General features: G+C 37.2%; 69 protein-coding genes and 1 other annotated feature (2 of these 70 running past the window's edge). Of the genes, 3 read left to right on the top strand and 66 right to left on the bottom strand.

The genetic code is table 11. From position 1 onward, the window contains the following. Window positions 1-1,135, bottom strand: the 5' portion of a protein-coding gene (locus NKR20_RS17330) for an ABC transporter ATP-binding protein (protein ID WP_253427863.1). The gene continues 605 nt to the left of window position 1, outside the view; the window shows 1,135 of its 1,740 coding nt (coding positions 1-1,135); its start codon is at window positions 1,133-1,135; its stop codon lies beyond the left edge, outside the window. A gap of 162 nt (window positions 1,136-1,297) precedes the next feature. On the opposite strand from NKR20_RS17330, the gene NKR20_RS17335 reads away from it, so the two are divergent. After that, on the top strand, window positions 1,298-2,155 hold the full coding sequence (locus NKR20_RS17335) for a carbon-nitrogen hydrolase family protein (RefSeq protein ID WP_121215839.1): 858 nt from the start codon (window positions 1,298-1,300) through the stop codon (window positions 2,153-2,155). 22 nt (window positions 2,156-2,177) lie between these two features. Beyond that, window positions 2,178-2,849 carry a GNAT family N-acetyltransferase gene (locus tag NKR20_RS17340; protein ID WP_253427865.1) on the top strand — a complete coding sequence of 224 codons (672 nt, stop codon included), beginning with the start codon at window positions 2,178-2,180 and terminating at the stop codon, window positions 2,847-2,849. Between the two features lie 202 nt (window positions 2,850-3,051). Here the strand turns inward: NKR20_RS17340 and NKR20_RS17345 are convergent, their stop codons facing one another. From NKR20_RS17345 to NKR20_RS17575, 47 genes are all read right to left on the bottom strand, one after another. After that, window positions 3,052-3,312, bottom strand: coding sequence for an alpha/beta-type small acid-soluble spore protein (locus NKR20_RS17345; protein ID WP_253427867.1), 261 nt, complete (start codon window positions 3,310-3,312; stop codon window positions 3,052-3,054). A gap of 49 nt (window positions 3,313-3,361) precedes the next feature. Further along, the gene (uvsE, locus tag NKR20_RS17350) at window positions 3,362-4,327 is read right to left on the bottom strand and encodes a UV DNA damage repair endonuclease UvsE (protein ID WP_301285955.1); all 966 of its coding nucleotides are present in this window, start codon (window positions 4,325-4,327) and stop codon (window positions 3,362-3,364) included. Window positions 4,328-4,389: 62 nt separating this feature from the next. Beyond that, window positions 4,390-4,953, bottom strand: coding sequence for a dihydrofolate reductase family protein (locus NKR20_RS17355; RefSeq protein ID WP_253427869.1), 564 nt, complete (start codon window positions 4,951-4,953; stop codon window positions 4,390-4,392). Window positions 4,954-5,107: 154 nt separating this feature from the next. After that, window positions 5,108-6,250 carry a M20 peptidase aminoacylase family protein gene (locus tag NKR20_RS17360; RefSeq protein WP_253427871.1) on the bottom strand — a complete coding sequence of 381 codons (1,143 nt, stop codon included), beginning with the start codon at window positions 6,248-6,250 and terminating at the stop codon, window positions 5,108-5,110. Window positions 6,251-6,266: 16 nt separating this feature from the next. Then, complete coding sequence (locus tag NKR20_RS17365) at window positions 6,267-7,688, bottom strand: YfcC family protein (RefSeq protein WP_253427873.1); 1,422 nt, start codon at window positions 7,686-7,688, stop codon at window positions 6,267-6,269. Between the two features lie 45 nt (window positions 7,689-7,733). Next, entirely contained in the window at window positions 7,734-8,843 is a 1,110-nt protein-coding gene (locus tag NKR20_RS17370; RefSeq protein ID WP_253427875.1) for a mandelate racemase/muconate lactonizing enzyme family protein, read from the bottom strand. A gap of 211 nt (window positions 8,844-9,054) precedes the next feature. Beyond that, entirely contained in the window at window positions 9,055-10,359 is a 1,305-nt protein-coding gene (locus NKR20_RS17375; RefSeq protein ID WP_253427877.1) for a MarR family transcriptional regulator, read from the bottom strand. A 290-nt stretch (window positions 10,360-10,649) separates the two neighbouring features. After that, complete coding sequence (rpsI, locus tag NKR20_RS17380) at window positions 10,650-11,042, bottom strand: 30S ribosomal protein S9 (protein ID WP_121214209.1); 393 nt, start codon at window positions 11,040-11,042, stop codon at window positions 10,650-10,652. Window positions 11,043-11,064: 22 nt separating this feature from the next. After that, a complete protein-coding gene (gene rplM / locus NKR20_RS17385; RefSeq protein WP_121214208.1) occupies window positions 11,065-11,502 on the bottom strand; it encodes a 50S ribosomal protein L13 in 438 nt (145 codons plus the stop codon). Window positions 11,503-11,693: 191 nt separating this feature from the next. Beyond that, window positions 11,694-12,434 (bottom strand): tRNA pseudouridine(38-40) synthase TruA, encoded by a 741-nt coding sequence (truA, locus tag NKR20_RS17390; RefSeq protein ID WP_253427884.1) that lies wholly within the window; start codon window positions 12,432-12,434, stop codon window positions 11,694-11,696. A 14-nt stretch (window positions 12,435-12,448) separates the two neighbouring features. Further along, window positions 12,449-13,246, bottom strand: a complete 798-nt coding sequence (locus NKR20_RS17395; RefSeq protein WP_253427886.1) for an energy-coupling factor transporter transmembrane component T family protein — start codon at window positions 13,244-13,246, stop codon at window positions 12,449-12,451. Beyond that, window positions 13,243-14,115, bottom strand: a complete 873-nt coding sequence (locus tag NKR20_RS17400) for an energy-coupling factor ABC transporter ATP-binding protein (RefSeq protein ID WP_121214205.1) — start codon at window positions 14,113-14,115, stop codon at window positions 13,243-13,245. The genes NKR20_RS17395 and NKR20_RS17400 overlap by 4 nt, the downstream gene beginning before the upstream one ends. Beyond that, window positions 14,091-14,936, bottom strand: coding sequence for an energy-coupling factor ABC transporter ATP-binding protein (locus NKR20_RS17405; protein WP_253427888.1), 846 nt, complete (start codon window positions 14,934-14,936; stop codon window positions 14,091-14,093). The genes NKR20_RS17400 and NKR20_RS17405 overlap by 25 nt, the downstream gene beginning before the upstream one ends. Window positions 14,937-15,381: 445 nt before the next feature. Beyond that, window positions 15,382-15,762, bottom strand: coding sequence for a 50S ribosomal protein L17 (rplQ, locus tag NKR20_RS17410; RefSeq protein ID WP_097073496.1), 381 nt, complete (start codon window positions 15,760-15,762; stop codon window positions 15,382-15,384). A gap of 51 nt (window positions 15,763-15,813) precedes the next feature. Beyond that, the gene (locus NKR20_RS17415; RefSeq protein WP_121214203.1) at window positions 15,814-16,758 is read right to left on the bottom strand and encodes a DNA-directed RNA polymerase subunit alpha; all 945 of its coding nucleotides are present in this window, start codon (window positions 16,756-16,758) and stop codon (window positions 15,814-15,816) included. A 142-nt stretch (window positions 16,759-16,900) separates the two neighbouring features. Beyond that, window positions 16,901-17,290 carry a 30S ribosomal protein S11 gene (rpsK, locus tag NKR20_RS17420; protein ID WP_097073494.1) on the bottom strand — a complete coding sequence of 130 codons (390 nt, stop codon included), beginning with the start codon at window positions 17,288-17,290 and terminating at the stop codon, window positions 16,901-16,903. A 25-nt stretch (window positions 17,291-17,315) separates the two neighbouring features. Then, on the bottom strand, window positions 17,316-17,681 hold the full coding sequence (gene rpsM, locus NKR20_RS17425; protein ID WP_121214202.1) for a 30S ribosomal protein S13: 366 nt from the start codon (window positions 17,679-17,681) through the stop codon (window positions 17,316-17,318). Between the two features lie 23 nt (window positions 17,682-17,704). Further along, entirely contained in the window at window positions 17,705-17,818 is a 114-nt protein-coding gene (rpmJ, locus tag NKR20_RS17430) for a 50S ribosomal protein L36 (protein WP_000868344.1), read from the bottom strand. Window positions 17,819-17,855: 37 nt separating this feature from the next. Next, window positions 17,856-18,074, bottom strand: a complete 219-nt coding sequence (gene infA, locus NKR20_RS17435) for a translation initiation factor IF-1 (RefSeq protein WP_016839390.1) — start codon at window positions 18,072-18,074, stop codon at window positions 17,856-17,858. Between the two features lie 387 nt (window positions 18,075-18,461). Continuing rightward, window positions 18,462-19,118, bottom strand: a complete 657-nt coding sequence (locus NKR20_RS17440) for an adenylate kinase (RefSeq protein WP_121214201.1) — start codon at window positions 19,116-19,118, stop codon at window positions 18,462-18,464. Between the two features lie 62 nt (window positions 19,119-19,180). After that, window positions 19,181-20,476: a preprotein translocase subunit SecY gene (gene secY, locus NKR20_RS17445; protein ID WP_121214200.1), complete on the bottom strand. Its 1,296-nt coding sequence runs from the start codon at window positions 20,474-20,476 to the stop codon at window positions 19,181-19,183. After that, window positions 20,476-20,916 carry a 50S ribosomal protein L15 gene (gene rplO / locus NKR20_RS17450; RefSeq protein ID WP_097073490.1) on the bottom strand — a complete coding sequence of 147 codons (441 nt, stop codon included), beginning with the start codon at window positions 20,914-20,916 and terminating at the stop codon, window positions 20,476-20,478. Before rplO ends, secY begins: the two co-directional genes overlap by 1 nt. A 33-nt stretch (window positions 20,917-20,949) precedes the next feature. After that, window positions 20,950-21,132, bottom strand: a complete 183-nt coding sequence (rpmD, locus tag NKR20_RS17455) for a 50S ribosomal protein L30 (protein ID WP_121214199.1) — start codon at window positions 21,130-21,132, stop codon at window positions 20,950-20,952. Between the two features lie 14 nt (window positions 21,133-21,146). Beyond that, window positions 21,147-21,647: a 30S ribosomal protein S5 gene (gene rpsE / locus NKR20_RS17460; RefSeq protein ID WP_097073488.1), complete on the bottom strand. Its 501-nt coding sequence runs from the start codon at window positions 21,645-21,647 to the stop codon at window positions 21,147-21,149. 21 nt (window positions 21,648-21,668) lie between these two features. Then, window positions 21,669-22,028: a 50S ribosomal protein L18 gene (rplR, locus tag NKR20_RS17465; RefSeq protein ID WP_121214198.1), complete on the bottom strand. Its 360-nt coding sequence runs from the start codon at window positions 22,026-22,028 to the stop codon at window positions 21,669-21,671. Between the two features lie 33 nt (window positions 22,029-22,061). Continuing rightward, window positions 22,062-22,601 carry a 50S ribosomal protein L6 gene (rplF, locus tag NKR20_RS17470; protein ID WP_121214197.1) on the bottom strand — a complete coding sequence of 180 codons (540 nt, stop codon included), beginning with the start codon at window positions 22,599-22,601 and terminating at the stop codon, window positions 22,062-22,064. Window positions 22,602-22,631: 30 nt separating this feature from the next. Beyond that, window positions 22,632-23,030, bottom strand: a complete 399-nt coding sequence (gene rpsH, locus NKR20_RS17475; protein WP_121214196.1) for a 30S ribosomal protein S8 — start codon at window positions 23,028-23,030, stop codon at window positions 22,632-22,634. 29 nt (window positions 23,031-23,059) lie between these two features. Then, a complete protein-coding gene (locus NKR20_RS17480; RefSeq protein ID WP_118876548.1) occupies window positions 23,060-23,245 on the bottom strand; it encodes a type Z 30S ribosomal protein S14 in 186 nt (61 codons plus the stop codon). Window positions 23,246-23,266: 21 nt separating this feature from the next. Continuing rightward, a complete protein-coding gene (rplE, locus tag NKR20_RS17485) occupies window positions 23,267-23,806 on the bottom strand; it encodes a 50S ribosomal protein L5 (protein WP_121214195.1) in 540 nt (179 codons plus the stop codon). A gap of 28 nt (window positions 23,807-23,834) precedes the next feature. After that, on the bottom strand, window positions 23,835-24,143 hold the full coding sequence (gene rplX / locus NKR20_RS17490; RefSeq protein WP_121214194.1) for a 50S ribosomal protein L24: 309 nt from the start codon (window positions 24,141-24,143) through the stop codon (window positions 23,835-23,837). A gap of 37 nt (window positions 24,144-24,180) precedes the next feature. Further along, on the bottom strand, window positions 24,181-24,549 hold the full coding sequence (rplN, locus tag NKR20_RS17495; protein WP_097073481.1) for a 50S ribosomal protein L14: 369 nt from the start codon (window positions 24,547-24,549) through the stop codon (window positions 24,181-24,183). Between the two features lie 43 nt (window positions 24,550-24,592). Continuing rightward, window positions 24,593-24,856, bottom strand: a complete 264-nt coding sequence (rpsQ, locus tag NKR20_RS17500; RefSeq protein WP_036200740.1) for a 30S ribosomal protein S17 — start codon at window positions 24,854-24,856, stop codon at window positions 24,593-24,595. A 17-nt stretch (window positions 24,857-24,873) separates the two neighbouring features. After that, a complete protein-coding gene (rpmC, locus tag NKR20_RS17505) occupies window positions 24,874-25,074 on the bottom strand; it encodes a 50S ribosomal protein L29 (protein WP_004233646.1) in 201 nt (66 codons plus the stop codon). Continuing rightward, the gene (rplP, locus tag NKR20_RS17510; protein ID WP_121214193.1) at window positions 25,064-25,498 is read right to left on the bottom strand and encodes a 50S ribosomal protein L16; all 435 of its coding nucleotides are present in this window, start codon (window positions 25,496-25,498) and stop codon (window positions 25,064-25,066) included. The genes rpmC and rplP overlap by 11 nt, the downstream gene beginning before the upstream one ends. Before the next feature lie 2 nt (window positions 25,499-25,500). Beyond that, entirely contained in the window at window positions 25,501-26,157 is a 657-nt protein-coding gene (gene rpsC, locus NKR20_RS17515) for a 30S ribosomal protein S3 (RefSeq protein WP_097073479.1), read from the bottom strand. Between the two features lie 3 nt (window positions 26,158-26,160). Beyond that, entirely contained in the window at window positions 26,161-26,505 is a 345-nt protein-coding gene (gene rplV, locus NKR20_RS17520; protein ID WP_121214192.1) for a 50S ribosomal protein L22, read from the bottom strand. 22 nt (window positions 26,506-26,527) lie between these two features. Next, window positions 26,528-26,806, bottom strand: coding sequence for a 30S ribosomal protein S19 (gene rpsS / locus NKR20_RS17525; RefSeq protein ID WP_036200750.1), 279 nt, complete (start codon window positions 26,804-26,806; stop codon window positions 26,528-26,530). A 60-nt stretch (window positions 26,807-26,866) separates the two neighbouring features. Continuing rightward, entirely contained in the window at window positions 26,867-27,697 is an 831-nt protein-coding gene (gene rplB, locus NKR20_RS17530; protein ID WP_121214191.1) for a 50S ribosomal protein L2, read from the bottom strand. A 47-nt stretch (window positions 27,698-27,744) separates the two neighbouring features. Next, entirely contained in the window at window positions 27,745-28,029 is a 285-nt protein-coding gene (gene rplW / locus NKR20_RS17535; protein ID WP_097073477.1) for a 50S ribosomal protein L23, read from the bottom strand. Next, entirely contained in the window at window positions 28,029-28,652 is a 624-nt protein-coding gene (rplD, locus tag NKR20_RS17540) for a 50S ribosomal protein L4 (RefSeq protein WP_121214190.1), read from the bottom strand. The genes rplW and rplD overlap by 1 nt, the downstream gene beginning before the upstream one ends. 26 nt (window positions 28,653-28,678) lie before the next feature. Beyond that, the gene (gene rplC, locus NKR20_RS17545; protein WP_121214189.1) at window positions 28,679-29,308 is read right to left on the bottom strand and encodes a 50S ribosomal protein L3; all 630 of its coding nucleotides are present in this window, start codon (window positions 29,306-29,308) and stop codon (window positions 28,679-28,681) included. A gap of 47 nt (window positions 29,309-29,355) precedes the next feature. Then, a complete protein-coding gene (gene rpsJ, locus NKR20_RS17550) occupies window positions 29,356-29,664 on the bottom strand; it encodes a 30S ribosomal protein S10 (RefSeq protein WP_036172433.1) in 309 nt (102 codons plus the stop codon). A 309-nt stretch (window positions 29,665-29,973) separates the two neighbouring features. After that, complete coding sequence (locus NKR20_RS17555; RefSeq protein ID WP_253427890.1) at window positions 29,974-31,290, bottom strand: Na+/H+ antiporter family protein; 1,317 nt, start codon at window positions 31,288-31,290, stop codon at window positions 29,974-29,976. 142 nt (window positions 31,291-31,432) lie between these two features. Next, on the bottom strand, window positions 31,433-33,412 hold the full coding sequence (locus NKR20_RS17560; RefSeq protein WP_253427892.1) for an FtsX-like permease family protein: 1,980 nt from the start codon (window positions 33,410-33,412) through the stop codon (window positions 31,433-31,435). After that, on the bottom strand, window positions 33,402-34,163 hold the full coding sequence (locus NKR20_RS17565) for an ABC transporter ATP-binding protein (protein ID WP_253427893.1): 762 nt from the start codon (window positions 34,161-34,163) through the stop codon (window positions 33,402-33,404). Before NKR20_RS17565 ends, NKR20_RS17560 begins: the two co-directional genes overlap by 11 nt. 100 nt (window positions 34,164-34,263) lie before the next feature. Beyond that, entirely contained in the window at window positions 34,264-35,067 is an 804-nt protein-coding gene (locus NKR20_RS17570) for a sensor histidine kinase (protein ID WP_253427895.1), read from the bottom strand. 219 nt (window positions 35,068-35,286) lie between these two features. Next, a complete protein-coding gene (locus NKR20_RS17575; protein WP_301285956.1) occupies window positions 35,287-35,982 on the bottom strand; it encodes a response regulator transcription factor in 696 nt (231 codons plus the stop codon). 163 nt (window positions 35,983-36,145) lie between these two features. On the opposite strand from NKR20_RS17575, the gene NKR20_RS17580 reads away from it, so the two are divergent. After that, a complete protein-coding gene (locus NKR20_RS17580; protein ID WP_253427897.1) occupies window positions 36,146-37,033 on the top strand; it encodes a LysR family transcriptional regulator in 888 nt (295 codons plus the stop codon). Window positions 37,034-37,169: 136 nt separating this feature from the next. Here the strand turns inward: NKR20_RS17580 and NKR20_RS17585 are convergent, their stop codons facing one another. From NKR20_RS17585 to NKR20_RS17670, 18 genes are all read right to left on the bottom strand, one after another. Further along, window positions 37,170-39,353, bottom strand: a complete 2,184-nt coding sequence (locus NKR20_RS17585; protein WP_253427899.1) for a malate synthase G — start codon at window positions 39,351-39,353, stop codon at window positions 37,170-37,172. A 221-nt stretch (window positions 39,354-39,574) separates the two neighbouring features. Further along, window positions 39,575-40,762, bottom strand: a complete 1,188-nt coding sequence (tuf, locus tag NKR20_RS17590; RefSeq protein WP_253427901.1) for an elongation factor Tu — start codon at window positions 40,760-40,762, stop codon at window positions 39,575-39,577. A 138-nt stretch (window positions 40,763-40,900) separates the two neighbouring features. Continuing rightward, window positions 40,901-42,976: an elongation factor G gene (gene fusA, locus NKR20_RS17595; RefSeq protein ID WP_121214181.1), complete on the bottom strand. Its 2,076-nt coding sequence runs from the start codon at window positions 42,974-42,976 to the stop codon at window positions 40,901-40,903. 92 nt (window positions 42,977-43,068) lie between these two features. Further along, a complete protein-coding gene (gene rpsG, locus NKR20_RS17600) occupies window positions 43,069-43,539 on the bottom strand; it encodes a 30S ribosomal protein S7 (RefSeq protein WP_097073465.1) in 471 nt (156 codons plus the stop codon). A 142-nt stretch (window positions 43,540-43,681) separates the two neighbouring features. Continuing rightward, window positions 43,682-44,101, bottom strand: a complete 420-nt coding sequence (rpsL, locus tag NKR20_RS17605) for a 30S ribosomal protein S12 (RefSeq protein WP_121214180.1) — start codon at window positions 44,099-44,101, stop codon at window positions 43,682-43,684. 98 nt (window positions 44,102-44,199) lie between these two features. Then, window positions 44,200-44,451: a 50S ribosomal protein L7ae-like protein gene (locus tag NKR20_RS17610; RefSeq protein ID WP_121214179.1), complete on the bottom strand. Its 252-nt coding sequence runs from the start codon at window positions 44,449-44,451 to the stop codon at window positions 44,200-44,202. A 133-nt stretch (window positions 44,452-44,584) separates the two neighbouring features. After that, the gene (gene rpoC, locus NKR20_RS17615) at window positions 44,585-48,274 is read right to left on the bottom strand and encodes a DNA-directed RNA polymerase subunit beta' (protein WP_121214178.1); all 3,690 of its coding nucleotides are present in this window, start codon (window positions 48,272-48,274) and stop codon (window positions 44,585-44,587) included. Between the two features lie 110 nt (window positions 48,275-48,384). Next, window positions 48,385-51,942, bottom strand: coding sequence for a DNA-directed RNA polymerase subunit beta (rpoB, locus tag NKR20_RS17620; RefSeq protein ID WP_211330878.1), 3,558 nt, complete (start codon window positions 51,940-51,942; stop codon window positions 48,385-48,387). Between the two features lie 240 nt (window positions 51,943-52,182). Then, the gene (locus NKR20_RS17625; RefSeq protein WP_121214176.1) at window positions 52,183-52,785 is read right to left on the bottom strand and encodes a class I SAM-dependent methyltransferase; all 603 of its coding nucleotides are present in this window, start codon (window positions 52,783-52,785) and stop codon (window positions 52,183-52,185) included. Window positions 52,786-52,870: 85 nt separating this feature from the next. Then, complete coding sequence (rplL, locus tag NKR20_RS17630; protein WP_121214175.1) at window positions 52,871-53,233, bottom strand: 50S ribosomal protein L7/L12; 363 nt, start codon at window positions 53,231-53,233, stop codon at window positions 52,871-52,873. A 77-nt stretch (window positions 53,234-53,310) separates the two neighbouring features. After that, on the bottom strand, window positions 53,311-53,814 hold the full coding sequence (rplJ, locus tag NKR20_RS17635; protein WP_121214174.1) for a 50S ribosomal protein L10: 504 nt from the start codon (window positions 53,812-53,814) through the stop codon (window positions 53,311-53,313). Window positions 53,815-53,847: 33 nt separating this feature from the next. Then, window positions 53,848-53,997, bottom strand: a sequence feature (ribosomal protein L10 leader region). A 59-nt stretch (window positions 53,998-54,056) separates the two neighbouring features. Further along, on the bottom strand, window positions 54,057-54,749 hold the full coding sequence (gene rplA / locus NKR20_RS17640; protein WP_121214173.1) for a 50S ribosomal protein L1: 693 nt from the start codon (window positions 54,747-54,749) through the stop codon (window positions 54,057-54,059). Between the two features lie 122 nt (window positions 54,750-54,871). Beyond that, window positions 54,872-55,297 (bottom strand): 50S ribosomal protein L11, encoded by a 426-nt coding sequence (rplK, locus tag NKR20_RS17645; protein ID WP_141396955.1) that lies wholly within the window; start codon window positions 55,295-55,297, stop codon window positions 54,872-54,874. Window positions 55,298-55,549: 252 nt separating this feature from the next. Then, entirely contained in the window at window positions 55,550-56,086 is a 537-nt protein-coding gene (gene nusG, locus NKR20_RS17650; RefSeq protein ID WP_121214172.1) for a transcription termination/antitermination protein NusG, read from the bottom strand. Between the two features lie 164 nt (window positions 56,087-56,250). Then, window positions 56,251-56,436: a preprotein translocase subunit SecE gene (gene secE / locus NKR20_RS17655; RefSeq protein ID WP_121214171.1), complete on the bottom strand. Its 186-nt coding sequence runs from the start codon at window positions 56,434-56,436 to the stop codon at window positions 56,251-56,253. 60 nt (window positions 56,437-56,496) lie between these two features. Beyond that, a complete protein-coding gene (rpmG, locus tag NKR20_RS17660; protein ID WP_121214170.1) occupies window positions 56,497-56,643 on the bottom strand; it encodes a 50S ribosomal protein L33 in 147 nt (48 codons plus the stop codon). Window positions 56,644-56,730: 87 nt separating this feature from the next. Continuing rightward, on the bottom strand, window positions 56,731-57,378 hold the full coding sequence (gene sigH / locus NKR20_RS17665; protein WP_121214169.1) for an RNA polymerase sporulation sigma factor SigH: 648 nt from the start codon (window positions 57,376-57,378) through the stop codon (window positions 56,731-56,733). Between the two features lie 74 nt (window positions 57,379-57,452). Then, window positions 57,453-57,671, bottom strand: partial view of an NYN domain-containing protein gene (locus tag NKR20_RS17670; protein ID WP_121214168.1) — the 3' portion only. It continues 294 nt past the right edge of the window; 219 of the gene's 513 nt are visible here — the last part of the coding sequence; the start codon falls outside the window, past its right edge; the stop codon is at window positions 57,453-57,455.

The following is a 57,671-nucleotide window of genomic DNA, read 5'->3' on the forward strand; positions in this document are numbered from 1 at the left end:
TCATGATGGTTGATTTCCCACTACCCGTCATTCCAATAATCCCAATTGTTTCACCAGCTTTTGCGTGAAATGAGATATTTTTCAATACTGGTTCCCCTTGTTTCGTATATGAGAAACTCACATCTATAAATTGTACTTCTCCTCGAATGCTTGTTTTTATCGAATTATCTGGATTTAAAATTTCATTTGGTTCTTCTAAGACCGTAACAATTCGTTCTGCACTTGGAATTGCACGTGCAATTTGTATTAAGACATTACTTGAACTCATTAAACCATTCATAATCATCATTAGATAATTGATGAAGGCTAAAATAACGCCGACATCCATCGTGTTATTGTCAACTTTAATTGCCCCAATCCAAAGTGCATAAACTAAACCCATATTCACAATTAAGGCGGTTAATGGCATAAGTACTGCTACTACTTGTTCTGCTGTAATATTGCGCTTTGTTAATAGGCCGTTCACTTCAAGAAATTGCTTTACCTGGTGGTTTTTTCGATTGAATGCCTTAATCACTCGGATACCAGCTAAATTTTCCTGTACTTTTGTATTCATTACGTCTACGGCAAGTTGTACTTTTCTGAAGAATTTCCCCGTTAATTGTGTTAACACAATCACACTAATAGCAAGTAACGGTACTACATATAAAAGTACAGAAAACAATTCTCGGGCTGTTATGTAAACAAAAATAATGGCCCCAATAAACATTAATGGACCTCGAACGAAAACTTTAAGCATCATAATAACTGCACGTTGTAAAGTTTCTACGTCCATTGTTAAATTAGTAATTAATTTTCCTAGTGTAAAATGATCTTTATTGCGCTCCGAGAAATGAGTTATTGTCTCATACAAGTCTTGTCGAATGTCAGTAGCAAAGTTAACAGCCGTTTTTGTCGCATAAATAGAGCAACCAACTCCACCTATTAACGCCATAAATGCAGCTAAAATCATTAATACAAACATGCTAATGATGTACTTTTCATCACCATTTGCAATTCCATTGTCGATGATTTTTTGTAATATTGTCGGTTGAACTAAATCCATTACTACCTCAAGAATCATCATTGATGGAGCAAGTATGGCAAAGAAAATGTATGGATTTAAGTATTTTCTAAGCTTCCACGCAGCCTTCATTCATTGCACCTCATGTTCTTTCTATCTGTTAGAAATACTACTCTTATTAAATTTATTTCTCAATAGATAATTGAGAATTACTTTCATGAAGCCTTTGTTTTCTCTCACCAAAGTCGTGTATGCTACTATAAAGAAAATACTAAAATTAGGGGGATTTTTGCTATGAAATTACGAGTTTCAGCTATTCAATATCATTTACATACCATTGAATCTTTTGAGGATTTTGCTCTGCAATGCGAACATTACTTAAAAGCTGCTTTAGAATTTGATTCAGAATTTATTTTATACCCTGAGTTTTTTACGACTCAATTGCTTTCAATTAAAGGAGATAATGGAGAAACATTAACAATTAATGACTTACCTTCCTTTACAGAACAATATCATAATTTATTTATTACTTTAGCAAAGAAATATAATGTTCATATTATTGCGGGCACTCATGTAGTTGAAGTGCAGGGCAAATTACGAAATAGAGCCCATCTATTTTATCCAAATGGCAAAATTGGAACACAAGATAAAATCCACATTACCCCAACAGAAGTGAATGAGTGGAATATGTCTCGTGGTGAAGGACTAAACATTTTTGAAACAGAAAAAGGAAAAATTGCGATTCTTACTTGTTACGATATTGAATTCCCTGAAATCGTTCGCATGGCAAAAGCGCGCGGTGCAGATGTTATCTTCTGTCCATCTTGTACTGACGACCGTCATGGTTTCCACCGTGTACGCTATACGAGTCACGCCCGCGCAATCGAAAACCAAGTCTATGTAGTACTTACCGGAACTGTTGGTGCATTACCAACTGTTGACTTTATGCGTGCAAACTTTGGGCAAGCAGCAATTATCACACCAAACGATGTTCCATTCCCACCTAAAGGATTATTAGCTGAAGGTGAAATTAATAATGATATGCTTGTTACCGCGGACCTTGATTTAGAACTTTTATATGAAGTACGAGAAAAGGGATCTGTTACTACATGGCGTGATAGAAGAGTAGATTTATATACTGATTGGGAATAATTCATCCGAAGGGAGTTTTACCTTGTACCACAGTGAACAATTGTTGTTTAATCAAGGCAAACCTGTTCATATTGTGATTCGTAACTACAGTAAAGCTGATTTCGATGACTTAATTGAAATACAATCAGAATGTTTCCCTCCCCCATTCCCGCAAGAGTTATGGTGGAATAAGAAACAATTATTAAACCATGTTACGCTCTTTCCAGAAGGAGCATTGTGTATAGAATTAGAAGGCAAAGTGGTTAGTTCCTTAACGGGGCTGTGCGTACAATTCGATCCCACAAACCCAAATCATACTTGGGCTGAAGCAACCGATAATGGATATATCACAAACCATGATCCAAACGGCAATACCCTCTATATTGTCGATATTAGTGTACGCCCAAGATATCGTTCACTTGGACTCGGCAAGATCATGATGCAAGCAATGTATCATGTGGTAATCGATAAAGGACTAGAACGGTTGCTCGGTGGTGGACGCATGCCTGGATATCATAAACACGCAGGAAAAATGACAGCAAATGAATATGTACAAAAAGTAGTAAAGGGAGAATTGCATGATTCAGTCATTTCCTTTTTATTGCGCTGTGGAAGATTACCACTCGCAGTTGTTGAAGATTACTTAGAAGACGAGGAATCTCGAAATTATGGCGTGTTAATGGAGTGGAAAAATCCTTTTAAAATACAAAAGTAATCAATAACGAGTAGCATACATTCCTTTGCTACTCGTTTACCTTTAATTTATATTCAATTTTACACTCTCACTTTCTACGTCTAGTGTATGTCCGACATAATGATCCGGTACTATTTATGATTGCAAGCAATTATCAGAAAGATAGATACAATAAACAGTAAACTCATTTTCAAACAATCATCAAATTCGGTCAGCAATCTAACTATTGCTTATTCTTTAAGTTTTCTTGCGCCATCTTAACTAGCTCTTTCACCATATTACCACCTAAACGTCCACCAACTTTGCCCGCTTCTTCTGAGGTTAGTTTTCCGTTATATCCTTCTTTTAAAGGCACACCGATTTCTTCAGCTATTTCATATTTTGCTTGATCTGGATTCGTAGTCCCTGCAACTTTTGCTTTCAATTGGTCTAATCCTTGTCTTGCTTCAGGAACTAATATTTTATTGCGGTTTCTTCGGCCCATCATAATCACTCCTTTATTTTAGAATGTCCTAAAATAGAGTGAACCATGATTATTTTAGATAAAACGATGAACCGTCCAATATTTCGATATCATTTCTTTTTTCAATTTGCTTCATTAGCGTAAAAAGTGCTTCATCCTTCATTTTAGCCTCAATCATACAGTGAATTTCAGAAACCGTTCCTTTAATTTCTTTTAAAAAGTTAAAAAACATCTCTAGATCCACATAATCTGAATGATATCGAAACTGTTCTTTACTTTTTGGACTGGAAATATGCATTTTAATTGGTAACGGTGAGTCCTTCCACGTCCCTATCACACGCTCCCAATTTTCCATCCAATTTTCATTCTGGTGGTGAGCAAGATGATGGTGGTAATCAAATACAAAAGGAATTCCTAACTTTTCACATAAATATAACGTATCATCCATTGTAAAAGATGTATCATCATTTTCAAGCATAATCATTTTCTGTAGAGCCCTCGGAACTTCCATCCAATTATCAACAAACCGCTCCAATGATTGATTAGTTTCTTGATAATTCCCTCCGACATGTAACACACAACGATGCATTGGATCAATTTTCATTCCTTTTAGTAGTAGGTAGTGCATTCTTAACGTTTTTAATGAATTGAATAAAACTTTCTCTTTATTTGAATTAAGAACAACAAAATGATCAGGATGAAAATCAATTCGCATCTTTTGATTTTCTACAAATTGCCCAAGTTCACGTAACTTCACTTTTAGTGGCTTTATGTAATTCCAATCCGGAAGATCTTCATGATTCGCTAAAGGAATTATACGTGATGTTAAACGGTAAAAATGAATATCCTTTGAGGCATTATGCTTTAGCAATCTATGGGTATTTTCTAAATTAGCTAGAGAAATTCGTTCTAATTTACGGATTGCTGCTTCGCGGTCACCGATTTTTTGAAATTGTGCATAGGTCATCGTTTTAGAGGGTGACGCATTCTTTAGTTCCATACTCATTGCAACATAGCCTAAGCGTACAATTGTCAATATCCCCACCTCATCCTTAGTATGAAGAAATTCAGGGGATCGTACTCATAAAATCCTTTCTATTATTTCAGATGATAAATTAGTTGAACAACACCTGAAGAAAATGTATTTGATTTTACCAATTTCAAGTTCAATCTGTTTTGTATATCAACAAATAACGGTTTTCCTTCACCTAAAACGACTGGATGAATCGATAAACGAAATTCATCAACGAGTCCATGTTGAATAAAACTTGTAATCAGATTCGCCCCGCCATATAACCAAATATCTTTACCAGGCAAACATTTTAATTTATTCACTTCTTCTACAAGATGCTTATTAATAAAGATTGTTCTAGAATCCGTAGCTTGTTGTGTTCTAGAAAAAACATATTTTTCTTTACTATGTACCGCTTTCCATAATTCCTTTTCTATTATTGGCGCATCATCTCCAGGAGTAAATTGCCCCCATAAATCATAGCTTTTTCTTCCATAAATAATCGTATCAATCCGATCTAAAAACTCATTAAACTTCATATCTGAATCCATAATGCACCAATCAATTTCACCATTTTTACCTTCAATAAAACCATCTAATGTAACAGCTAAATCTAAAATAACCTTTCTTCTTTTTTCATTTATGATCATTATTTTTTCCTCCGCAAATTCATAACTATATTAGTATTGTTCCCTTTAAATCCATTCACGTCAACTAAAACGATAAAAAACTCTATCCACCGAAGTGAAAAGAGTTTTTAAACGACATATAAACATTTTGAAAATAGCTGTATAATTTATATTTTTATTTACTATATTTTGAAAAGGTTTCAAGCACTGCTTTAGTTAAAATCTCAATGGCTGTAATAAGTGCTTCTTGGTTAAATTTCATTTTTGGATGATGTAATCCCTGCTCTAAATCACAGCCAACACCTAGCATGGTAGCTTTAATATTCGGTTTTTCCTTTGTATAGAAGTGGAAATCTTCGCCGCCAGTCGTAATAATTGGCTTTTTAAACCCTTTAGAACCAAGTGTATCCTGAATGGCATTTGCTAAACATTCTTCTGCTTCTGGGTTTATGCTTGCCGCATATACTCTTTCTTTATGTTCAAAACTTATCTTACAATCAAAGAAGTTAGCCATTCTGTTTAAAATTGTGTCAACCTTATCAATTAATTCATCCATAGCTTCATTCGTTTGGGCACGCAAGTCTAAAGTAAATTTCGCAGAACCTGGTATAATGTTTGAACTTTCTCCTCCAGCAGAGACTTGCGTCATTTTAACAGAATAAGAGACAAGCGGGTTAAGTCGAATCCCTTTTATTTGTTCAACAATCGCTGTAATAACTTCGATAGCATTTAAAGTAAGATGTGGTTTTGCAGCATGACCATCAAATCCATGAATCTCTCCAATCACTACATCATTTGATCCGTGTATAATTCCTGAAGAGGCTTGACCAAACTTTAATTCCTCTGAAGGTCTAAGATGCAGACCATAAAGAAAATCGACATCATCAACTACATGTTTTTCGATCATCTTTAAAGCCCCTTCACCAACTTCTTCAGCTGGTTGGAAAATAAACTTTACTGTACCAGGAATATCAGCATCTATTTTTTTTAATAATAGCATGACCCCTAATACAATCGTCATATGAGCATCATGTCCACATGAATGATTAGCCCGAAAAATTCCATCCACTTCCTGATAAAGTGCATCCATATCAGCTCTTAAGCCTACTGTAAGCTGACTTACATTATGATCTGGAGTCCACTTACCTACTACACCAGGTAGATCGTTAAAACGAGTTACTTGTAGTCCATTTTGCTCCAATATCTTTGTGATATAAGAGGTTGTTTCATATTCTTTCCAACTCACTTCTGGATTGGCATGTAGGTGATTGAATATTTCGAAAATTTTAGGTCGTAGTTCATTCAATAACGACTTCATTTTGTTTCCTCCCCGTTTAAGAAATACCCAGTGCTACCGCAGCTAAAAGCGCAATACATGCAATCACTGCCCATCCAAGTATTAATTTCCAAATGAACTTAATCCATCTTTCATATGGAATTCCAGCAACAGCTAGGTATCCCATGAGTGCAGAAGAAGTTGGAATGATTGAGTTCGTAAGAGAATCCCCGTATTGGAATGCAAGAACAGCGATTTGTCTCTCTAAACCTAACAAATCTGTAATAGGTACCATAATAGGCATTGTAGCAGCAGCCTGTCCGCTTCCTGACGAAATAAATAGATTTAATATGGCTTGAATAAATAACATACCGATAACGTTTAAAGATTGTGGAAGATGGCTAATCCCTTCAGCTGCTAAAAATACAACCGTATCAATAATCTTACCTTCCTCTAAAACGACCGTTATTGCTCGTGCAAATCCAACAATTAAAGCACCGAAAGTAACTGCTTTTGCACCATCAATAAAGGAATCAAATAGATGTCCTAGCTTTAATCCACCAACTAAACCACAGAGAATTCCTATAATTAAAAATGAAGCAGTAAGCTCTGTTAAGAACCATCCCCAGTTAAATACTCCATAAACATTAAAAGCTAATCCACTTATCAAAACTAGAAACACAAGTTTGTGACGACCCGTAAACACTGAGAAATCAATAGATGATGTTTCTACCTTTTTCTCCTTTAGTTCAATATCATAAATTACACTTTTTTCAGGGTTTTGTTTAACCTTAAATGCATAACGAGAAACATACCATATGGCAAAAGCGAGTACAAAAATATACACAACAAAGCGGAAACCAATACCAGAAAATAATGGAACTTCAGCTAGTGATTGAGCTACACCAACTGTAAACGGATTGAGCATACCACCAAAGAATCCACTTGCTGCCCCAAGAGTAATCATTGCTGTTCCTGTTACGGCATCAAATCCCATGGCTCTAGCAATAGCAATTCCAATAGGCACGAAGATAATACTTTCTTCGGCCATTCCCATTGAAAAGCCTCCAATTGAAAACAAAATCATACTCATTGGAATCAATAGCTTTTCTCGACCTTCTAGTGCACGTACACCTTTATAAACTCCAGCTTCTATTGCTCCAGTAGTGCGAATAATTCCGAACACTCCACTTACAAGGAAAATATAAAAAATGATCTGAGCGCCCTTTTCCAATCCTTGAGGAATGGCTGTGAAAAGTTCAAAAAAGCTTACTGGGTCACTTTCAATCTGATGGTAACTCCCTTCTACAACAAGCATTTTGCCAGTTTCAGGGTCTTCTACTCGATCGAATTCACCTGCAGGTAGTATATACGAAAGCAAACCTGCAAAGATAATAATGATAAATATTAGCGTATAAGTGTGGGGGATTTTTAACCACGCACTTTTTTTCTTATCAGATACATTTACTTTAGGTTCCATTATCACACCTCATTCTATAAATTATTTTGTTTAGATTATATATACCTATAAAACTTGCTCTTTCTTAATTGTTAATTGTTCAAGAACGTCTTCATTAATCTTAATTCCCAAGCCTGGTTCACCTGAAAGATGAACATAAGGAAGGGCATATTCTAAATCTCCAATATCTTGACTGAATAATAATGGCCCCGTCAATTCCGTACTTGTAATGTTTTTCCTTGAAATTGCCGTGTGATAACCTGCTGCTGAGCCAATTGAGGATTCTACCATTGAGCCAATTTGACATCCAATCCCTGCAAACTCAGCCATTTTTGCTAAATGGATTGCTGGGTAAATACCTCCACACTTCATTAACTTAATGTTAATAACATCTGCAGCGTTCTTTTTAATAATTTCTTGTAGATGTAAACCATGATGAATGCTTTCATCAGCCATGATTGGAATGGTTGTTTTTTCTTTTAACGCAGCTAAACCATCAATATCGCCCATTCGAATTGGCTGCTCGATCCATGAAAGATGATAAGGCTCTAATGCTTTCACCCCAAATAGCGCATTCGTATATGTTTGCCATCCTTGATTGACATCCACTCGGATTGGAACTTGATGTCCTACTCTTTCGCGGACAGCTGCAATTCTATTAATATCACTCTGAATATCCCCACCCACTTTTATTTTTAAAGAACTATAACCCAGTTCCATCGCTTCTTGGGCTTTTTCAGCCATGATCTCGGGTTCATCTATACTTAAAACCTTTGGAAAGGTCAGGGTGTCATGAAATTTTCCACCTAGTAAATCATAAATCGGTTTTCTTACATATTTCCCCATTAGGTCATAGCACGCAATATCAATTGCTGCCTTTGCAGCAGGATTTCCAACGATTGCTGAGTCCATAATGTGATGAATTTTTTCTAAGTCAAATGGATTTTGTTGTTTCACAGCAGGTAAAAGAACATGCTTCAGCACTTCAAAAGTTGCCATGTATGTTTCTCCTGTTACATGTTCGTCTGGTACCGCCTCTCCATATCCGACCAATCCATTATCCGCTATTAATTTCACAATAACTGATGGCATGTGATTATAAGTCGCATAAGAAACGATAAAAGGCTGTTTTAACGGTAAATGAATGGCATAAATTTCAAACTCTTTAATAATCAAAATAAAGGCCCCCTTAAAGTTGTCGCTATATGTCGTTATTGAAAATATACATGAAACGCAGATTATTGTAAAGTCTGAATTTTTTAAAATTAAACAATAATAGTCAGATGCCATTACATGCAATCTCGGTATCAAAGGAAAGGAAATAGAAAATACAAACCAAAAGGGAACTCCCAATCATAGCGGAGTTCCCTTACTTTAGTATAATCGATTATATTTTTAGTTTTTCAGTAGCTATATATAAATTTCTTGGCCTTCCTTGATCATAAGGATGCTCCTCACCAGCTAATAAAAGGCAGTCTCCCTCGATAAGCCTTTTGATAATCCTTTCAACAGAACGCCTCGTAAGGTTCATATATGCCTCTAATTCTGCAGCTGAAAAAGCTCTAAAATTATTTACTGTGATAAATTGGCGAATTAATTTTATATTCTTCGAGCTCATTTTTAGTTCACCAGCAAGTTTTTGAATCGCTTGATCTTCATTTTTCAATTCCATCTGACGATTTTCTTCAAACAGTGGCCCTGATAATTTTTGTTCTTCATCCACAACACAAACGACTGTTTTATTCTTTAAAAATTTGTTCGTGAAAAACAGTGCCTGTGCAGAGTGGTCCTCTGCCTCTTGAAGTGTATAACCAAAACCGATTCCAATTTGAAATATAGTTTGAAACTCTTTTTCCAACGCCTCTATAATGTCACTAATATATTCTCTTCCAAGGGCATTAACAGCTCCACGTGTAGTATAAATTAAGTTGGGTTCTAAATTCTCTAAAGAAACGCGGGCGCGTAAGCTTTTACTTATCTTCTCTAAGAATTTTATATATGAATCACTCTTCTGAAGAGATTTTTGATAGCTTTGAATAGAAATAACAGCGATTTGAGATTTTTCTGTTTCTTTAAGTTTCAGCAAAGAGATTGCTCTATTTATACTTTCAATTAAAATTTGTTCTGGCTGCACCATATATCTTGAAGGAATGGAGAGTTTTTGAAGTTCAACATAAACCGCATGTATTGATGTGAGGGCAAAATGAGTTTTTCCCTCTCTATGCAATTTTGTGTGAAATTGTACAAAATCATCTACTTTTAATTTTTGATTTTCTTTATCCAAATCGTAAATCCAAGAATAATCCTTAACATAAACCGACTTATTTTCAATTTCAGATTCATTTAAAACTCTTGATAATCTCTTTTCATCCGGTAAATCCACAGAAATTTTACTTAATGATAACGACTCCCCATGTGTAATTGACAACAATGAAAGCGCTATTGTTAAATCTTCAAAAGGAACACAAATTGCTTCCTTTTGACTCTTTTTAACATGCTTGTTCCCATAGTAAAGTGCAATTATTCCTGAAAATAATATTAAATCCGTTTTCTTTTCTGCTTCTACTATTAATGTTTCACTTTCCTCTGGCGTTTCATATTGAAAAGTTATGAATTGTACATCCGGAAAAAGTTTAAAGTAGGACGATATGGTATCTAAAAAAAACTTTGAGCCAATCACACCAATTTTCATAATAGATTTCACCCTCTAAAATTATTAACTCAATCACCTACTATCCAATATACCATGCCCTCAAAACAAAAGGAGAAAGAAGGTAAATTCAAAAATCATCATCCCCAATATACAACTAAAATTCATATATCCTATTCTTTCGTTAGCATCGCACTATGTTTGATTATTTTCTGTAAAAATCTAACTAAGACATCATTAACCCTGTCTTAGAAGTAAAATAAAACCCAATTAACTAAAAAACCCTTCCTCGGTAAACCGAGAAAGGGTAGAAACGTTGATATAAAGGAATATTAACGTTTTGAGAATTGAGGCGCACGACGAGCACCTTTAAGACCGTATTTTTTACGTTCTTTCATACGTGGGTCACGAGTTAGTAAACCTGCAGATTTAAGTGCTGGACGGAAATCTGGGTCAACTTGTAGTAACGCACGAGCGATACCATGACGGATTGCACCAGCTTGACCAGTGAATCCACCACCGTTTACGTTTACAAATACATCATAGCTACCTTTAGTTTGAGTTGCTTCTAATGGTTGGTTGATGATTAAGTGTAAAGTTTCGAATGGTAAGTAGTCTTCGATATTACGACCGTTAATAACGATTTTGCCTTCGCCTGGTACTAAACGTACGCGAGCTACTGAGCTTTTACGGCGACCTGTGCCGATATATTGAACTTGTGCCAAGTGAATATCCTCCTCTAATTAATTATCCGCGAAGCGTATAGCTTTCTGGTTTTTGTGCTGCATGTGGATGTTCTGCTCCAGCGTATACGTGAAGTTTTCCGAACATTTTACGTCCTAAAGAGTTTTTAGGAAGCATGCCTTTAACTGCTAATTCGATCATTCTTGTTGGGTATTTTTCTAACATTTCGCCAGCAGTACGAGTTTTTAAACCACCTGCGAACATAGTGTGGTGACGATATAATTTATCCTCTAATTTGTTTCCAGTTAAGTGAATTTTGTCAGCGTTGATTACAATTACAAAATCACCAGTGTCAACGTTTGGTGTGAATGTTGGTTTATGTTTTCCGCGTAAGATTGAAGCTACTTCAGAAGCTAAACGTCCAAGAGTTTGTCCTTCTGCGTCAACTACTAACCATTTACGCTCTACTTCTTGACCTTTAGCCAGGAATGTTGTACGCATTTATTTGTCCTCCTAATCGATTCTAATACCGTTATTTTTCATTATATAATCACTTATAAGTTTCGGGGCTTATTTGTGGTTGGTAATGAAAATACCATATGTCATATTATAATATATTCTGTAATTAGTCAAGAAAAAAGTTGCACACCAGGGAAAGTTGTTTTTTTCGACTATGCATAAATATTCCTGTTTTAATAAAACACCTTTTCTAAATATAAACCGTGTGCTGGCGCTGTTTTGCCAGCTTTTCCACGATCTTTGGAAGCAACAATTTCCTTTAAACTAACTGCTTCTCGTTTCCCAATACCAACTTCCCATAAAGTACCTGCAATAATTCGTACCATATTGTACAAAAAGCCATTGCCTTCTATAACCATGTGTAACTCGTCAGAATGCCTCTCAAAGGTTAGAGAGTAAACAGTACGTACTTTATCAACAACACTTGTATTCGCAGCACAAAAGCACGAAAAATCGTGTGTACCGACGATATACTGTGCTGCTTCCTTCATTTTCTCCACATCTGGTTGTATACCTTTTGTTTCAACTGAGAAATGTCGACGAAAAGGGCTTTGTTCTTCCTCGCAATTCCATATATAGCGATATCGTTTTCCCGACACGCTAAATCTTGCATGAAAATCATTTGGTACTACTTCTATTTCTAAAACGCGAATATCACGGGGAAGTTGGACATTCAACGCTTTTTTATAACGATCTGGCTCAATGGTTAATGGTGTATCAAAGTGAATAACTTGTCCAGTTGCATGCACTCGGGCATCTGTCCGGCCACTTGCTGTGATTCTTACTTTTTCACCTTTATGCATTTTCTCTAATACCGATTCAATTTCAAGCTGAACCGTGCGTTCACCTGGTTGTACTTGGTATCCTGCGAAGTGTGTCCCATCATAGCTTATCGTTGCTTTTAAACGTCTCATACACTTCACCTCGCTTAGTTACGCAAACCTACTAAAAGAATTGTAACAGCGGCTAATAATACTAAGCCCGTTGTATCTCGCCAATCCCATTTTAATTGGCGGTAACGCGTTCTGCCTTCTCCACCACGATAACCTCGTACTTCCATTGCTGTCGCTAAATCTTCAGCACGTTTAAAAGCACTAACAAAGAGTGGTACAAGTAAAGGAACAACCGCTTTAATTCTGTCTTTTAATGGTCCTGCACTTAAATCTGAACCACGCGCCATTTGAGCCTTCATAATTTTATCTGTTTCATCCATTAACGTTGGGATAAAGCGTAATGCGATGGACATCATAAGCGCTAATTCATGCACTGGTAATTTCACTTTCTTTAATGGATTTAACAATGTCTCTAATCCATCTGTAATTGAAATTGGTGACGTTGTTAGCGTTAAAATAGACGTCATAAAGACAAGTACTAAGAAACGTATAGAAATAAAGATCCCTTGTCTTAAACCTTCCTCATAGACTTTTAAGAAGCCTAGCTGGAATATAATATCCCCTTCACGAGTAAATAAAATATGAATCATAAAGGTAAATACTAATAATATAATTACGGGCTTTAACCCATTAATTAAAAAGTATAATCGAATTTTTGACATCAAAATTACGAATAGGGTAAATGCCAATAATAGGGCATATGTCACTACATTATTTGCTAAAAACACAACAACAATAAAGGCAAAAACAAAAAGTAATTTTGATCGCGGATCCATTTTATGAACAAATGAATCACTTGGAATGAATCGACCAAATATCATTTTTTCCATCATTGTTGACCACGCCCCTTTCTTAAGACACGTGATACTTCCTCTGCAAGTTCCTCTTCTGTTAAACAGATTTTAGATAAATGTTGATTCATCATATTCTCAATCTTTTGTTGGAACCTTACGATATGCGGTAATTCTAAACGATAGTTTTCTAAAGTTTTGGCATCAGAAAAAATTTCATGTGGCGTACCATTCAACACACATTTTCCTTCATGCATAATAGCAATTCGATCTGCATATTTGGCCGCGTCTTCCATGCTGTGGGTTACAAGTATTGTTGTAAGTCCTCTTTCTTTATGCAAAGTATAAAACATATCCATAATTTCACGCTGTCCACGAGGGTCAAGACCAGCAGTAGGCTCGTCCAATACAATTACTTCAGGATCCATTGCTAAAACGCCTGCAATGGCTACACGACGCATTTGTCCCCCTGATAAATCAAAAGGAGACTTATTTAACGTTTCTTCAGGTAAGCCTACAAGTTTAATAAGCTCTCTTGCACGTTTTTCTGCTTCTGCTTCAGAAACACCAAAATTCATCGGTCCAAACATAATATCTTTTAAAACGGTCTCTTCAAATAACTGATGCTCTGGGAACTGAAAAACAATCCCAACTTTTTGACGAATTGGTTTTAATTCTTTCGCTTTCTTCCCTGCTTCAATAACACGTTCTCCAATATGTACTTGTCCTTTTGAAGGCTTAAGTAAGCCGTTAAAGTGTTGCAATATTGTGGATTTTCCTGACCCAGTATGTCCGATAATTGCCTGATAAGTCTGTGATGGAATCGCTAAATCTACATCAAATAAAGCGTACTTTTCAAAGGGTGTCCCCATTGAATAGGCGTAGCTTACTTGTTGAAGTTTGATGTCCATAAATCATTCACCAACTCTTCTTCTGTCATATGTTCTCCTACTAACTGTACACCTTTCGATTGTAGAAGTTTTGTCATTCGCATTGCAAAAGGTAATTCTAAACCAAATTCTACAAGCTTATCGCCTAAAGCAAATATTTCAGTTGGAGTTCCTTCTGCATATTTTTTTCCGTCATTCATAAATAAAATTCGGTCTGCATAAAGCGCTTCCTCAACATCGTGAGTAATGGATAAAACGGTTAAACCAATCTCTTCACGCAATGCACGAACTGTTTTTAATACTTCATCACGACCTTGAGGATCAAGCATTGATGTAGATTCATCAAGAATTAATATTTTCGGACGCATTGCGAGTGCTCCTGCAATGGCTACCCGCTGCTTTTGCCCACCTGATAAGTGATGAGGTTCATGATTTAAAAATTTCTCCATTTTAACTTGAGCAAGGGATTTGTGTACACGCTCAACCATATCTTCATATGGAACACCACTATTTTCAAGAGCAAATGCAACATCATCTTGTACAGTTGCTCCAACAAACTGATTATCTGGATTTTGAAAAACCATTCCGATTTGCGAACGAATTTCCCAAAGGTTATCTTCTGTTAATACCTCTCTCAACACACGCACTTCTCCCTCTTGCGGGAAAAGTAATCCACTAACAAGTTTCACCATTGTGGATTTACCAGAACCATTATGTCCAACAATTGCAATCCATTCACCTTGTTGTATCGAGAAGGAAACATTTTGAACGGCTTTACGAGCATCTGGATTATCTGGTGTGTATGAATAACTTACGTTGTTAAACGATAAAATTTCCGTCACTACTCTAATCTCCTCTCGTTCTAACTCTACTAACTAAATTACACTGTATTGTAGTGTAATGCTATACTTTTGCAGGTTTTTTCTTTTACATATATAAAAATAAAGTACGTTAACAAATCTATAAGATAAGGTTAGATTGTAACGTACACTATTTTTGTATATGTATAAAACTTAAATTTGTCAGTAAATGCATTTTAAAAATAATAAAAAAGCGCGCACCTCATTCAGAGAAATGCGCATTTTACATTTAATACGAGAACACGGCTGCTCAATTCCGTGTTCCGTTGAATGAGGTGCGGAGAGCTAGACGAGACGCCGCAATCGAAATTGCTCGCTCATTATAACGCTCATGCCATTTTATTGTCGTATAAATCATTATTAAAAAGGGGTGTCCGGGTTCAACCGGTGAACCGGACACCCTCTAGTCGCAAGTAGGTTAACTAAATTATACTAATTCAATTACTACTACAGGCGCACCGTCACCACGGCGAGGACCAACTTTAAGAATACGAGTGTAACCACCTTGACGGTCAGTATAACGTGGTGCAACATCATTAAATAACTTTTGAAGTGCAAATGAAGTTGTTTCGTTACCTTCTTCGTCAGTAGTTGTTACTACTTCACGACGGATGAATGCAGCCGCTTGGCGACGAGCATGTAAGTCTCCACGCTTACCTAAAGTAATCATTTTTTCGACAACTGAACGTAATTCTTTCGCACGTGCTTCTGTTGTTTCGATGCGTTCGTTAATGATTAAGTCAGTAGCTAAATCACGTAATAACGCTTTACGTTGAGAACTTGTACGACCAAGTTTTCTGTAACCCATGGATGTTCCCTCCTTTATTTCAAAACTATCTATATAGATATAAATACTTGATTAGTCTTCTTTACGTAGTCCTAATCCAAGCTCTTCTAATTTCGCTTTAACTTCTTCTAGTGATTTACGACCAAGATTACGAACTTTCATCATGTCGTCTTCTGACTTATTCGCAAGTTCTAATACCGTATTGATACCAGCGCGTTTTAAGCAGTTGTAAGAACGTACAGAAAGATCTAGTTCTTCAATCGTCATCTCTAAAACTTTCTCTTTTTGATCCTCTTCTTTTTCGACCATGATTTCAGCAGTTTGTGCCTCATTAGTTAAGCCTACGAAGATGTTAAGATGCTCAGTTAAGATTTTAGCTCCAAGCGAAATCGCCTCTTTTGGACCGATGCTACCATCTGTCCACACATCAAGAGATAACTTGTCGAAATCAGAATTTTGTCCGACACGAGTGTTCTCCACTTGAAAATTAACGCGTGAAACTGGAGTGTAAATAGAGTCGATCGGGATCACGCCGATACTTAGATCCTCACGTTTGTTTTGATCAGCAGGAGTATAGCCACGGCCACGACGAGCATACATGCGCATACGTAGATGACCATTTTTAGCGATTTGTGCAATGTGTAGGTCTGGATTTAAAATTTCTACGTCACTGTCATGTGTTATATCTGCAGCTGTAACAGTCGCCTCACCTTTCACGTCAATCTCAATAACTTTCTCTTCGTCAGAGTAGATTTTCAGTGCCAGTTTTTTAATATTAAGAATGATTGAAGCAACGTCCTCTACAACACCTTCTACAGTAGAGAATTCGTGTAACACGCCATCAATTTGGATTGATGTAACAGCAGCTCCTGGTAAAGAAGACAGAAGGATACGACGTAAAGAATTACCCAAAGTGTTTCCATAGCCGCGTTCAAGCGGTTCTACAACAAACTTACCATATTTGGAATCTTCGCTGATCTCAACAGTTTCAATCTTTGGTTTTTCAATTTCGATCATTCAATTTACCCTCCTTCAAAACATCGAATGTATAGGTTCATAACATCATAATAGTCAAAAATTGTTGACTTTATAAAATTTGCACAAGATTTTTGTTTTGTACAAGCAATGATGAACTCAAATTAAATTTGAGATGCACCCATTACACACGACGACGTTTTGGCGGACGGCAACCATTATGTGGAACTGGAGTAACATCTTTAATTGCAGTTACTTCTAGTCCTGCAGCTTGAAGTGCACGAATTGCAGCTTCACGACCTGCACCAGGACCTTTAACAGTTACTTCCAACGTCTTCAGACCATGTTCAAGGGATGCTTTTGCAGCAGCCTCTGCAGCCATTTGAGCAGCAAATGGAGTAGATTTACGAGAACCTTTGAAACCAAGCGCACCAGCACTTGACCAAGATACTGCGTTACCTTGCATATCTGTAATCGTTACGATTGTATTGTTAAATGTAGAACGAATGTGTGCAATACCAGATTCGATATTCTTTTTCACACGACGTTTACGAGTTTGTTGTTTACGAGCCATGTTAAGAAGGAACCCCCTTTACTTATTATTTTTTCTTGTTCGCTACAGTTTTACGAGGACCTTTACGCGTACGCGCATTGTTTTTCGTATTTTGACCACGAACAGGTAAACCACGACGGTGACGGATACCACGGAATGAACCGATTTCCATCAGGCGTTTAATGTTAAGTGAAATTTCGCGACGTAAGTCACCTTCCACTTTGTATTTATCTAATTGTTCACGGATTTTGTTTAACTCATCTTCAGTAAGATCGCGAACACGTGTGTTTTCGTTAACACCAGCGTCAGCTAATACTTTTTGAGATGTTGTTTTACCAATTCCGTAGATGTAAGTTAATGAAATTACCACGCGTTTGTCACGAGGAATATCAACACCAGCAATACGTGCCATACTTTAAGTGCACCTCCTTCTAATTAACCTTGTTTTTGTTTGTGTTTAGGATTTTCACAGATTACCATTACTTTACCGCGTCGGCGAATTACTTTACATTTTTCGCAGATCGGTTTCACAGATGGTCTCACTTTCATCTAACCCAACCTCCTTAATAGTCCGGAGTGCAAAAGATTATTTAAAACGGTATGTGATACGACCGCGAGTTAAATCATATGGAGATAACTCGATAGTAACCTTATCTCCTGGTAAAATTCTAATAAAGTGCATACGAATCTTTCCAGATACGTGTGCCAGCACTGTGTGCCCATTTTCTAATTCTACCTTAAACATCGCGTTTGGCAAAGTCTCAACAACTGTTCCTTCGACTTCAATTACATCGTCTTTCGCCATCAATCCTGTCTCCCTTCTATATGCAATTCCCAATTCTCTAACTTACACGACATAGAGAACTATTGCAACTGTTTTCTTCCAGTAAGAAGCAACTACATTATAAACTTGGATTGTGAGAGATGTTCGAAAGACGCTCGTCTGGTTTCGCTTCACACAATCCAGGAACGACTAACCGCATTCGGAAAAGTCTTGGATGAGAGATTCATACCCTTTATACAGATGCTTCCACGAAACCCTAACACTTATTCAAAAGTTGATAAAAATTCCACTTTCGTTTCAGTGTATACCGGGCACAATATGCTTTTGCAACTCTCAAAATAATGTTTTAATGTTGCCCTCCGCACGTCTCCCAAGTAAAGCAGTTTGACTTTCGCCTAATGCCGGGTATCAGCTGCGGCTGCCCTGTAATAAAAGAGCGTCAAGATCAGCAAACACTTTATTAATGTCTTGCTGTCCATCTATATTTGTTAACACACCTTTAGCTTGGTAAAAATCAAGTAAAGGCTGAGCTTGATTCATATTTACTTCCAGACGGTTTGCAACAGTTTCAGGATTATCGTCCGCACGTGTATATAATTCGCCACCATCTTTATCACATTTACCTTCAACCGCTGGAGGGTTAAATAATACATGATATGATGCACCGCAAACTTTACAAATACGACGACCACTTAGACGTGCAACCAGTTCATCTTTTTCAACTTGGATATTAATTGTATGTTCAATTTTTTTCCCTAGTTCTTCTAAGATGTTATCCAGAGCTTCCGCTTGAGGAACTGTGCGTGGGAACCCGTCTAATAAGAACCCTTTTTCGCAATCTTTTTGTGAAAGTCGCTCACGAACGATGCCAATCGTAACTTCATCAGGAACTAATGCTCCTTGGTCCATATACGATTTTGCTTTTAAACCAAGTTCTGTGCCATCTTTAATTGCAGCACGGAACATGTCGCCTGTAGAAATATGAGGGATGTCGTACTTCTCAACAATTTTGTCTGCTTGAGTACCTTTACCAGCACCAGGCAAACCCATTAAAACGATATTCATACGTTTTGTCTCCCCCTAATACTGCGGGTTAAGGAAACATATCGTTTCCTAAAACCTGCATATTATTTCATAAAGCCTTTGTAATGACGTTTAACTAATTGTGATTCTAACTGCTTCATTGTTTCTAAAGCAACCCCGACTACGATAATAACACTAGTACCACCGATTTGCGCAGTAGCAGGTAGGTTCATGAAATTAATAAATAGTATCGGTAACACAGAAATTACAACTAAGAAGATAGCACCAACAAATGTTAAACGGTATAAAACTTTAGTTAAGTATTCTTGTGTATCATTTCCTGGGCGGATACCAGGAATATATGCACCTTGTTTTTTCAAGTTGTCAGTCAAGTTTTCAGGATTCACTTGAATAAATGCATAGAAGTATGTGAATAAAACAATCAATGCAATATAGATAATCATTCCAACAGGTTTAGTATAATCAAACGTGTTTTGAATGAATGTAGTGACATCATTTTGACCGAAGAATGTAGCTAAAGTTCGAGGTGTAACAATGAAGGCAACAGCAAAGATTACCGGAATAACACCAGCCGCATTTACTTTTAACGGCAAGTGAGTTTGTTGTCCACCGACTTGAGCAGTACGTCCCGCAACTCGTTTTGCATATTGAATCGGTATTTTACGCAACGCTTGTTGGAAGTAAATAACACCGACTACAACAGCTAGCATAATCAAAGCAAGTATTACTAGGATTGCAATTTTAATAAATAGCTGATCACCAGCATCCTCGATTTGTTGTGCATAAATTTGGTTCACAGAAGTTGGAAGTGCAGCAACAATACCCGCGAAGATAATGATTGAAATACCATTTCCAACACCATGAGAAGTTATTTGTTCTCCTAACCACAGTAGGAAAGCCGTACCACCAGTTAAAACAACAGCAATTGTTAAATATGATAAAACACTTGTGTCTTTAATTAACGAACCACCATACATTTGATTAAAACCAAACGACATAGCGAAAGCTTGTATGAATGCTAAAACAACAGTTAAATATCGTGTAAACTGTGCAAGCTTACGGCGACCAACATCACCTTGTTTTGCCCATTCAGCAAACTTTGGTACTACATCCATTTGTAGAAGTTGAACAATAATTGAAGCAGTAATGTAAGGCATAATTCCCAATGCAAAGATCGAGAAGTTTGACAGTGCACCACCGCCGAATGTATTAAGGAAGCCAATCAAATTAAATTCATCGGCTACCTTTAATACTTCTGAGTCAACGTTTGGTACCGGAATAAATGTTCCGATACGAAAAACGATTAACATTAAAAGAGTGAAAATGATTTTATTTCGTATATCTCGAACGCGCATGAAGTTTGAGATTGTTTGAAACATTAAATCACCTCAGTTGTTCCGCCAGCGTTCTCGATTGCTTCTTTAGCTGAAGCAGAGAACTTATGAGCTTTCACAGTAAGCTTTTTATTAAGAGTTCCGTTACCTAGAATCTTAATGCCAGCTTTTTCACTGCTAACAACTCCAGTTTCTAATAATAATGCAGGTGTTACTTCTGCACCATCTTCGAAACGATTTAATGCATCAAGGTTCAGGATAGCGTATTCTTTACGGTTAATGTTCGTAAAGCCGCGTTTTGGTAAACGACGGAATAATGGGTTTTGACCACCCTCGAATCCAGGGCGAACACCGCCGCCAGAACGAGCGTTTTGACCTTTATGTCCTTTACCTGCAGTTTTACCATTACCAGAACCGATACCACGACCAACACGGTTACGTTCTTTACGTGAACCTTCAGCTGGTTTTAACTCATGAAGTTTCATATTAGTGGCACCTCCTTGTTCAAAGTTTAAATATTATTTTTCGTTAACAGTAACTAAGTGAGCTACTTTAGTAATCATACCACGAATAGCAGCGTTATCAGCTTGTTCTACAGTAGAGTTTACTTTGCGTAAACCTAATGCTTCAATGATTTTACGTTGCCCTGGTTTTGTACCGATCAAAGATTTAGTAAGGGTAATTTCTAATTTGTTTGCCATTATAATTCCCCCCCTTAACCTAATAGTTCTTCCACTGATTTACCGCGAAGTTTTGCAACTTCCTCTGCGCGTTTTAATTCGTTTAAACCTGCGATAGTTGCACGCACCATGTTGATTGGTGTGTTAGAACCAAGAGATTTTGAAAGAATATCAGTTACACCAGCAAGTTCAAGTACTGCACGTACAGGACCACCAGCGATAACTCCAGTACCAGGAGCTGCAGGTTTGATTAAGATTTGACCTGCTCCGAAGCGACCAACCACGTCATGTGGAGTTGTTCCACCAACAAGTGGCACTTCGATTAAGTTTTTCTTCGCGTCTTCAACAGCTTTGCGGATTGCATCTGGAACCTCTTGAGCTTTACCAGTACCGAATCCTACATGGCCGTTTTTATCACCTACAACAACTAGTGCTGTAAAGCGGAAGCGACGTCCACCTTTAACAACTTTTGCAACGCGGTTAATCGTAACTACGCGTTCTTCAAGTTCAAGTTTGTTTGCGTCAATGCGACTCATGAAGTATGTCCCTCCTTCTTATTAAAATTCTAAGCCGTTTTCACGTGCAGCTTCAGCTAAAGCTTTTACACGTCCATGATATAAGTAACCACCACGGTCAAATACAACAGCAGTAATATTTTTTTCCGCAGCGCGTTTAGCGATTGTTTCACCGATTTTAGCTGCAGCTTCTACATTGCTACCTGCACCCTCAAAACCTTTTTCTTGAGTTGATGCACTAACAAGTGTTACGCCAGCAACATCGTCAATAATTTGCGCATAGATGTTCTTGTTTGAACGGAATACGTTTAAACGTGGACGCTCAGCAGTACCTGAGATTTTAGAACGAACACGCGCATGACGTTTTTTACGAACTTGATTTTTATCTTGTTTCGTAATCACAGAGGTCACTCCTTTCTAACGCTTCTAAGAGCATTATTTACCTGTTTTACCTTCTTTACGACGTACGTACTCACCTTCATAACGAATACCTTTACCTTTGTATGGCTCTGGTGGGCGAACGTCACGAATGTTAGATGCAAATGCACCAACACGTTCTTTGCTAATACCTTTAACAACTACTTTAGTGTTTGAAGGAACTTCAACTTCTAGACCTTCTTCAGGTGTGAACTCTACTGGGTGAGAGTAACCTACGTTAAGTACAAGTTTTTTACCTTGTAATTGCGCACGGTAACCGACACCGATAAGTTCTAGAGATTTAGAGAATCCTTCAGAAACACCAGTTACCATGTTAGCTAATAGCGCACGAGTTGTACCGTGGATAGTACGGTGTTCTTTTGATTCAGAAGGACGTACTACAGTAACAACGTTTCCTTCTTGCTCAATTTTCATATCTTTATTGAATTGACGAGTTAATTCGCCTTTAGGTCCTTTAACAGTAACTGTGTTGTCATCAGCAACAGTCACAGTAACGCTAGCTGGAACCTCGATTGGTTTTTTACCTACACGAGACATTTAGTTGCACCTCCATTCATATATTACTAATTACCAAATGTAAGCTAAGATTTCTCCGCCAACTTTTTTAGCACGTGCTTCTTTATCAGTTAATACACCTTGAGAAGTAGATACTAAAGCGATACCTAAACCATTAAGTACTTTTGGTACTTCGTTTGTTTTAGCGTATACACGTAAGCCAGGTTTTGAAATACGTTTTAAACCAGTGATAACACGTTCGTTATCTCTTCCATATTTTAAGAAGATACGGATGATACCTTGCTTATTATCTTCAACATACTCAACGTCACGAACGAAACCTTCACGCTTTAAGATTTCAGCGATTTCTTTCTTTAAATTAGAAGCAGGTACTTCTAATTTTTCGTGACGAACCATGTTCGCATTACGGATGCGAGTCAGCATATCTGCAATTGGATCTGACATTGTCATTGATTTTACCTCCTTCCCAATTTCGGGGATTACCAGCTTGCTTTTTTAACGCCAGGAATTTGTCCCTTATATGCAAGTTCACGGAAACAAATACGGCAAAGTTTAAATTTACGATATACTGAGTGTGGACGGCCACAGCGTTCACAACGTGTATATTCTTGCACTTTAAACTTTTGCTTACGTTGTTGTTTAACAACCATTGATTTTTTAGCCACGTTTTCGCCCTCCTTGTTTTATTACTTTTGGAACGGCATACCGAATTGTGTCAATAACTCGCGAGCTTCTTCGTCAGAATTCGCAGTTGTTACGATCACGATGTCCATACCGCGTACTTTTGAAACTTTATCGTAATCGATTTCAGGGAAAATTAATTGTTCCTTAACACCTAAAGTGTAGTTACCGCGACCATCGAATGATTTTTTAGAAACACCGTGGAAGTCACGTACACGTGGTAGTGCGATAGAAATTAATTTGTCCAAGAATTCATACATACGTTCACCACGTAATGTAACTTTTGCACCGATTGCCATACCTTCACGTAAGCGGAAACCTGCGATCGATTTTTTAGCTTTAGTTACAACTGGTTTTTGACCAGTGATGATTGTTAATTCTTCTACAGCAGCATCTAATGCTTTAGAGTTTTGTACAGCGTCACCAACACCCATGTTGATTACGATTTTTTCAACTTTTGGCACTTGCATTACTGATTTATATCCAAATTTGCTCATAAGAGCTGGAGAAACTTCTTTTGTATATTTTTCTTTTAGGCGGCTCATGTTCGTACCTCCCTTCTCAATTTACTTATTAGTCGATTACTGCACCTGATTTTTTTGCAACACGAACTTTTTTGCCGTTTTCGATTTTGTAACCTACACGAGTCGGCTCGCCAGATTTAGGATCGATTAGCATTACGTTCGAAACGTGGATTGCTGCTTCTTGGCTTACAATACCACCTTGAGGATTTAACTGGTTAGGTTTAACGTGTTTTTTAACAATGTTTACACCTTCAACAAGAACACGGTCTTGTTTTGGGAAAGCAGCTAAAACAACGCCTACTTTACCTTTGTCTTTACCAGTAATAACTTTTACTTTGTCACCCTTTTTAACATGCATTATGTGTCGCACCTCCTTGATTGGTACTCTCATGAAATTAAAGAACTTCTGGAGCTAATGAAACGATTTTCATGAAGTTGCTATCACGTAATTCACGAGCAACAGGCCCGAAAATACGAGTTCCGCGTGGTGACTTATCGTCTTTAATGATTACGCAAGCATTTTCATCAAATTTGATATAAGTACCATCTTTACGGCGTACACCAGATTTTGTGCGAACGACAACAGCCTTAACAACGTCACCTTTCTTGACAACGCCTCCTGGTGTTGCTTTCTTAACTGTAACAACTACGATATCACCGATATTAGCAGTTTTACGGCCAGAACCACCAAGCACTTTAATTGTTAAAACTTCACGTGCACCTGAGTTGTCAGCAACTTTCATACGAGTTTCTTGTTGGATCACTTAGGTTACCTCCCTTCGGAATTTAAATGTTTCCGAAATGTTATTAAATAATAACCGCTTTTTCTACAACTTCCACTAGACGGAAACGTTTAGTAGCTGATAGCGGGCGAGTTTCCATGATACGAACGATATCACCGATTTTCGCTTCGTTTAACTCATCATGAGCCTTGAACTTTTTAGAGTATTTTACACGTTTTCCGTATAATTTATGTTTCTTATAAGTTTCAACAAGAACAGTTACTGTTTTGTCCATTTTATCTGAAACGACACGGCCTGTGTAAACTTTGCGTTGGTTACGCTCAGTCATTATTTCAAACCTCCTTATCAGTTATTTGCGCTGATTTCTCTTTCACGAATCACAGTTTTCATGCGCGCAATCGCTTTACGAACTTCACGAATGCGAGCTGTGTTTTCTAATTGACCAGTCGCCAATTGGAAGCGAAGGTTGAAAAGCTCTTCTTTCAGTGATTTCACTTTTAATTCAATTTCAGAAGTGGCAAGGTCACGGATTTCATTAGCTTTCATTAGATTCACCACCAGTTTCTTGACGTTTAACAATCTTACATTTCACAGGAAGTTTGTGTGATGCTAAACGAAGTGCCTCACGAGCAATCTCTTCAGATACGCCTGCAACTTCAAACATTACTTTTCCTGGTTTTACTACTGCTACCCAACCTTCTGGAGAACCTTTACCAGAACCCATACGTACCTCTAGAGGCTTTTTAGTATATGGTTTATGTGGGAAAATTTTAATCCAAACTTTACCGCCACGTTTCATGTAACGAGTCATAGCGATACGGGCAGATTCGATTTGACGGTTAGTAACCCAGCTAGCAGTTGTAGCTTGTAGGCCCCATTCACCAAATGCTACTTCTTTACCGCCTTTAGCTTCACCACGCATGTTACCACGGTGTTCACGACGATATTTTACGCGTTTTGGTAATAACATAATTATTTGCCTCCTTCCACAGAGTTCTTCTTCGTAGGAAGGACTTCACCACGGTAGATCCATACTTTAACACCTAATTTACCATAAGTAGTGTCAGCTTCTGCGTGAGCATAGTCGATGTCAGCACGAAGAGTATGAAGTGGAACAGTTCCTTCGCTATAGTGTTCAGCACGCGCGATATCAGCGCCACCTAAACGTCCAGATACTTGTGTTTTAATTCCTTTTGCACCAGCACGGATTGTGCGTTGAATTGCTTGTTTTTGAGCACGGCGGAATGATACGCGGTTCTCAAGTTGACGAGCGATGTTTTCTGCTACTAAACGAGCATCAAGATCAGCTTTTTTGATTTCTACGATATTAATGTGTACACGTTTACCAGTTAAATCGTTAAGGTATTTACGTAAGTTTTCAACTTCTGTACCGCCTTTACCGATTACCATACCTGGTTTCGCTGTGTGAATTGTAATGTTTACGCGGTTTGCTGCGCGTTCGATTTCTACTTTAGATACAGATGCATCTTTTAAAGCAGCTTCGATATATTTACGAATTTTAATATCTTCGTGAAGTAATGTCGCATAGTCTTTTTCAGCGTACCATTTTGACTCCCAATCACGAATAATACCAACTCGTAGTCCTATTGGATGTACTTTTTGACCCACGGATTAACCCTCCTTCTTCTCAGATACCACAAGAGTGATGTGGCTTGTGCGTTTATTAATTGCGCTTGCACGTCCTTGTGCACGTGGACGGAAACGTTTTAATGTTGGACCTTCGTCAACAAAAACTTCAGAAACAACTAAGTTGTTTACATCTAATTCATAGTTGTGCTCAGCGTTAGCAACTGCAGATTTTAATACTTTCTCAACGACTGGAGACGCCGCTTTTGGAGTATGACGTAAAATTGCAACTGCTTCACCTACTTGCTTACCTCGGATTAAGTCTACTACTAGACGCACTTTACGAGGAGCGATACGCACTGTGCGAGCGATAGCTTTAGCTTGTGTCATTAGGATTTACCTCCTTCCAAAATTAGCGTCTTGTTTTCTTATCATCTGCACCATGACCTTTATAAGTACGTGTTGGTGCGAATTCGCCTAACTTGTGACCTACCATATCTTCTGTCACGTATACAGGAACATGTTTACGTCCATCATATACAGCGATTGTTAATCCGATGAAGTTCGGGAAGATAGTAGAACGGCGAGACCAAGTTTTGATAACTTGTTTTTTCTCAGAACTCTCTTGTGCTTCAACCTTTTTCATTAAGTGGTCATCGACAAAAGGTCCTTTTTTCAAGCTGCGACCCATTTAGGAACCTCCCTTTCGTGACTCACCACGGCACGACTAGCGAACCGTAGTACAATCACATTATTTTTTGCGAGAACGAATAATTAACTTATTAGTTTTGTTTTTCTTCTTGCGAGTTTTGTAACCAAGAGCTGGTTTACCCCATGGTGTCATTGGAGATTTACGTCCGATTGGAGAACGTCCTTCACCACCACCGTGTGGGTGATCGTTAGGGTTCATTACAGAACCACGAACTGTTGGGCGTTTACCTAACCAACGAGTACGACCTGCTTTACCAATGTGGATAAGTTCGTGTTGTTCGTTACCAACTTGACCGATTGTTGCACGGCAAGTAGCAAGTACTAGGCGAACTTCACCAGATTGTAGACGGATGATTACGTATTTGCCTTCACGACCAAGTACTTGTGCAGAAGTACCAGCAGAACGTACTAATTGACCGCCTTTACCAGGTTTTAACTCGATGTTATGGATTGTTGTACCCATAGGAATGTTTGCAAGTGGTAATGCATTACCTACTTTAATATCAGCATCTGGACCAGAAACGATTGTTTGACCAACTTCTAATCCTTTTGGAGCTAAGATGTAACGTTTTTCACCGTCAGCATAGTTGATTAATGCGATATTTGCAGAGCGGTTTGGATCATATTCGATTGTGGCAACGCGTCCTGGAATACCGTCTTTAGTACGTTTAAAGTCGATGATACGGTATTGTTTCTTGTGGCCACCACCGTGATGACGAACAGTAATTTTACCTTGGTTATTACGACCAGCTTTGCGTTTTTTTGGTGCTAATAATGACTTTTCAGGCTTATTAGTTGTGATTTCCGCAAAGTCAGATGACGTCATATTACGACGACCATTTGAGGTTGGTTTATACTTTTTAATCGCCATTTGTTTTCCCTCCTTCTTGAAAGTTAAAATCTACTTCATTATGTGAATTAGATATCAAAAATTTCGATTTCTTTGCTATCAGCAGTTAATTTAACGATTGCTTTACGACGTTTGTTTGTGTATCCGCCGAATTTACCAACACGTTTGAATTTACCTTTGTAGTTCATGATGTTAACTTTGTCAACTTTTACATCAAAGATTTCTTCAACTGCATCTTTAACTTGAGTTTTGTTCGCACGAACGTCAACTTCAAAAGTGTATTTTTTCTCAGCCATAAGCTCAGAAGAACGCTCAGTAATGACCGGACGTTTTAAGATATCACGTGCTTCCATTATCCAAGCACCTCCTCAACTTTTTCTACTGCAGCTTTAGTGAATACAACTTTCTCGTGACCTAATAGATCAAGAACGTTAATTCCGTTAGCTGTTAAAACAGTTACACCTGGGATGTTACGAGCAGATAATGCTACGTTTTCATTTAAATCAGCTGTAACAAATAATGCTTTTGTATCGATGTTTAGGTTACCTAAAATTGATACGAAATCTTTAGTTTTTGGTGCATCTAATTGTAATGCATCAAGAACTACGAAGTTTTGTTCTCCTACTTTAGCTGATAAAGCTGATTTAAGAGCTAAGCGACGAACTTTCTTCGGTAATTTGTAGCTGTAGCTACGTGGAGTTGGACCGAATACAATACCACCACCGCGCCATTGTGGAGAGCGGATTGAACCTTGACGTGCACGACCAGTTCCTTTTTGACGCCATGGTTTACGACCACCACCAGCAACTTCAGAACGGTTTTTTACTTTATGATTACCTTGACGTAGAGAAGCGCGTTGAGCGATTACTGCGTCGAATAATACTGCTTCGTTTGGCTCGATTCCGAAAATCGCATCGTTTAATTCGATTTCACCAACTGAAGCACCTGTTTGACTAAGTACAGATACCTTTGTCATTCCTGTTTCCTCCTTTCTTCGAGAAATTATTTAGATTTTACAGCTGTTTTAACTGTAACTAATGCTTTTTTAGAACCAGGAACATTACCTTTAACAAGTAGTAAGTTACGCTCTGCATCAACTTTTACGATTTCTAAGTTTTGGATTGTAACTACATTTCCACCCATTTGACCAGGTAATTTCTTTTGTTTGAATACGCGGTTCGGAGCAACTGGACCCATTGAACCAGGACGACGGTGGTAACGAGAACCATGGGCCATTGGACCACGAGATTGTCCGTGGCGTTTGATAACACCTTGGAAACCTTTACCTTTAGTAACGCCTGTTACGTCTACTACATCGCCTTCTGCGAAAATTTCTACTTTGACTTCTTGACCAACTTCGTATTCTTCAACGTTTACGTTGCGGAATTCACGAATGAAGCGCTTAGGAGCAGTATTCGCTTTTGCTACGTGACCTTGTTCAGGTTTGTTTGAAAGCTTAACGCGCTTATCTTCGAAACCAACTTGGATTGCTTCGTAGCCATCAGTTTCAACAGTTTTCTTTTGAAGTACTACGTTTGCAGGAGCTTCAATTACTGTTACTGGGATTAAATCGCCATTCTCAGCGAAAACTTGAGTCATACCAATTTTTCTACCTAAGATTCCTTTAGTCATTTGTCACACCTCCTGTGATATTTAAAAAGTTCTATTTGTTTTTACCATTAAAGTTTGATTTCGATATCAACGCCAGATGGTAAATCAAGTTTCATTAACGCGTCAACAGTTTGTGGTGTTGGGTTAATGATGTCGATTAAACGTTTATGCGTACGCATTTCGAATTGTTCACGAGAATCTTTGTACTTGTGAACCGCACGAAGAATTGTGTACACAGACTTTTCAGTTGGTAACGGAATCGGACCTGATACACTTGCACCTGAACGTTTAGCAGTTTCCACAATTTTCTCAGCAGATTGATCTAAAACACGGTGATCATACGCTTTTAAACGGATACGAATCTTTTGTTTTGCCATTATTTTCCCTCCTTCTCGCCTATTTTCTAGACATTCTCCACGAAAATTTCCCACACACGCGCCATGGCAAAGCGGCCGGGTGTGTCGGCAACCTCTCGCTTCATCGCAGTCAAAGACCAACATTCAACATTATATACAATAAAAAACGAATATGCAAGTCTTTTTTACATATTCATTTTTATTGTTTGTTTTTACATTTCGCTTTTTTCAAGCCGATATTTAGTATATAAGAATTTATAATGTATATCAATTAAAATCTACATTTTATTTTATGGTAATTCGAGTTTCGTTTTTCTTTTAAATGTAATGCTATAAAACGAACATTACTGCAATCCAACCAAAGATAACTAACGGTATGTTGTAGAAGATAAATGTAGGTACACAAGTATCCCAAATGTGATTATGCTGTCCGTCTACATTTAAACCTGCTGTTGGCCCTAAAGTTGAGTCTGATGCAGGAGAACCAGCATCTCCTAACGCTCCCGCTGTTCCAATCAGGCATATGATTGCGAGTGTACTTAAGCCAAGTTCTAAACTTAATGGAACAAATATTGCAGCTATAATAGGAATGGTTGCAAAAGATGATCCAATACCCATTGTAATAATCAATCCAATTATAAGCATAAGCAATACTGCTAAGCTGACATTGCCATTTAATATACTTAAAGTCTCCTCAACTAATGATTCAACATCGCCTGTTGCATTAATAACTGAAGAGAACCCGTTAGCTGATATAATAACAAAACCGACAAAGGCCATCATACGCATTCCATCTGAGAGTATTACATCAGCTTCTTTCCATTTTAATGCGCCTGTAATATAAAGAATGAGAATCCCACTTAAAGCTCCTATAATCATAGAATCAGTATATATCTGTATAACTACTGCACCTATTAACGAAAGAATCGTAAATAGAATGTTTTTCTTGCTTACAATGACTTGATTCGCTTCTTGCTTAATATCCTTTTGAATATATTTACGTGGTTTACGATATAAGAACATAGCTAAACCTAACCCAAAAATCATTCCTAATGCAGGTATCGCCATTGCTTTTGTAAAATCCGATCCTGCTATTTCTAAACCCGATAATCCAATTTGAGTAGCCACTATATCTCGATAAATTGCACCGAACCCATATGGTAGGAACATATACGGCATTACTAAACCGAATGTTAAGATACACGCTATTAAACGACGGTCCACTTCGAAATGATTTAAAATCTTTAATATAGGTGGAATTAATAATGGAATAAAGGCGATATGAATTGGAATTAAGTTTTGAGAGAAGATTGCCATTAATAGGATGAAGAAGAAAATAACCGCTTTTGCTAATGCTTTATTTTCAGAATCTCCTTTTGTTCGTACAATCTTCAAAACACCCTTGATAAGTAACTCTGGAATTCCCGTTTTTGATATTGCAACTGCAAATCCACCTAGTAAACCATAACTTAAGGCTACTTGTGCACCTCCACCTAATCCATCGTTAAAGGCAGCTATTGTTTCAGTAATCGATAACCCGCCTGTTAGCCCACCGATAACACCACCAATTACTAACGATAAGACAACGTTTACTCTGAGTAAACTTAACACTAACATTACGACAACTGCAATTATCACAGCATTCATAAAATATCCCTCACACTTTCATTTGCTAAACTGCTAAACTGACAACGTGTTAAAGTGTAACTGCTCAATAATCTAAAGTCAATGTAAAGAAAATCCACTATAAATTCCTGAAATATTCGGAATTTATAGTGGATTTCTTCTATTATAATGATTCTCTTACAACCCTTTTATAATATTGAATAGATAATATTGCAAACACCATATACATTGCAACATATAAACAGATTGTGATGACTAATGGTGCAACAAGTTCTGTTCCAAATAGCCACCAGCCAGATTTAACTGCAAAGTAACTATGGGATAATCCAATAACTAATGGTACTCCGAAATTAAATGCTTGCTTTGCATAGATCCCTTTCATTATATGTGAAGTTGAATAGCCAATCTTACGTAAGATTACATAAGAAGATTTTTCATCATCCGCTTCTGCCATTTGTTTAAAATAAAGAATACTTCCGGTAGTTAGTAAGAAGGCTAATCCTAAGAAGGCTGTGACGAATATCGTAATACCTAAGCTAGCTACGTTCTCTTTTCGTTCTTCTTCAAAAGAATTGATTATGATACTGTATTCATTATCTAACATTACCTTTCTATCTTCAGAGAACTTTTTATAAAGCACTTCAGCCTTTTCCATATCATCTTTATCTTTAAGGTTAATACCTATTTGTGAATGAATATTTACTTGAGTTTTATTTTGCTCTTCAATCTCTTTAAAGAGATTATCTGGTACAACTAAAATTGGACTAGCATCTGAAGCATATTGTGATAACACGTAATCTTTACGAATATCTGTAATGTGCAGAGGAATTTCCGTTTCTCCGGATTTCACATTGACATCAACATCTTTTTGAAGCGGTAAAACTTCCGACAACACATTAGCATAACTCGTTAATAACGCTTCTCCTTCATTTAATGTATAGCCCGTTTTTATTTGATGAAAGTCACTAAGCGATACGACAGCAGTATCTACCTCTCCGTTAAATAGTAAAGGGCTATCCTGTAAATTTTCCGAAATCAAATCTTTAAGATTTAACTTTACATTGGAAATTTGATAAGTATCTTTTTTAAAATCAATTCCTTCTTGATATAAGGCATCTAAGAACTCTATACCTTGGTCGTTAAGTAAAATATAGTCATAAGGTGATGCAAACCGTGCATTGGAACCTGATGAGTAATAAGCAATATAAGCTAAACTCATAATTCCTACTGCAAGTCCTGTTAAAGTTGTAATTAAGGTTAAAGATTTTGAATTACTTTTCATTTTATGCATAATCGGTGTTACGGCTAAAACATCTGTTATTCGTAAATGTCCACTTTTACTAGCACGAACAATATTCATAATGAGGGAAACAGAATATCTAAAAAATAAGAACGTCCCTAATATTGTAGAGCCTAGTATAACGAGCATGTGTAAAAACAGATTATTATAAACACTCGCTTTTTCTACGTTAAATAACATTGTAGATTGATAATAGCCATAAATGATAAGCGCAACACCGATTAACCCCATTACCATCTGGAATATACTAAACCCTTTTATACGTTCGTCAGCTTTTTTTGCTGCAGTAAATAATGATAACAAAGATAACCTTCTAATCATCCATAACATTTGCAATAAAATAATTATAAGCAAAACAGAAAATAATAGTGCTGATTGTTGGAAAGCATCTAAGGAAAACTTTAATTGTACGATCATATCAATTTCTAATATCTTTAATAAGACCATTGCAAAAAAGCGTGAACTAAAATAGCCAATTACCATCCCTATCATTACTGCGAGTGAAAATAAAATGATGTTTTCTAAAGCAATTAAACGAAAAACTAAACCTTTCGTCATTCCAATTAATTGAAATAATCCAATTTCTTTACTGCGCCTTTTCATAAAGAGCTGGCTTGCATATAAGACAAAGAACGTGACGATAAAATATAATATATATGACGCTGCTTCAAAACCGGCTGTAGCTGTACCACTCTTTTTAAGCGCTTCTACTACTGATGGATTATACTGCAATGTCGTAAAGGAAAAGCATAATGTCACACTAAATATTAGTGCAAAGAAATATAAATAATATTGTTTAACGTTTTTCCTCATACTTCTAAATACTAACTTGCTAAGCGTCATACCCATCACCACCAAGCACACTTTGCGTATTTAATATTTGTTGGAATAATTGCTGACGAGTTTTATCACCTTTATATAATTCTGTATAGATTGCTCCATCCTTTAAAAATAGAACACGCGAACAAAAGCTAGCTGCCTCCGGATCGTGTGTAACCATCATAATCGTTGCGTTTTTTTGTTGATTAATTGTTTCTAAATTTGTTAATAGCGCATTTGCTGATTTTGAATCTAGTGCCCCAGTTGGTTCGTCTGCAAAAACTAAAGTAGGATTCGCAATAAGTGCTCGTGCTGCAGAAGTTCTTTGTTTTTGTCCACCAGAGATTTCATTCGGATATTTATTTAAAATATCTGAGATGCCTAAAATTCCAACGAGTTCTTTTAGTCGACTTTCCACTACCGCTTTTGGCTGTTTACTTATCGATAACGGCAATAATATATTTTCCTTTACAGTTAAAGTATCAAGTAAGTTATAATCCTGAAAGATAAAACCAAGTTGTTCACGTCTAAAATTGGCTAATGCCTTTTCCTTCATCCCTCTTAAATTTTGTCCATTAATTTCAACAATACCTTCTGTTGGGTGATCAATGGAACATAGTACATTTAATAATGTTGTTTTCCCTGACCCAGAAGGACCCATGATTCCAACAAACTCTCCTTTTTGAACTTCTATATCAATACCCTTCAAAACTTCTTGAGCTGTTGATTTCTTTCCATATACTTTTCTTATTTTTCTACCGATTAAGACTGACAAACTTTTTCGCCCCTTTCTTTAACTATTTTCATTTTACAGTCGTTTCAACTTATCTTCCTTCGTTTAAGATGACAAAATAAAAAGGTAGGTGACGATTTTGTCATCTACCAAGTAATTTTCCATATTCATTTTCAGTAGGGAAAACTAAAGTAAACATTGTACCTTCATCTCTTTTAGAATGAACTGTAATTTGAATACCTAGCTTTTGCGCAGCGTTTTTGGCAAGATATAAACCCATGCCTGTTGATTGCACAGACTCACGTCCAATTGTACCAGTATAGGATTTATGAAAGATACGTGGTAAGTCTTCTTGTAGTATACCAACACCATAGTCTTGAAAATGAAGCAAAAGGTGTCCAGTATCATCTACTGATGTGAAAATATCGATATTTTCATTCTGATGACTATACTTTATCGCATTGGATAAAATCTGGCGTACTATAAAGGCTAACCATTTTTTATCGGTTGTAACCTCTTCTTCTAACTCTTCAACTTGAAAACCTATCCCTTTTTCCATACACCATGAATGAAACTCTCGAATCTCTTTATATACAATAGTGCGTAATGTCACCTTTTCTAATCGATTATCTTTTTCTATAAAAGCTAACCTCGTATTATGTAATTGTTGATCCAATAATAAGTGAATTCGCATCCATTCGTTTTCAAGTTTCTTTCGTAAACTTGTATCTTCTATTTGTTCAACCATTAACTTCATAGCTGTTAATGGTGTCTTCATTTCATGGACCCATGCTAATAAATCCTCTGTGTCCTCCTGAAGTTGAACTTTTGATTGATTTAATAAAAATTCTTTTTCTTCTAAAATAGATAACATTTCCTCTAAATATCTTTTTTGAAATGGTGAGAATCCAACATTTTCAGACAGGAGATCATATCTGTTCGACAAATTTCCCAGGAAATTTGTCAACTGATGTACTTCTTTTATATACCGCCAAAATAGGAACAAAACTGTAACAGATATGGTCAAGATATTAAAATAGCCTAAAGATATTCTAGAAAAGCCATAATCCAAGTAAAATAAAATATTTATACATACCAGCAAGCCTACTATAAATAGTATCCATGTAATTCTTTCTCTTATAAATAATAAGAACATATGTCACCTCTATAATGTGATTGCCATATACCCTAGCCCCTTCTTAGTGACAATAACATTTTTCATTCCAATCTCTTCAAGCTTTTGTCTAAGTCGATTTACATTCACAGACAAAGTATTATCATTCACAAAGCGTTCATCATCCCATAACTTACGCATTAATTCATCCCTGGAAACAATTTTATCTATATGCTGTAAAAGTATTCGCAATATAAATAATTCGTTTTTTGTTAATTCACACGATTTATCATTATACATGATAACACCTTTAGCATAGTCGACAGTGGCCCCGTTCCATCTTGTTATTTCACTTTGCTCCTCAACATAATCATAAGTTCTACGGAGAATAGCTTGTACCTTCGCTAAAAGAACTTCCATGTGAAAAGGCTTTTGTATGAAATCATCCGCCCCCATTTGCATCGCCATTACCATATCCATCGGGTGATCACGCGAAGACAAGAAAATAATTGGCACCTTCGAAATTTCTCTAATTTCCCTACACCAATGAAAACCATCATATGCGGGAAGCTGTATATCTATAATGACTAATTGCGGCTTTATTTCTATAAAGGAGTCCATAACTTTATGAAAATCTAAAGGCCCTTCTACTGTTAAGTTCCACCCATTAAAACGTTCTTTTATCATTTCAAAAATAGAACTATCATCTTCAATTAAAAATATTTTCAAATTGCTCATTCCCTTCATAGAGATATGAATCTTCCTATAAAATCCAATTTTATTATACTATACTGTTTCAGATTCATCATAAAGGAAGGTTTTTATCCCGATACATAATTTTAATTGTATAATAGGTTGAAAGAGTACTAACAACGAGTTAGTCAATTATGTCGTAAAGGAGTTGCATCTTTTGGATATACGTCAGATTGAATACTTTTCAGAAGTTGCTAAACATTTAAGCTTCACAAAAGCCGCTTCAACTTTACATGTTTCACAGCCTTCTATCAGTAAGGCTATTCAAAATTTAGAAGCTGAACTGGGTGTCCCTTTATTTTATCGTTCTTCAAAACAATTAGAATTAACCGATGCTGGACGGGCAGTATTAGTAAATGCACAACATGTACTTGAGGCATTTAAAAATTTACGTTCAGAGTTAACAGATATAATGGAATTAAAAAAAGGACAAATTCGGATTGGTATCCCACCAATCGTAGGTTCCGAATTCTTTTCAAAATTGGTGAGCCAATATAAAGAGCAGTACCCTTATATCGAGCTTATCTTAACAGAGGTTGGCTCAAAAAAAATCCGTGCGGGTGTTGAAGCGGGTGAATTAGATATCGGGCTTATCTGTAATTTAAGTGTGGCAAATGAAAATTTAGAAGCAATCGGGATACTAAAAGATCCATTAATGCTAATTGTACATCGGGATCATCCACTTGCTAATCAACCTTCTGTTCACTTAACTGAATTGGAGAAGGAATCCTTTATTATTTATCGTAATGATTTTACATTATATGATCGAATTATAGATGAATGTTCGAAAAGCGGATTTTTCCCAACAATTGCTTGTGAAACTTCACAAAAAGACTTAATCATAGAAATGGTTGCCGCAAAGCTTGGCATTGCGCTATTACCAAAAAGAATTTGTGAAAAAATACAATACGATACTATTGTGTCAGTGCCTTTTAAAGAAGAAAAAATCTTCTTAGAGCTCGGAATGACGTGGAAGAAAAATAAATATCTATCCTTTGCTGTTAAGGAATTTATAAATTTAGCTCATGATTTTATTAAGCAGTAAGAGGCGTCTGAAAAGAGCAATTGAGCGTTTTTTTTACGATTGTCGCTATCGGCTATCGTCACATATAAATTGCATTTAAGAAGGGCTATGTTAAAATTTCGTTTGAATTTTAACATAGCCCTTTAATTTTATCTAATTAGTTTGCAACTACTGTACCATACTTTGCTTTTGCTTCTAAACGTTTTTTGTGTAAAATTGGCTCTGTATAACCATTTGGCTGTTCATAGCCTTTGAATACTAAGTCACATGCTGCTTGGAATGCAACTGACTCTTCAAAGTTTGGCGCCATTGGACGGTATTCAGGATCATCTGCATTTTGCCCATCAACCACTTTTGCCATGCGTTTCATTGTCTCTAATACTTGCTCTTTAGTACAAATACCATGGTGTAACCAGTTTGCAACGTGTTGACTTGAAATTCGTAACGTTGCACGGTCTTCCATTAGACCAATATTGTTAATATCAGGTACTTTTGAACAACCTACTCCTTGTTCAACCCAACGAACAACATATCCTAATATACCTTGAGAATTGTTGTCTAACTCTTGTTGGATTTCTTCAGGACTCCAGTTTGTAGTAGGTGATACTGGGAATTGTAAAATCGCATCTTGGAAATCTTCTGAGCTAGATAATCCTTTTTGAACATCTTTAACATTTAATTGGTGATAATGTGTTGCATGTAATGTTGCTGCTGTAGGTGATGGTACCCAGGCTGTATTTGCACCTGCTTGTAAGTGACCAATTTTTTGCTTTAACATTTCTGCCATTAAATCTGGCATTGCCCACATACCTTTACCAATTTGAGCACGACCTTGTAATCCACAGTCAAGACCAACTGTTACATTTGATTTCTCATATGATTGTAACCAAATAGAAGTTTTCATTTCATTTTTACGAATCATAGGTCCAGCTTCCATAGATGTATGGATTTCATCACCTGTACGATCTAAGAATCCAGTGTTGATGAATACTACACGGTCTTTAACTTCTTTAATACATGCTTTTAAGTTTAAAGAAGTGCGACGTTCTTCATCCATTACACCAATTTTTAAAGTGAAGCGTTCTAAACCTAGTAAATCTTCAACACGTTCAAATAGTTTATTAGCAAATGCAACTTCTTTTGATCCATGCATTTTCGGTTTTACAATGTAAATTGAACCCTTTTGAGAGTTTTTATATTTCCCTGAACCTAAAATGTCGTGTTTTGCAATTAAGCTAGTAAACACACCATCTAAAATACCCTCTGGAACTTCGTCACCATTTTTATCTAGAATTGCGCTATTTGTCATTAAGTGACCTACGTTTCGAACAAACATTAATGAACGTCCTGGAAGTGTAATTGTTTCACCATTTAATCCTGTGTATGTACGATCAGGATTTAACGTACGTGTCATTGTTTTTGAGCCTTTTTCAAACGTTGCGGATAAATCACCTTTCATTAAACCTAACCAGTTGCTATATACTAGTACTTTATCTTCCGCATCAACAGCAGCAACAGAATCCTCACAGTCCATAATCGTTGTAATAGCAGATTCAAGAACGATATCTTTAATACCAGCAGCATCTGTTTTTCCAACTGGATGCTCACGATCAAATTGAATTTCAATGTGAAGGTCATTATTTTTAAATAATAAAACAGTTGGTTCTTCAAGTGAACCTTGGTAACCTACTAATTTTTGCTCATCAACTAGACCTGTAGATTCTCCATTTGCTAAAGTAGCCACTAGTTTATTATCAATAATTGAATATTTCACAATATCAATATGAGATGCATTCTTTAATGCAATTGCTTCATCTAATAGTTGTTTAGATTTAGTAATAACTTTTTCACCACGAACTGGGTTGTAGCCTTTACCGATAGTAGCACCGTCTTCTTCACTAATTGCATCTGTGCCATAAAGTGCATCATATAAACTTCCCCAACGTGCATTTGCAGCATTAATTGCATACCGCCCATTATTTACAGGTACAACTAATTGTGGACCCGCTTGTACGGCAATTTCATCATCCACGTTCTCTGTCGAAATTTTAAAGTCTTCTACTTTTGGCTCAAGGTATCCAATTTCTTGTAAGAAAGTTTTATAATTATCAAAATTAAAGTTTTCTTTATTTTCTTTGTGCCAGTTATTGATTGCTTCTTGTATTTCATCACGTTTTTCTAACAACGCTTTATTTTCAGGTGTTAAGTCATGGATTAGCTGATCAAGTCCATTCCAAAACTGTTCCTGCTCTACTTTACTACCTGGTAATGCTTGATTATTAATAAAATCATATAGAACTGAAGCTACTTTAAGATTCCCCACTTGAATGTAATTTGTCATGAACATATCCCCCAATATATACAAGATTCAAGAAAGAGGTCATTTCCTCTAACTTTGCTTAGTCATAATTATAATAGGAAGGCGGTACATAAATGAAATACATATTTTGAATATTCATTATTCTTTTTAGCTATAGTATAGAAACGATAGAAGAAAATTGAACAACAAAAAACATCCTACAGGCGTCCCCATAGGATGTTTGTATTAGCAATAAGCTAAAATTATTTTTGAATAGAAGATACTACTCCAGCTCCAACAGTACGTCCACCCTCACGGATAGAGAATTTTGTACCTTCTTCAAGAGCGATTGGAGAAATTAATTCTACGTTCATTTCGATGTTGTCACCAGGCATAACCATTTCTACGCCTTCTGGTAAGTTGATAACACCAGTTACGTCAGTTGTACGGAAGTAGAACTGAGGACGGTAGTTAGAGAAGAATGGAGTATGACGTCCACCCTCTTCTTTTGATAAAACGTAAACTTCTGCTTTGAAAGTAGTGTGTGGAGTGATTGAGCCTGGTTTAGCTAATACTTGTCCACGTTGGATTTCTTCACGAGCAACCCCACGAAGTAATGCACCAATGTTGTCACCAGCTTCAGCATAGTCTAATAATTTACGGAACATTTCAACACCAGTTACAGTTGTTGATTTTGGCTCGTCAACGATACCAACGATCTCAACAACGTCACCAACTTTAACTTGACCGCGTTCTACACGACCAGTTGCAACTGTACCACGACCAGTGATAGAGAATACGTCCTCTACTGGCATCATGAATGGTTTGTCAGTTTGACGTTCTGGAGTTGGGATGTAGTTATCTACAGCGTCCATTAATTCAACGATTTTTTCTTCCCATTCTGGTTCACCTTCAAGAGCTTTTAAAGCAGAACCTTTGATTACAGGAACATCGTCACCTGGGAAATCGTATTCAGAAAGTAAATCACGTACTTCCATTTCTACTAATTCTAATAATTCTTCGTCATCAACCATATCACATTTGTTTAAGAATACTACTAAGTAAGGTACACCTACTTGACGTGATAATAAAATGTGCTCACGAGTTTGTGGCATTGGGCCGTCAGCAGCAGATACTACTAAGATACCGCCATCCATTTGAGCAGCACCAGTGATCATGTTTTTAACATAGTCAGCATGTCCTGGGCAGTCAACGTGTGCATAGTGACGAGTAGCAGTTTCATATTCTACGTGAGAAGTGTTGATAGTGATTCCACGCTCTTTTTCTTCTGGAGCGTTATCGATATCAGCGTATGATTTTGCTTCCCCACCCATTTTTTTAGAAAGAACTGTAGCGATAGCAGCAGTTAATGTAGTTTTACCATGGTCAACGTGTCCAATTGTACCAACGTTAGCATGCGTTTTCGAACGGTCAAATTTTTCTTTAGCCATTAGAGTTAGCCTCCTAAATATGTGTTTATTATTTTTTTTAGAATTTTTATATGTTATAACTGCTGGCTGGAGGGCCCTTCACAGCCAGTCAATCATAGCTTACAAATTATTTATACTTGAAGCAAGATGAAATTTCAATTATTCACCTTTATTTTTTTTGATGATATCATCTGCAATTGATTTTGGAACTTCTTCATAGTGATCGAATACCATTGAGAATACACCACGACCTTGTGTAGCAGAACGTAATGTAGTTGCATATCCGAACATTTCAGAAAGTGGAACCATTGCACGAACAACTTGTGCGTTACCACGAGCTTCCATACCTTCTACACGACCACGGCGAGAAGTGATGTTACCCATGATATCTCCAAGATATTCTTCAGGAATTACTACTTCTACTTTCATTACTGGTTCTAAAAGAACAGGGTTACATTTAGAAGCTGCAGCTTTTAATGCCATAGAAGCAGCGATTTTGAACGCCATTTCGTTTGAGTCAACATCATGGTAAGAACCATCGAATAATTTCGCTTTGATGTCGATTAATGGGTAACCAGCAACTACACCGCGATCAAGCGCGTCACGAAGTCCTGCTTCAACAGCTGGAATATATTCACGTGGTACTACCCCACCAACGATTGCGTTTTCAAATTCGAAACCTTTACCTTCTTCGTTTGGAGAGAATTCGATCCAAACGTCACCGTATTGACCACGACCACCAGATTGGCGAGTGAATTTACCTTGAACTTGTGCAGAGCTACGGAATGTTTCACGGTAAGAAACTTGTGGAGCACCTACATTACATTCAACTTTAAATTCACGTTTCATACGGTCAACTAGGATATCAAGGTGAAGTTCACCCATACCTGAGATGATTGTTTGACCAGTTTCTTGGTCTGTATGAGCGCGGAATGTTGGGTCTTCTTCTTGTAATTTTGCAAGAGCTTGTCCCATTTTGTCTTGGTCCGCTTTTGATTTTGGTTCTACAGATAAAGAGATAACTGGCTCTGGGAATTCCATAGACTCTAAAATAACGAAGTCTTTTTCGTCACAAAGAGTGTCACCAGTAGTAGTATCTTTAAGACCTACAGCAGCAGCAATATCACCAGCGAATACTTTTGAAATTTCTTCACGAGAGTTTGCGTGCATTTGTAGGATACGACCTATACGTTCACGTTTACCTTTTGTAGAGTTTTGTACGTATGAACCTGATTCTAAAATACCAGAGTACACACGGAAGAATGTTAATTTACCAACATAAGGGTCAGTCATAACTTTGAATGCAAGCGCTGCGAATGGCTCGTCATCGCTAGCATGTTTTTCAACTTCTTCACCAGAGTCATTAACACCTTTAATAGCTGGGATGTCAGTTGGTGCTGGTAAGTAGTCGATTACTGCATCAAGCATTAATTGAACACCTTTGTTTTTGAATGCAGTACCACAAATAACTGGGTAGAATTGAACTGATAGAGTAGCTTTACGGATACCAGCTTTTAATTCTTCGATAGTGATTTCTTCACCAGCAAAGTATTTCTCCATTAATTCTTCATCTAATTCAGCAACTGCTTCAACTAACTTTTCACGGTATTCTTCAGCTTGTGCTTTATATTCTTCTGGAATTTCACGTTCTTGGATATCAGTACCAAGGTCGTTTCCGTAGAAGATAGCTTTCATTTCAACTAAATCGATAATTGCTTCGAATTGATCTTCAGCACCGATTGGTAATTGAATTGGGTGTGCATTCGCTTGTAAACGGTCATGTAGAGTTCCTACAGAATATAAGAAATCTGCACCGATTTTATCCATTTTGTTAACAAATACGATACGTGGAACACCATAAGTTGTAGCTTGGCGCCATACAGTTTCAGTTTGTGGCTCAACACCAGATTGAGCATCAAGTACTGTTACTGCTCCGTCAAGTACACGTAATGAACGTTCAACCTCTACTGTGAAGTCTACGTGTCCTGGTGTGTCGATGATATTTACGCGATGACCTTTCCATTGAGCTGTTGTCGCAGCAGAAGTGATAGTGATACCACGTTCTTGTTCTTGCTCCATCCAGTCCATTTGAGAGGCACCTTCGTGAGTTTCACCGATTTTGTGAATCTTACCAGTGTAATAAAGGATACGCTCAGTTGTTGTTGTTTTACCAGCATCAATATGAGCCATGATCCCAATATTACGTGTATTCTCTAATGAGAATTCGCGTTTCATAGGAAATTTTCTCCTTCCATATTGGGTATAGACTAGTGTTGAAATATATATTTAAACCTACGTACTAGCTTGCCGCTAGCACGTAGTTTAAATTACCAACGATAGTGTGCAAATGCTTTGTTTGCTTCGGCCATTTTGTGCATATCTTCACGTTTCTTAACTGAAGCACCTGTATTGTTAGAAGCATCTAGGATTTCGTTAGCTAAACGCTCTTCCATAGTTTTTTCACCACGAAGACGAGAATAATTAACTAAATAACGAAGACCTAAAGTAATACGACGTTCTGGACGAACTTCAACCGGTACTTGGTAGTTAGAACCACCAACACGACGAGCGCGTACTTCAAGAACAGGCATTACATTATTTAATGCAGCTTCGAATACTTCTAAAGGTTCTTTACCAGAACGTTCTTTAACTAATTCGAACGCACCGTATAAAATCTTTTCAGAAGTACCTCTTTTACCATCAATCATCATTTTATTGATTAAACGAGTTACTAGTTTTGAATTATAAATTGGATCTGGTAACACGTCACGTTTGGAAACAGGACCTTTACGAGGCATGTGTTTTCCTCCTTTCAGAAATATTAACCATTTTAAGTAGTACTAAGTTGCTAAATGAATGTTTCAATTCTTTTTGAATGGTTGCGCGCATTAAGATCTCCACTCAAAATTCTTTGATTGTTCTATAGCTTCTTGCTTTTAATTATTTTTTCTCTTTAGGACGTTTTGTACCGTATAAAGAACGTGATTGCATACGGCCGTTTACACCAGCAGTATCAAGAGCACCACGTACGATATGGTAACGTACCCCTGGTAAGTCTTTTACACGTCCACCGCGGATTAATACTACGCTGTGTTCTTGTAAGTTGTGACCTTCACCAGGAATGTAAGCTGTAACTTCGATTTGGTTAGTTAAGCGTACACGAGCGTATTTACGTAACGCTGAGTTTGGTTTCTTAGGTGTCATTGTACCTACACGAGTACAAACTCCACGTTTTTGTGGGGAATTAACATTTGTTAAAGATTTTTTAAAGCTGTTATATCCCTTGTTTAACGCAGGTGAATTTGATTTCGTTACTTTGGATTTACGAGGCTTACGTACCAATTGGTTAATTGTAGGCATCGGTTTTTCCTCCCTTCATTTATTCCTTGTTAATACCACACATCCAGGTGGTTCATTTTTAGGGTAAAAACAAAGTCTTTGTGTTTACCACACAAAAACTAACTTGCAGCGATTGCAACAATCGCAGCACCAACATGAATACCACAAGCTTTGCCAAGTTCTTTTTTAGACTCAACGAGACTCACTGGTACGCCGACTTCTTTTGCAAGAACAATCACTGGATCGGTTACCCAATTGTCTGCATCAAGTGCAACAAAAAGCTCTTTCACTTGACCAGCACGAATTGCTTTCACTGCTTGCTTTGTACCTATGATTGTTTTACTAGCCTGTTTAACTTTATCATAAGACATTTTCATATCCTCCGAAGTACAGACAGTTAACTATCAACCTTAAGTATATTAACACTATCAATTTAAACTGTCAAATATTTTTTATGAATTTCCTCGAGAGATTTAAAAATCTCCCGAGAAAATTATTAATTGTTTATTCTACTGAAGCAAAATCTTCACTTAGATCCATTGGGTCTTCTTCAATTTGAATTTGACGATAACGTTGCATACCAGTACCAGCAGGAACTAGTTTACCGATAATTACGTTCTCTTTCAGACCTAATAGCTCATCGCGTTTACCTTTAATAGCGGCATCCGTTAACACACGAGTTGTTTCTTGGAATGATGCAGCAGATAAGAACGATTCAGTTTCAAGAGAAGCTTTTGTAATACCAAGGATAACAGGGCGACAAGTTGCAGGGATTTTCCCATTAACAATTGCTTCTTTGTTCGCTTCTGTAAATTGATGGATATCAAGTAATGAACCTGGTAATAACTCAGTATCACCTGCTTCAATTACACGTACTTTACGTAACATTTGGCGTACCATTACTTCGATATGTTTATCGCCAATTTCTACCCCTTGCATACGGTATACTTTTTGTACTTCTTTTAATAAGTACTCTTGAACAGTAGCTACGTCTTTTACTTTCAATAATTGTTTTGGATCGATAGAACCTTCAGTTAGAATTTGACCAGGTTTAATCGTATCACCTAATTGTACTTTTAAGCGTGCATTGTATGGCGCTTGGTACTTACGTGTTTCAATTTCACCTTGAATCGTTAATTCTTTTAATCCTTCTCGAATTTCCTCTATTTCAGAAACTACCCCTGAAATTTCAGAGATAACCGCTTGCCCTTTTGGATTACGCGCTTCGAAAATCTCTTGGATACGTGGAAGACCTTGTGTAATATCGTTACCAGCAACCCCACCAGTATGGAACGTACGCATTGTTAATTGCGTTCCTGGTTCACCGATAGATTGTGCAGCAATAATACCAACAGCTTCCCCTACTTCAACCTCTTCACCTGTTGCTAAGTTAATACCATAACATTTTTTACATACACCATGTTTTGTATTACATGTGAAGGCAGAACGAATCGTCACTTCAGTGATGCCTGCATTTTCGATTACACGTGCAGCATCTTGAGTGATTAAGTCATCACGGTTAAGAATTACTTCACCAGTCTCTGGATGACGAATTGTTTTCTTCGTATGACGACCAACAATACGCTCTTCTAGAGTTTCGATAACTTCTGTTCCTTCCATTAAAGCACCAATAGTTAAACCACGATCTGTTCCACAATCGTCTTCACGTACAATAACATCTTGTGCAACGTCTACTAAACGACGTGTTAAGTAACCAGAGTCGGCAGTTTTTAAGGCTGTATCAGCTAAACCTTTACGAGCACCGTGAGTAGAGATGAAGTACTCTAATACCGTTAAACCTTCACGGAAGGAAGATTTAATTGGAAGTTCGATAATACGACCAGCTGGGTTGGCCATTAACCCACGCATACCTGCTAACTGAGTAAAGTTTGATGCGTTACCACGGGCACCAGAGTCACTCATCATGAAGATTGGGTTTGTATCTGGTAGAGAGTCCATCAGTTTACCTTGAATTTCATCTTTTGCCGCAGACCAGCTTGAAATTACACGGTCATAACGTTCTTCTTCCGTAATTAAACCACGGCGGAATTGAACCATTACTTTATCTACTTTTTTCTGTGCTTCTTCTAGAATTTCAGTTTTCTCAGGTAATACCACGATGTCAGAAATCGCTACTGTAATACCAGCTTTTGTAGAGTATTTGAAACCTAGATCTTTCATTCGGTCAAGCATTTTTGAAGTTTCAGTAATGTGGAATCGTTTGAATACTTCTGCGATGATTTGACCTAAGAATTTTTTACGGAATGGGCTAATTGGTTTTACGTTTTCAAAGTGTTTTCTTAACACTGCTTGACGTTGTAACTCAATTTTTTCGCTTTCATCCGCGTTTTTATATTCATCTAATTGTTCTAGTTCTTGTAATGTTTCTTCATCGATTGTTAACGATGCGAAATATTTTTCTGGTGTTTCTTTTTCTAAGTTTGTTGAAGTAGGTTCATTAATGAATGGGAATGATTCTGGTAAAATTTCATTGAAAATTACCTTACCTACTGTAGTTAATAAGAACTTATTATTTTGTTCTTCAGTAAACGTTGGGTTATTTAATGAACTTGCTTTAATTGCAATACGAGTGTGTAAATGCACTTTCCCGTTTTGATATGCAATTAATACTTCATTTGGTCCGTAGAAGATAGAACCTTCACCACGGGCACCCGCACGTTCTAAAGTTAGATAATAGTTTCCTAAAACCATATCTTGAGATGGTGTAACTACTGGTTTACCATCTTTCGGGTTAAGGATATTTTGTGCCGCTAACATAAGTAGACGAGCTTCCGCTTGTGCTTCAGCAGATAATGGAACATGGACCGCCATTTGGTCACCATCGAAGTCAGCGTTATAAGCTGTACATACAAGTGGGTGTAGACGAATCGCACGACCTTCTACTAATGTTGGTTCGAAAGCTTGGATACCAAGACGGTGTAATGTCGGTGCACGGTTTAGTAAAACTGGGTGCTCACGAATTACATCCTCTAATACGTCCCAAACCTCATTGTGTAAACGTTCAATTTTACGTTTTGCAGATTTAATGTTGTGTGCTAAGCCACGCTCAACTAGTTCTTTCATTACAAATGGTTTGAATAACTCAATTGCCATTTCTTTTGGAAGACCACATTGATACATTTTTAAGTTTGGACCTACTACGATAACCGAACGACCAGAGTAGTCTACACGTTTACCAAGTAAGTTTTGACGGAAACGACCTTGTTTCCCTTTTAACATATGTGATAACGATTTTAATGGACGGTTACCAGGACCAGTAACAGGACGACCACGACGACCATTGTCGATTAGTGCGTCAACTGCTTCTTGTAACATACGTTTTTCGTTTTGTACGATGATGCTTGGTGCACCAAGGTCTAGTAAACGTTTTAAACGGTTATTACGGTTAATAACACGACGATATAAATCGTTTAAGTCAGAAGTTGCAAAACGTCCACCATCTAATTGCACCATTGGACGAAGCTCTGGTGGAATTACAGGTAGTACATCTAAGATCATCCATTCTGGTTTGTTTCCAGAGTTACGGAATGATTCAATTACTTCTAATCGCTTAATTGCACGTGTACGGCGTTGACCTTGTGCAGTTTTAAGCTCTTCTTTTAAAGCAACTGTTTCTTCTTCTAAATCAATTTGTTCTAGAAGTTTTTTAATTGCTTCTGCACCCATTGATGCTTCGAAGCCATTTCCGAATTTTTCACGGTATGCACGATATTCTTTTTCAGAAAGTAATTGTTTCTTTTCTAGTGAAGATTCACCAGCGTCGATTACTACATAAGATGCAAAGTAAATTACTTCTTCTAAAGCACGTGGAGACATATCAAGGATTAATCCCATACGACTAGGAATACCTTTGAAGTACCAAATATGTGATACAGGAGCAGCTAGTTCAATATGGCCCATACGTTCACGACGAACTTTTGCGCGTGTTACCTCAACGCCACAACGGTCACAAACTACGCCTTTATAACGAACACGTTTGTATTTACCGCAGTGACATTCCCAGTCTTTTGTTGGTCCAAAGATACGTTCACAGAACAAACCATCTTTTTCTGGTTTTAATGTACGATAGTTAATTGTTTCAGGTTTTTTTACTTCTCCATATGACCAAGAACGAATTTTATCTGGTGAAGCTAAACCAATTTTCATATATTCAAATTCATTAACGTCTATCAAGGAGCCTACCTCCCTTTAGTATAAGTCCTTTAACGACTTTCCGAAGCTCAACAATTAATTGTTTTATTTAAAAAGGGCAGGCAGTATATTACTCCTGCCCTACTAACCGATTATTCAGCCGTTTCTACAGCGTCTTCTTCTTTAGGTAAAATATTTAATGCATCAGTTGGTTGAAGTTCATCTTCATCATCAAGATCACGAAGTTCGACTTCTTCATCATTGATTGTAAGCATCTTCACATCTAAACCTAGAGATTGAAGTTCCTTAATTAATACTTTGAATGACTCAGGAACACCTGGTTCTGGTACACTTTCACCTTTAACAATTGCTTCATACGTTTTAACACGTCCAACAACATCGTCAGATTTAATTGTTAAAATTTCTTGTAATGTATAAGCGGCACCATATGCCTCAAGTGCCCAAACCTCCATCTCACCGAAACGTTGACCACCAAATTGAGCTTTACCTCCAAGTGGTTGTTGCGTAACTAATGAGTATGGTCCAGTTGAACGAGCATGAAGTTTATCGTCAACCATGTGAGCAAGTTTAATCATGTACATGACACCTACAGAAACACGGTTGTCGAATGGTTCACCAGAGCGACCATCATAAAGAATTGTTTTACCATCACGGTTCATACCCGCTTCTTCCATCGTTTCCCAAACATCTTCTTCGTTCGCACCATCAAATACTGGTGTAGCCATATGAACACCTAAATATCGAGCTGCCATACCTAAATGAAGCTCTAATACTTGTCCGATATTCATACGAGATGGTACGCCTAGTGGGTTTAACATGATGTCTACAGGTGTTCCGTCTGGCATAAATGGCATATCTTCTTCAGGTAAAATACGTGAGATTACCCCTTTGTTACCGTGACGTCCGGCCATTTTGTCCCCAACGCGGATTTTACGTTTTTGAACAATATAAACACGAACTAATTGGTTAACACCTGGTGGTAATTCATCGCCATCTTCACGATTGAATACTTTAACATCAAGAACGATACCGCCAGCTCCATGAGGTACACGTAACGAAGTATCACGAACTTCACGAGCTTTTTCACCGAAGATTGCATGTAATAAGCGTTCTTCAGCAGTAAGTTCAGTTACCCCTTTAGGAGTTACTTTACCTACTAAAATATCGCCATCACGCACTTCAGCACCGATACGGATAATACCGCGATCATCTAGGTTACGAAGAGCATCTTCCCCAACGTTTGGAATGTCGCGAGTGATTTCTTCAGGCCCTAGTTTTGTATCACGAGATTCTGATTCATATTCTTCAATATGAACTGAAGTATAAACATCATCTTTTACAAGACGTTCGTTCATAATAACGGCATCTTCATAGTTGAAACCTTCCCAAGTCATGAAGGCAACTAATACGTTACGACCTAAAGCAAGTTCGCCTTTTTCCATTGAAGGACCATCAGCTAAAATGTCTTTTGGTTTTACGCGATCGCCAACTTTAACGATTGGACGTTGGTTGATTGAAGTACCGTGGTTTGAACGAGTGAATTTTTGAAGTTTGTATTTCACTAATTCACCTTTTACTTCTTTACCATCAATCTCTTCGATACGACGAACATGAATAGAACGAGCTTCAACATGTTCAACAATACCGTGATGTTTATTAACTACAGCAGCACCTGAATCACGTGCATCTACGTGTTCCATACCAGTACCAACGAATGGTGCTTCAGGGTTTAATAAAGGAACCGCTTGACGTTGCATGTTCGCTCCCATTAGGGCACGGTTAGAGTCATCGTTTTCTAAGAATGGAATACATGCAGTAGCGGCAGATACTACTTGCTTAGGTGATACGTCCATGTAGTCCACACGTTCTCTTTTGAAAACAGTGTTGTCACCACGGAAACGACCTAATACTTCTTCGTTCGCAAACGTACCATCAGGATTTAATGGTGAGTTTGCTTGTGCAACAATGTAGTTATCCTCTTCGTCAGCAGTTAAGTAATCAATTTGATCAGTTACACGACCTGTTTCAGGGTCTACCTTACGATAAGGCGTTTCAATGAAACCAAATTTGTTTACTTTTGCATAAGATGATAACGAGTTAATTAAACCGATGTTTGGACCCTCAGGAGTCTCGATTGGACACATACGACCATAGTGAGAGTAGTGAACGTCACGTACTTCCATACCAGCACGTTCACGAGTTAAACCACCAGGCCCTAATGCAGAAAGTCGGCGTTTATGCGTTAATTCTGCTAATGGGTTTGTTTGGTCCATGAATTGCGATAATTGAGAGCTACCAAAGAACTCTTTAATTGATGCAATTACAGGTCGGATGTTAATTAATTGTTGAGGAACGATTGAAGCTGTGTCGTTAATAGACATACGTTCACGAACTACACGTTCCATACGAGATAAACCAATACGGAATTGGTTTTGTAATAATTCCCCAACAGAACGTAAGCGACGATTTCCTAAATGGTCAATATCATCCGTATTTCCTACGCCATATAATAAGTTGAAGAAGTATGACATTGAAGCAATTACATCAGCAGGAGTAATATTTTTCACTTCTTCATCAATATAAGCGTTTGAAATTACGTTGATTTCTTTTTGCGCTTCATCATTTGGAGCATAAATTTTAATTGATTGAATCGTTACATCATCTTCTAATACTCCACCTACTTGAGATAAAGTACGGAATCCGATGCCATTCTCTAAATAAGGAATGATACGGTCTAATGTACGACGATCTAACGTTGTACCTTTCTCAACTACAATTTCTCCAGTTTCAGGATCAACAAGTGTCTCTGCAATCGTTTGGTTAAATAAACGATTTTTAATATGAAGCTTTTTATTCATTTTGTAACGTCCAACGTTTGCTAAATCATAACGTTTAGCATCGAAGAAACGTGAATATAATAAGCTCTTAGCACTTTCTACTGTAGGTGGTTCACCTGGACGTAGACGTTCGTAGATTTCTAATAATGCTTTTTCAGTGCTGTCAGTATTATCTTTTTCAAGGGTATTACGTAAGTACTCGTTATCACCAAGAATATCGATAATTTCTGCATCTGAACCGAAACCTAATGCACGTAAAAGTACTGTTACAGGTAATTTACGTGTGCGGTCAATACGTACATAAACGACATCTTTCGCATCTGTTTCGTACTCTAACCAAGCACCACGGTTTGGAATTACTGTTGCACCAAAGCCTTTTTTACCGTTTTTATCAGTTTTATCATGGAAGTAAACGCTCGGTGAACGAACTAATTGCGAAACGATAACGCGTTCGGCACCATTGATTACGAACGTACCTGTTTCTGTCATCAATGGGAAATCACCCATGAAGACATCTTGTTCTTTTACTTCGTCTGTTTCTTTGTTATGAAGACGTACTTTTACACGTAATGGTGCAGCATAAGTAACGTCACGTTCTTTACATTCATCGACATCATATTTAGGCTCACCTAATGTATAATCGATGAATTCAAGAGATAGATTACCTGTAAAATCTTCGATTGGAGAAATGTCACGGAACATCTCTCTCAATCCTTCTTCAAGGAACCACTCGTAAGATGCTGTCTGAATTTCAATTAAATTCGGAAGCTCCAGCACCTCTTTAATACGCGCAAAGCTTCTACGCTGGCGGTGTTGTCCGTACTGAACTAGTTGACCTACCAACTCATTCACCCCTCATTAAAGCGATTATAGGTCTTTGCAAAACCAACTAAATAGTGTATGATTTCGAAAGACAAAAAGAAAACGAGTCTTTTCTTAGACGTCATTTTCGGTTAAACTTAACTTATTCATGGCAAGTATACCCACTGAAATGGCGTTGCATACAAAAGGGCAAACTCCCACAAAATAATATTTTTGCATTTTATTATGTTATCATAGCCGATTTGTCAAGTCAATAATTTATACATTCCATTATTTTTTGGCACGTATAATCCAATATCCCTTTTTCTTCTCAACTACTTCAACTTCTGCAAATTTTTCTTCTAAATGAACTACCGATGATGGCGCCCCTTGTTTCTTTTGAATTACAACCCACAATTCTCCACCTTGTGCTAATTTCTCATAAGCACCATCATAAATCTTAAAAACAGTATCTTTTCCTGCTCGGATTGGCGGATTTGTTAAAATTGCAGCGACTTGTAAATCATTCTCTACTTCAGCTAACCCATCACTTTCAAAAATTCGTACATTTTGAATTCCGTTTAATTGAGCATTCTTTTTCGCTAATGAAACTGCACGCTCATTAATATCCATCATATAAACAGTACGTTCTGGGTTGTCTTTAGCAATTGATAAACCAATTGGTCCATATCCGCAACCAACATCCAGTATCGCACCATTTAAATCAGGCAACTCAAAAGTTTCTATTAACACACGGGATCCAAAATCTACTTCGCTTTTACTAAACACTCCTGTATCCGTTTCAAATAAAAACGAATACCCTCGTAATGTAAATTTCCATTGGCGTGGTTTACTTTCAGTTTGAGGCTTCTTTGAATAATAATGTTCAGACATCTACGTGCCCTCCTCAAAGAAATGAAGAAAGCCCGTCAAAATAGACGAGCTTTCTTTATTTATTGAAAATAAGGTAAGAAAGAAATTATTTAACTTCTACTGAAGCGCCAACTTCTTCAAGTTTAGCTTTAATTTCTTCTGCTTCTTCTTTAGAAACGCCTTCTTTAAGTGGTTTTGGAGCGTTGTCTACTACTTCTTTAGCTTCTTTTAAGCCAAGACCAGTAAGTTCACGTACTACTTTGATAACTTTGATTTTTTGGTCACCAGCAGATGCTAGTACTACGTCAAATTCAGTTTTTTCTTCAGCAGCAGCTGCACCAGCGCCACCTACTACTGCTACAGGAGCAGCAGCTGTTACACCAAACTCTTCTTCGATTGCTTTTACTAAATCGTTTAATTCAAGAACTGTCATAGCTTTGATAGCTTCTAAGATTTGCTCTTTGTTCATTTTATTTTCCTCCTATATGGATGTTAGTTTTATTTTAGGCTATACGGCCAATTTGTGTTTTGAAGTCAGGCTTGTAATTACGCACCTTGTTCTTCTTTTTGTTCTGCAACAGCTTTTGTTGCAAGTGCGAAGTTGCGCACTGGAGCTTGAAGTACTGATAAAAGCATTGATAGTAAACCTTCGCGTGATGGAAGTTCTGCAAGTGCTTTAACATCATTAGCAGAAGATACGTTACCTTCAATGATACCAGCTTTAATTTCAAGCGCTTCGTTCTTTTTAGCGAACTCGTTGATAACTTTCGCTGGAGCTACTACGTCTTCTTTTGAGAACGCAACAGCATTTGGACCAGTTAAGAATTCGTTAATTCCTTCTACGCCAGCAATTTCTGCAGCACGGCGAGTTAAAGTGTTTTTGTATACTTTGAACTCAACACCAGCTTCACGTAGTTGTTTACGAAGTTCTGTAACTTGAGCAACAGTTAAACCACGGTAATCCACAACTACTACAGAAGCAGCAGATTGGAATTTCTCAGCGATTTCTTGTACTTGAACTTTTTTAGTTTCAATTGCACTAACGCTCATGTTTGACACCTCCTGATAGAATGGGTCATTTATACCGACAAAAGAAAAGCCTCTAGCCATAAAAGTAGACTAGAGGCTGGAAAATTCATCATCTAATAAGAATCCGATTTCGATGTCCTCGGTAGGATAATTAAGTACTATAATTAGCACCCCTACTGTCTACGGTACAAATGGATATTCACAACGTCATACATCATATCAAGGATATATGACGTTGTCAACAGTTTTATATTATATATTTATTATTTAACGCTAGCAACATCAATTTTCACTGATGGTCCCATTGTAGTTGTAACGTTAACTGATTTCATGTAAGTACCTTTAGCAGCTGCTGGTTTAGCTTTTTGAACAACTTCAAATACTGCTTTGAAGTTTTCAACTAATTTTTCGTCTTCGAAAGAAACTTTACCGATAGGAGCGTGGATGATACCAGCTTTATCAGCACGGTATTCTACTTTACCAGCTTTGATTTCTTCGATAGCTTTAGTTACATCGAAAGTTACAGTACCAGTTTTAGGGTTTGGCATTAAACCTTTAGGTCCTAATACACGACCAAGTTTACCAACTTCACCCATCATATCTGGAGTAGCAACGATTACATCAAATTCGAACCAACCTTGTTGGATTTTGTTGATGTACTCTGCATCACCAACATAGTCTGCGCCTGCAGCTTCTGCTTCTTTAAGTTTTTCACCTTTTGCGAATACTAACACGCGTTGAGTTTTACCAGTACCGTTTGGAAGTACTACTGCACCACGGATTTGTTGGTCGTTTTTACGAGTGTCAATACCAAGTCTGAAAGCAACTTCAACTGTAGCATCGAAGTTAACTGTGCTTGTTTTTTTCGCTAAAGCGATTGCTTCTTCAGCTGTATATACTTTTGAACGGTCTACTAATTTTGCTGCCTCTTGCAGCTTTTTACCTTTTTTAGCCATTATAATTTCCTCCTTGATTGTGGTTATAGCGGATATTCCTCCCACGAATAGAGGTTGCGAGTCCCTAGGAACATACCGCAACCTCCAAAAACAAAAGCCTTCATCATCAAGTAAAATGGGAATTAGTCTTCGATAACAATACCCATGCTTCGTGCTGTACCTTCAACCATCGCCATAGCCGCTTCAACTGATGCAGCGTTTAGGTCTGGCATTTTTTGTTCAGCGATTTCGCGAACTTTATCACGTTTAACCGTTGCAACTTTTTTACGGTTTGGTTCACCTGATCCAGATTGGATACCTGCTGCTACTTTAAGTAACACTGCTGCAGGTGGAGTTTTTGTAATGAAAGTAAATGAACGGTCTTCGAAAACTGTGATTTCAACTGGAATGATTAAACCAGCTTGATCAGCAGTACGAGCGTTGAACTCTTTACAGAATCCCATGATGTTAACACCGGCTTGACCTAGTGCAGGACCAACTGGTGGTGCTGGGTTAGCTTTACCAGCAGGGATTTGAAGTTTTACAATTTTAATAACTTTTTTAGCCACGAGACACACCTCCTTAAGTCCGTGATGTGGTAATTGGGTTGCCCCTCCCACTCAATATCTGTCTGTCAGCTAATTGCTGATAACATTAAAAAATTAATTAATATAAGACAAACTATCTTTTGACAGTCTGACCTATGAAATGATACCACTTTTAATTTAGTTGCGCAAGTATAAATATCAATCAAATATACTTATGGGTATTTTCCGTCTCTATTATCCCTATTACCAATAGAGTTTTAACATGGTTTAGAACTAAATTTTTTGGATTTGTTCAAAATCCAATTCCATTTTTGTTTCACGTCCAAACATATCTACAATAACTTTTACTTTACCTTTATCAGCGTCTACTTCTTCAACTTTACCTTGGAAATGAGCAAATGGTCCATCTAATACTTCAACCACTTCTCCAACTGTAATATCTAACTCACCAACAGCTTTTTTATCGATACCCATTTGACGTAATAAACGTTCAACTTCCTCAGGTAATAATGGAGTAGGTTTTGCTCCACCACCAGAAGATCCAATAAATCCTGTTACACCGGGTGTATTTCGAACAACGTACCAAGATTCATCTGTTAAAATCATTTCCACTAAAACATAACCTGGAAATACTTTGCGCATTACTGTACGTTTTTTTCCATCTTTTAAATCTGTTTCTTCATGTTCTGGAACAATAACACGGAAAATGTTATCTTGCATTCCCATTGTTTCAACACGTTTTTCAAGATTTGCTTTAACGCGGTTTTCATACCCTGAATAAGTATGAACTACATACCATCTCTTCTCCATATTGTCACCGGACTAATAACGTCCGTCCCTCCTCACTAATCACTTGTGCGCTGGCGAAAATGAATTTAATAATACGATTATCACAAATTAATAAAAATAAACAAATGAAAAAAACCCGTAGAGTAAAAGACGGGCTATTTTCAAAAAGTATTAACATTTCTTAATTACGAATCCAAGTATAAACGGAATAGTTCTGAAATGCCTAAGTCAACTAGCACAAAAAATATTGCCATAAATATAACTGTCGTTACAACAACTACAGTATATTTTGTTAGTTCTTTACTTTTTGGCCAGCTTGTCTTTCTCATTTCTGACATTACGTTTGACAGAAACCCTTTAATCTTGCCCATTATAGCTTAACCTCCGAACAAATCATCTATTCTATGTTCCAACTAAAACTATTAGTAAAATTATCTAGTTTGCTTATGCACTGTGTGTTCGTTACAATGGGAACAAAACTTTTTCAATTCAAGACGACTAGTTTCATTTGCTCTAGCAGGAACCGAATAGTTTCGGGATCCACATTTTTCACAGCATAAAACAATTTTTTTAGACATATATGAAAATTCACCTATTTCGGCTTTTTATCTTCTAAAGACTAACACCTAAAGAAGATGATGTCAACAAGCTTAATATATACGAGATTAACTTATTTCTCCAAATGCCAGATGACGTTCAAGTTTACGTTTTACACGTTGAAGGGCATTATCAATCGATTTGACATGACGGTTAAGTTCCTCTGAAATTTCATTATAAGATTGTCCATCCAAATATAAAGCAAGCACTTGTTGTTCTAGTTCACTTAATATTTCTCCAATTTTCTCCTCTAAATGAGAGTATTCCTCGCGATTAATCATTAAATATTCTGGGTCTTCCGATTCAGAGCTTGTAATGATATCCATTAATGTGCGATCGGATTCTTCATCATAAATTGGTTTATCAAGAGATACATAGGAATTAAGCGGTATATGTTTTTGACGTGTTGCTGTTTTAATAGCGGTAATGATTTGACGTGTGATGCACAGCTCCGCAAATGCGCGAAATGAAGATAGTTTATCACCCTTAAAATCTCTTATCGCTTTATATAAACCTATCATTCCTTCTTGAACAATATCTTCCTTATCTGCACCAATTAAAAAGTAAGAGCGTGCTTTCGCTTTGACAAACATTCGATATTTCGTTATTAAATAATCTAACGCTTCTGTATTACCTTGATGTACTTGTTCGACCAGTTGTTCATCTGCAAAATCCTCAAAACGTTGTAACACCTGTGTTTGATTACTACTTAGCAACGTTCTCACCCCAGTAACGTTCTATTTGTATGATAGCAACAGTATAACGGAATTGGAAAATATAGGTCAAATAGTTATTTCAAACCCCGTCTCATTTTCTCAAAAGCTAGTTCAACTTCTTTCGATAATTGAATTCTAGATTTAGGCTTTTCTTCGTGTTTCACCTTAACTTCTTGTGCAATGTTTGACTTAACAATTTGCATATCAATTTCTAATTCGCGTGCTGACTTTCGCAATGCACCTTGTCCAAATATTACATTTTGCTCTGTCATATCGGATGTAGCTACATAGAT

This window comes from Ureibacillus endophyticus, assembly GCF_024159215.1.
Lineage (GTDB): Bacteria > Bacillota > Bacilli > Bacillales_A > Planococcaceae > Ureibacillus > Ureibacillus endophyticus.

Bases quoted from the DNA above. Each gene is read 5' to 3' on its own strand.
- NKR20_RS17335 (WP_121215839.1), top strand. From the start codon at position 1,298: ATGAAATTACGAGTTTCAGCTATTCAATATCATTTACATACCATTGAA.
- NKR20_RS17345 (WP_253427867.1), bottom strand. From the start codon at position 3,312: ATGGGCCGAAGAAACCGCAATAAAATATTAGTTCCTGAAGCAAGACAA.
- NKR20_RS17355 (WP_253427869.1), bottom strand. From the start codon at position 4,953: ATGATCATAAATGAAAAAAGAAGAAAGGTTATTTTAGATTTAGCTGTT.
- NKR20_RS17360 (WP_253427871.1), bottom strand. From the start codon at position 6,250: ATGAAGTCGTTATTGAATGAACTACGACCTAAAATTTTCGAAATATTC.
- NKR20_RS17365 (WP_253427873.1), bottom strand. From the start codon at position 7,688: ATGGAACCTAAAGTAAATGTATCTGATAAGAAAAAAAGTGCGTGGTTA.
- NKR20_RS17375 (WP_253427877.1), bottom strand. From the start codon at position 10,359: ATGAAAATTGGTGTGATTGGCTCAAAGTTTTTTTTAGATACCATATCG.
- rplM (WP_121214208.1), bottom strand. From the start codon at position 11,502: ATGCGTACAACATTCCTGGCTAAAGGTCAAGAAGTAGAGCGTAAATGG.
- truA (WP_253427884.1), bottom strand. From the start codon at position 12,434: ATGAGACGTTTAAAAGCAACGATAAGCTATGATGGGACACACTTCGCA.
- NKR20_RS17395 (WP_253427886.1), bottom strand. From the start codon at position 13,246: ATGATGGAAAAAATGATATTTGGTCGATTCATTCCAAGTGATTCATTT.
- NKR20_RS17400 (WP_121214205.1), bottom strand. From the start codon at position 14,115: ATGGACATCAAACTTCAACAAGTAAGCTACGCCTATTCAATGGGGACA.
- rplQ (WP_097073496.1), bottom strand. From the start codon at position 15,762: ATGGGTTACAGAAAACTTGGTCGTACAAGTTCTCAACGTAAAGCGTTA.
- NKR20_RS17415 (WP_121214203.1), bottom strand. From the start codon at position 16,758: ATGATCGAAATTGAAAAACCAAAGATTGAAACTGTTGAGATCAGCGAA.
- rpsK (WP_097073494.1), bottom strand. From the start codon at position 17,290: ATGGCTCGTAAACAACAAACTCGTAAACGTCGTGTGAAAAAGAATATC.
- rpsM (WP_121214202.1), bottom strand. From the start codon at position 17,681: ATGGCACGTATTGCTGGTGTTGATATTCCTCGTGACAAACGCGTGGTA.
- rpmJ (WP_000868344.1), bottom strand. From the start codon at position 17,818: ATGAAAGTGAGACCATCTGTGAAACCGATCTGCGAAAAATGTAAAGTA.
- infA (WP_016839390.1), bottom strand. From the start codon at position 18,074: ATGGCGAAAGACGATGTAATTGAAGTCGAAGGAACAGTTGTTGAGACT.
- NKR20_RS17440 (WP_121214201.1), bottom strand. From the start codon at position 19,118: ATGAATATCGTTTTAATGGGTTTGCCTGGTGCTGGTAAAGGTACTCAA.
- secY (WP_121214200.1), bottom strand. From the start codon at position 20,476: ATGTTTCAAACAATCTCAAACTTCATGCGCGTTCGAGATATACGAAAT.
- rplO (WP_097073490.1), bottom strand. From the start codon at position 20,916: ATGAAACTTCATGAGTTAAAACCAGCTGAAGGTTCACGTAAAGAACGT.
- rpmD (WP_121214199.1), bottom strand. From the start codon at position 21,132: ATGGCAAACAAATTAGAAATTACCCTTACTAAATCTTTGATCGGTACA.
- rpsE (WP_097073488.1), bottom strand. From the start codon at position 21,647: ATGAGTCGCATTGACGCAAACAAACTTGAACTTGAAGAACGCGTAGTT.
- rplF (WP_121214197.1), bottom strand. From the start codon at position 22,601: ATGTCTCGTGTAGGTAAAAAACCAATCGAGGTTCCAGCTAGCGTTACT.
- rpsH (WP_121214196.1), bottom strand. From the start codon at position 23,030: ATGACAATGTCAGATCCAATTGCAGATATGCTGACTCGCATCCGTAAT.
- rplE (WP_121214195.1), bottom strand. From the start codon at position 23,806: ATGAGCCGCCTAAAAGAAAAATATACAAAAGAAGTTTCTCCAGCTCTT.
- rplX (WP_121214194.1), bottom strand. From the start codon at position 24,143: ATGCATGTTAAAAAGGGTGACAAAGTAAAAGTTATTACTGGTAAAGAC.
- rpsQ (WP_036200740.1), bottom strand. From the start codon at position 24,856: ATGACTGAGCGTAACCAACGCAAAGTTTACACAGGCCGTGTCGTTTCA.
- rpmC (WP_004233646.1), bottom strand. From the start codon at position 25,074: ATGAAAGCTAATGAAATCCGTGACCTTGCCACTTCTGAAATTGAATTA.
- rplP (WP_121214193.1), bottom strand. From the start codon at position 25,498: ATGTTATTACCAAAACGCGTAAAATATCGTCGTGAACACCGTGGTAAC.
- rplV (WP_121214192.1), bottom strand. From the start codon at position 26,505: ATGACACAAGCTAAAGCTATCGCTCGCACAGTGCGTATCGCTCCTCGT.
- rpsS (WP_036200750.1), bottom strand. From the start codon at position 26,806: ATGGGTCGCAGCTTGAAAAAAGGACCTTTTGTCGATGACCACTTAATG.
- rplB (WP_121214191.1), bottom strand. From the start codon at position 27,697: ATGGCGATTAAAAAGTATAAACCAACCTCAAATGGTCGTCGTAATATG.
- rplW (WP_097073477.1), bottom strand. From the start codon at position 28,029: ATGGAAGCACGTGATATCTTAAAACGTCCGGTCATTACTGAGCGTTCT.
- rplD (WP_121214190.1), bottom strand. From the start codon at position 28,652: ATGACAAAGGTATCTGTACTTAGTCAAACAGGTGCTTCAGTTGGTGAA.
- rplC (WP_121214189.1), bottom strand. From the start codon at position 29,308: ATGACTAAAGGAATCTTAGGTAGAAAAATTGGTATGACTCAAGTTTTC.
- rpsJ (WP_036172433.1), bottom strand. From the start codon at position 29,664: ATGGCAAAACAAAAGATTCGTATCCGTTTAAAAGCGTATGATCACCGT.
- NKR20_RS17555 (WP_253427890.1), bottom strand. From the start codon at position 31,290: ATGAATGCTGTGATAATTGCAGTTGTCGTAATGTTAGTGTTAAGTTTA.
- NKR20_RS17560 (WP_253427892.1), bottom strand. From the start codon at position 33,412: ATGACGCTTAGCAAGTTAGTATTTAGAAGTATGAGGAAAAACGTTAAA.
- NKR20_RS17575 (WP_301285956.1), bottom strand. From the start codon at position 35,982: ATGAAGGGAATGAGCAATTTGAAAATATTTTTAATTGAAGATGATAGT.
- NKR20_RS17585 (WP_253427899.1), bottom strand. From the start codon at position 39,353: ATGACAAATTACATTCAAGTGGGGAATCTTAAAGTAGCTTCAGTTCTA.
- tuf (WP_253427901.1), bottom strand. From the start codon at position 40,762: ATGGCTAAAGAAAAATTTGACCGTTCGAAAACGCATGCTAACGTTGGT.
- fusA (WP_121214181.1), bottom strand. From the start codon at position 42,976: ATGAAACGCGAATTCTCATTAGAGAATACACGTAATATTGGGATCATG.
- rpsG (WP_097073465.1), bottom strand. From the start codon at position 43,539: ATGCCTCGTAAAGGTCCTGTTTCCAAACGTGACGTGTTACCAGATCCA.
- rpsL (WP_121214180.1), bottom strand. From the start codon at position 44,101: ATGCCTACAATTAACCAATTGGTACGTAAGCCTCGTAAATCCAAAGTA.
- NKR20_RS17610 (WP_121214179.1), bottom strand. From the start codon at position 44,451: ATGTCTTATGATAAAGTTAAACAGGCTAGTAAAACAATCATAGGTACA.
- NKR20_RS17625 (WP_121214176.1), bottom strand. From the start codon at position 52,785: ATGTCTGAACATTATTATTCAAAGAAGCCTCAAACTGAAAGTAAACCA.
- rplL (WP_121214175.1), bottom strand. From the start codon at position 53,233: ATGAACAAAGAGCAAATCTTAGAAGCTATCAAAGCTATGACAGTTCTT.
- rplJ (WP_121214174.1), bottom strand. From the start codon at position 53,814: ATGAGCGTTAGTGCAATTGAAACTAAAAAAGTTCAAGTACAAGAAATC.
- rplA (WP_121214173.1), bottom strand. From the start codon at position 54,749: ATGGCTAAAAAAGGTAAAAAGCTGCAAGAGGCAGCAAAATTAGTAGAC.
- nusG (WP_121214172.1), bottom strand. From the start codon at position 56,086: ATGGAGAAGAGATGGTATGTAGTTCATACTTATTCAGGGTATGAAAAC.
- secE (WP_121214171.1), bottom strand. From the start codon at position 56,436: ATGGGCAAGATTAAAGGGTTTCTGTCAAACGTAATGTCAGAAATGAGA.
- rpmG (WP_121214170.1), bottom strand. From the start codon at position 56,643: ATGTCTAAAAAAATTGTTTTATGCTGTGAAAAATGTGGATCCCGAAAC.